Source organism: Saccharomonospora sp. CUA-673 (assembly GCF_001942305.1).
Taxonomy (GTDB): domain Bacteria; phylum Actinomycetota; class Actinomycetes; order Mycobacteriales; family Pseudonocardiaceae; genus Prauserella.
This window is the reverse complement of sequence record NZ_MKKE01000012.1, coordinates 1-56330: the sequence shown is the minus strand read 5'-3', so window position 1 is coordinate 56330 and position 56330 is coordinate 1. Positions and strand designations below refer to the sequence as shown.

Genomic DNA, 56330 nt, shown 5'->3' with positions numbered 1-56330 from the left:
TGGCCGCGATGTAGGCCTGCAGCTTGCCGCGCGCGGTCGACTCGGCGTCGATGGCGCGTTCGACCTCGGCCGAACCGGTGCCGAACACCGTGGTGGCGACCTCCTCGAGCACCGTGCGGTGCAGGTCGTCGCGGCCGGCGAAGTGGTAGGAGATCAGGCTCCTGCTGATGCCCGCCTCCCGCGCGATCGCGCCGAGGGTCGTGCCGTGCCAGCCGTCGCGCGCCAGGCAGTCGATCGCCGCCTCGATGATCCGGCTCCGGCGGACCTCCTGCGTCACCGTCGCTGCTCGTTCCCGGGGCACCGAACCTCCCTCATGTGCGGCTGCGGCCGGGGTTCCCGTCCTGTTCGACACCGATGCCGAAAGTTTGACACCCGTGTCAAAGTCCCCGGAACCGGGAGTACATGGCTGGTCAAACATATCGACGGGCGTTAGATTGTTGCCATGGACGAGACGCGTGCGCGCTGCTGTGTATCGACTTCGACCACGCCGAAGCCCTCCGGGCGCGGTTGCCGGAGGCCGGCGCGCTCGCCGGCGACGCGGAACGGTTGCGGGCGCTCGGCGACCCGACCCGCCTGCGCGTGGCGCACGCGTTGCGGGCGGGCGAGGAGCTGTGCGTGTGCGACGTCGCGTGGATCGTCGGCTCCTCCCAGGGACTCGTGTCGCACCACCTGCGCCACCTGCGCTCCGCCGGGCTGGTGACCTCGCGCAGGGACGGCAAACTCGTCATGTACCGGCTGTCCGAGTCCGGCCTGGCCACGATGGACCTGCTCGCCGCCGTACCGGATCGGCCATGAGCGACGCCTGCTGCGGCCCGGGAGACGACCGCGAGGACGGCGACGACCCGGTAGCCGGGCCGCAGGCCCCGCCGACGCCGCTGTGGCGGGTCCGGGAGTTCCAGGTCGCCGCGACCTCGGGGCTGCTGGTGGTCGCGGGGTTCGTCCTCGGCGCGTTCGGCCTGGACACGGCCGCCGTCGGGCTGCACGTGCTCGCCGCGGCGGTGGGTGGCAGCGCGTTCGTGCCCGCCGCGCTGCGCGGGGTGTGGCGGCGCCGCATCGGCGTGGGGACGTTGATGACCATCGCGCTCGTCGGCGCGCTGGGGCTCGGCCAGTTCGCGGAAGCCGCGATGCTGGCGTTCCTGTTCTCCATCAGCGAGGCGCTCGAGGACTACGCGTTCAGCCGGACGCGGCGAGGTCTGCGTGCGTTGCTCTCGCTCGTGCCCGACGAGGTCACGGTGGTGCGCGACGGGCGGGAGAGCGCGATCGCGCCGGGCGAGCTGCGGGTCGGCGACACGATGCTGGTGCGGGCCGGGCAGCGGATCCCCAGCGACGGGACGGTGCGTGACGGCCGGTCGGCGGTGGACATGTCCGCGATCACCGGCGAGTCGATCCCCGTCGAGGTCGCACCGGACGGCGAGGTGTACGCCGGGTCGATCAACGGCAACGGCGTGCTCGTCGTCGAGGCCACGGCGACGGTGGCCGACAACTCCCTGGCGCGGGTCGTGCGCATCGTCGAGGACGCGAGCAGGCGGAAGGGCCGGCGTCAGCGCATCGCGGACCGGATCTCCCGTCCGTTGGTGCCGGGTGTGATGGCATTGGCCCTGCTCGTGGGCGGGATCGGTGCACTGCTGGGCGATCCGGCGACGTGGGTCGAACGCGCGCTCGTGGTGCTGGTCGCGGCGGCGCCGTGTGCGTTGGCGATCTCCGTGCCGGTCACCGTGATCGCCGCGGTCGGCGCGTCGAGCCGCATGGGCGTGCTGATCAAGGGCGGCGCGGCGCTGGAGACCCTCGGCGCCGTGACCACCGTCGCGGTGGACAAGACGGGAACGCTGACCCGCAACGCGCCCGAGGTCACCGACGTGGTGCCGGAGTCCGGCGCCGATGAACGACGGGTGCTGGCCGTGGCGGCAGCGCTCGAGGCCCGCAGCGAGCACCCGCTCGCGGCCGCGGTCCTGGCTGCCGCACCCGACCCCGAACCGGCCCGCGACGTCGTCGGCGTTCCGGGAGCCGGGCTGGAGGGGCGCGTCGACGGGCGTCCGGCGCGGCTCGGTCATCCCGGGTGGATCGGCCCCGGACCCTGTCGGCCGAGGTCGCGCGCTGCAGGAGAGCGGGGCGACCGTGGCGGTCGTCGAGTACGCCGGCGAGGTGTTGGGGGTGCTCGCGATCCGCGACGAACTGCGTCCGGAGGCGGGCGAGACCGTCGCCGCCCTCCGGCGGAGCGGCCGCCGCGTCGCGATGCTGACCGGCGACAACGCCCGGACCGCGGCCGCGCTCGCCGCGGAGGCGGGCATCGACCCGGGCGAGGTGCACGCGCAGTCGAGACCCGAGGACAAGGCCCGCCGGGTCGCCGCCCTGGGCGCGGGCAGCCGGGGCCGCGTCGCGATGGTCGGCGACGGGGTCAACGACGCGCCGGCGCTCGCGACCGCCGACGTCGGCATCGCGATGGGCGCCGTGGGAACCGACGTCGCGCTCGATACCGCCGACGTCGCCTGATGGGCACCGACCTGCGGCAACTCCCACGCGCCATGGCCCACGCGCGCCGCGCCCGGCGGATCATGCTGCAGAACATCGCGTTGTCCGGGCTGATCATCGTCGTCCTGGTGCCGCTGGCCGCCGTCGGCGCCCTCGGACTCGCCGCCGTCGTGTTCATCCACGAGCTCGCCGAGGTGCTGGTCATCGCCAACGGCATCCGCGCCGGCCGCATCAGCACACCCCCACCCGCCAATGCACCCAACGGCCCCGTGGCCGCGTTGAACGCGACCATGGGCCTCGGGACTCCACTGGACGAGGGTTGCCGTGGATGACCTGCGTGAACGAACCTGAACTGCGGCTTTGTGGAATACTGGTGACGTGGTGATTCCGGAGGACGGCCGGCCACTGGCCGAGGTTGTGGCACAGGCCGAACACGAGGAGGGACGCGTCGACGTCGAACGGGACGGGCGGACCGTCGCTGCTGTCGTGTCCGCGTCCTACCTCGAATCGCTCGAGGAGACGGTCGCCGTCGCGTCGGACCCGCAGCTGGTCGCGGCGATCGACGAGGGTGACGCGGACCTGGCGGCTGGCCGCACCGTGTCCCTCGCGGAGGTCAGGCGCGAGTTCGGCGTTTGATGGCTCGTACGTACGAGGTGGTGTTCGCTACCGGCGCCCAGCGAGCGTTGCGGAAGGTCCCCGAGCGCGTCGCACATGCGTGCATCGCATTCATCATGGGGCCACTGGCCGAGAACCCGTACCGCGTCGGCAAACCGCTGATGTCCTCGTGGGAGGGCCACTACTCGGCCCGGCGTGGTGAGTGGCGCGTCATCTACGTGATCGACGACGACCGCATCGTCGTCGAAGTCGTGGCTATTGCTCACCGAGGTGCCGCCTACCGCCCCAGGTGACGTGAACAGCGTGAGCGCGGTTGAACGGGTGCCCGTGGATCAACACCACCGGAGTCGCCCCTCGCGGGCCGACATCCTCGAATGCGAGCGTCACGTCGCCGACCGCGAACCGGGTCACCCGGACCTCCCGTAGCTCGTCCGTCCCTGCCGCAGCCTACGCAGCCGGAGCACGGTGCACGAGCGCCGCGCGAAGGGAAGATTGGGTGCGTTGAACGCGACCATGGGGCCCTCGGGGGCTTCCACCGCCAGGGGGAGGCTTGCCGGTGGGATCTGCGGGAGTTCTCGGGGCGGGCGAGCTAGGGTTGGTGGGGTGTCCACCGCCCGCGCAGAACGCCTGGTCAACCTGGTGCTCGCCCTGCTGTCGACCCGGCAGTACCTGACGGCCGAGCGGATCCGCGGGATCGTGCCCGGCTACGCCGGTGCCTCGAGCAGCGAGGCGTTCTTCCGCATGTTCGAGCGCGACAAGGCCGAGCTGCGGGAACTGGGCATTCCCCTGGAGACGGGCAGCAACTCGGCGTTCGACGCCGAGGGGTACCGCATCGCGCGGCGCGACTACGAGCTCGGCGACATCGACCTGGCGCCCGACGAGGCGACGGCCGTCGCGCTGGCTGCACGCCTGTGGGACTCGCCCGACCTGACCGGCCAGGCGCACGGCGCGCTGGTCAAACTCCGCGCAGCCGGGGTGGAGGTCGACGACCAGACCCACGCCATGGTCGAACCGCGCGTGCACACCGAACCCGCGTTCGCCCCGCTGCTGGCCGCCGTCCAGCAGGGTCGGGCGGTGCGGTTCGCCTACCGCCGCTCGGACTCGCCGGAACGGCTCACCCGCACCCTCGAACCGTGGGGCGTGGTGTCGTGGCGCGGCCGCTGGTACGTCGTCGGCCACGACCGCGACCGCGGCGCACCCCGCTGCTTCCGCCTGTCGCGCATCACCGGCGACGTCGAACCGTTCGGCGACACCGGCGTGGTCCAGCGTCCCGAGGGGGTCGACCTGCTGACGTTCGTCGCCGGCGCGTCCGGGACCGACGACCGGTCGGCCACCACGACGGCGCAGCTGTGGCTGGCAGAGGGCCGGGCCGCCGGGATCCGCAGGCACGCCCGCGTCCTGGGCGCGCGCACCGTCGACGGCATCGACGGCGACGTCGTCGAGATCGACCTGTACCACCCCGAGGGCGCCGCCGACTGGATCGCCGGTCACGGACCCGACGCGGTCGTGCTCGAACCCGACGTGCTCGCCAAGGCCGTGCTCGACCGACTCGAACGCGTCGCCGCGGGCCCGGGAGGTGCGCGATGAGCGCCGCGACCGACCGGATGCCGCGGCTGCTGGCCCTCGTGCCGTACCTGCTGGCCCGGCCCGGCATCCGCATCGACCAGGCCGCGCAGGACTTCGACGTCACGCCGAAACAGCTGCGCCGCGACCTCGAACTGCTGTGGATGTGCGGACTGCCCGGCTACGGACCGGGCGACCTGATCGACCTGTCCTTCGACGGCGACACCGTGTCGGTCACCTTCGACGCCGGCATGCGCCGGCCGCTGCGGCTCACCGGCGCCGAGGCCAGCGCCCTGGTCATCGCCCTGCGCGCGCTGGGGGAGACGCCCGGCGTCGTGGACACCGATGCCGTCCGGCGCGCCATCGCGAAGATCGAGGCCGCGGCCGGGGAGGCCGAACCCGCGGGCGTCGTCGTCGGGCACGGGCTGCGCGAGGGCGAACGCACCGCGCGGACCCGCGAACTCGTCCGCCGGGCTCTCGACGAGGGCAAAGCGGTGCAGATGCGCTACTACACCGCTTCCAAGGACGAGATCACCGACCGCACCGTCGACCCCATGCGGCTGCTCATCGTGCAGGCCGTCGGCTATCTCGAAGGCTGGTGCCGGCGCGCCGAGGCGGTACGACTGTTCCGCCTCGACCGCATCGACCACCTCGAGGTCACCGACGAACCCGCCGCACCGCCGCCGCACGCCCGGCACACCGACCTGTCCGACGGCGTGTTCTCCCCGCGCGACGGGTACCCGGAGGCCGAACTGGTCCTCGAACCGGACGCGCGCTGGGTCGCCGAGTACTACCCGTGCGACGAACTCGCCGAGCTCGAGGGCGGACGGCTACGGGTGCGGATGCGCTACGGCGACCAGTCGTGGATGGTGCGCCTCGTCCTGGGACTCGGAGGTCGGGCAATCGTGGACAAACCGGATGAACTGGCGGTAGCGGTTCGAGAACGGGCCGCCGCCGGATTGGCACGAGCACGTCACCTGGCGCTCACCCGGGACCAGTAGGGTGATCGCGTGTTGTACGTGCTGAGTGCCGCCGGCGTCGGCGTGGGACTGGTCGTTCTCGGCCTGGTCCTGTTCCGCCTCGGCGGTGCGGTGAAAGGCTTCCGGAGTGCCGCCGACACGATGCGCGCCGACGTGGAGTCCCGGACGGGGATGATCCGCGCCCGCGCCGCCGCGGTCGGCGTGGCCGTTCGCGATCTGTGTTCCCGAAACCGCCCTCAGCCGGTCCCCGAACCAGTACGATCGGGCCTGAACGAACAGGGAGGCCACCTACCATGAACGCCTTTCAGCCGTGGCATTTGCTCATCCTTTTGCTGGTCGTCATCGTGTTGTTCGGCGCCAAGCGCCTGCCGGACACCGCCCGCTCGATCGGCAAGTCCATGAAGATCTTCAAGGCGGAGACGAAGGACATGCGGGGCGAGCAGGCCGACGACGACGGCGACACCGCCACGTCCGCCGACTCCAAGCAGATCTCCGGCACCTCGGCCAAGGCTGCTGACGACTCCGGCGCGAGCGCCGCGACCTCCGCGACCTCTGGGTCCGCTGCGTCGTCGACGGACGACCAGGTGGAGCAGCTGCAGCGCCAGCTCGACGAGTTGAAGAAGCAGCAGGGCGCGGAGCAGGCTCAGAAGAACGGCTGACACCGCTCCGGCGGATCGAGAACGGAACGCTTTCGTGGGAGAAGACACCTCCGACAAGCGCGAAGGCCGAAGCAGCAAGCGGAAGATGCGGAGCCGTCGGCACAACCCCGACGGCACCATGTCGCTCATCGAGCACATCTACGAATTCCGTCGTCGGCTCGGCTACGCGCTGATCGCCCTGGTCGCGGGCGGCATCCTCGGTTTCATCTGGTTCAGCAACGAGATCCCGGGCGTGCTGCCCTCCCTCGGCAACCTCGTCACGGGGCCCTACTGCCAGATCCCCGCCGAGATGCGGTATCCGCAGGGCGAGCGGTGTCAGCTCCTGCAGACCGTCCCGTTCGAGGCCTTCATGATCCAGATGAAGGTCGGTCTCACGGCCGGTGCGGTGCTGTTCTCGCCGCTGTGGCTGTATCAGTTCTGGGCGTTCATCTCGCCCGGACTGCACCCCAAGGAACGCAAGTACGCGATGATCTTCGTCGGTCTCGCGTCGTTCCTGTTCGTCACCGGTGCGCTGCTGGCCTACTTCATGGCCCCGTACGCACTCGAGATCCTGACGACGTTCGGCGGCGGCGAGTTCGCGACGTGGTTCACCGGTGCCGAGTACATCTCGTTCGTCCTGACGCTGCTGCTGATCTTCGGCGTGAGCTTCGAACTGCCGCTCGTGATCATCATGCTCAACCGCGTGGGCGCCGTGCGCTACGAGACGCTCAAGAAGTGGCGCCGCGGCATCATCATGATCATGTTCGTGTTCGCGGCGTTCGTGACGCCCGCGGACCCGTTCTCCATGATCGCCCTCGCCGGTGCGCTGTGCCTGCTGTTCGAGATCTCCCTGCAGGTCACCCGCTTCCACGACCGCAAGCTCGACAAGGAACGCGGTACCGACGGCTGGGCCGAGCTCGACGACAACGAGGCCGCACCGTTCGAGTACACCCCGAGTTCGGCCGACGGTGACGACGAGCCTCGGGAGCGCGGTCGCGGCGGCACCCGCACCGACGACGTCACGTAACGCATGGGGGTTCGTGCCGCCCTCGCGTTCCACCCCGGCTCCGGCAAGGGCGCGGCCGCGCAGCTCGCAGGCGCGGTCGCGTCCCGCCTCCGGCCCCACGTCGACGCGCTGGACGTGATAGAGGCCGACAGCGTCGAGACGTTCCGCACCCGCCTCGACACGGCGCGGGCCGCCGGTCTCGACGCCGTGCTCATGCTCGGCGGGGACGGGGCCGCCCACCAGGGCGTGCAGTACTGCGCCGGCACCGACCTGGCACTCGGTCTGATCCCGTCGGGCACCGGCAACGACCTCGCCCGCGCCCTCGGCGTGCCGACCGACCCGGCCGCCGCCGTCGACGCCGCCACCACCGCGTTGAACGCCCACCGCACCCGGCGCATAGACCTGGGCCACATCGAACGCCCACACATCGAACGCCCACACGACGACCGGCCGGGCGCCGACCCGGCCGGCACCTGGTTCGGCACGGTGTTGTGCACCGGCTTCGACGCGTCGGTCAACGCCCGCGCCAACAGCCTGGCCTGGCCACCCGGCCCGCGCCGGTACGACCTGGCGATCCTCGCGGAACTGGCCTCGTTCCGGGCCCGCACGGTGCGCGTCGCGACCGAGCGCGGCGAGTGGGAGCAGCCCGCGATGCTCGTCGCCGTGGGCAACACCGCCTGGTACGGCGCCGGCATCCCGATCTGCCCCGCCGCCGATCCCGAGGACGGCCTGTTCGACGTCACCGTCGTCGGTGCCGTCGGCTACCGGGAACTGCTGCGCGTGCTGCCGCGCCTGCGCACGGGCCGCCACGTCGAGCACTCGGAGGTCACCACCGTCCGGGTCCGTCGCGTGCGGATCGAGCCGGCCGGACCCGAGCGGGATGCGGCCGGCGGCTGGCCGGTCTTCGCCGACGGCGAGCCGCTCGACGGGTTGCCGGTGTCGCTCACGTGTGTGCCGCGGGCCCTGCCGGTCCTCGGTTGACGTTCTCCTCGGCCAGGGCCTTCCACCCGAGACGCTCCCTGATCGCCTTCGGCAGCTTGGCCACGACCAGGTCGTAGGAGTCCTCGATCATGTCCACGACCAGCCGTTCGGGCAGCGAACCGTCGTCGAGGACGACCGTGTTCCAGTGCCGCTTGTTCATGTGCCAGCCCGGCCGCACGGCGGGGTAGGACGCGCGCAGCTGTGTCGCCAGCTCCGGATCGCACTTGAGGTTCACGCTCAGTGGCCGATGCCCGAGCGAGGAGAGCGCGAAGATCTTCCCGGCGACCTTGAACACGCTGATGTGCTCGTCGAACGGGAACTCCTCGCCCGCGCCGGTGAACTCCAGGCACACCGCGCGCAATCGATCCGGGGTCATAACCCGGCACGGTAGCCGCCACCACCGACACCGCCGGCCGGAACACGGCAACATCGGCAACCACGGCAACAACGGGGGCCCGTGCGCAACACGTGCCGAACCACACCCGAACCTCATGCGCGCGGGACCGCCGATGTGAAACCCTGACGACGTGGATCCTTCCGCCTCTCCCAGCCCGGCCGAGGCGTACGCCGCGGCCCGGCGGCGCAGCGACTACCCGCAGCTCGCCCGGTTCGCCGCCGACCTCGCGTTCGAGTTCGACGATTTCCAGGTGCGCGGCTGTGAGGCGCTCGAGGACGGGCACGGCGTGCTCGTGTGCGCCCCGACCGGGGCGGGCAAGACCGTCGTCGGCGAGTTCGCCGTGCACCTGGCCCTGGCCGAGGGCCGCAAGTGCTTCTACACGACGCCCATCAAGGCGCTGTCGAACCAGAAGTACACCGACCTGGTGGAGCGGCACGGCTCCGACGTCGTGGGCCTGCTGACGGGCGACACCGCGATCAACGGCAACGCCCCGATCGTCGTGATGACCACCGAGGTCCTGCGCAACATGCTGTACGCGGGTTCGGACACGATCGACGAGCTCGGTTACGTCGTGATGGACGAGATCCACTACCTCGCCGACCGGTTCCGCGGCGCGGTGTGGGAGGAGGTCATCCTCCACCTGCCCGAGTACGTGCGGGTCGCCGGTCTGTCGGCCACGGTCAGCAACGCCGAGGAGTTCGGCGAATGGCTGGTCACGGTGCGCGGCGACACCACCGTCGTCGTCGACGAGCACCGTCCGGTGCCGCTGTGGCAGCACATGATGGTCGGCAACCGGCTGATGGACCTGTTCGTCGGGGACGGGCACGGCGACGAACCCAAGATCAACCGGCAGCTGCTGCGCCGTGTCGAGGAGGTCGCGCGGATGCACGCGCCGCCCGCGTTCGGCAACAACCGGGGCCAGCGCGGACGTCGGGACCGGGGCAAACCGCGGCTGCCGAAGTTCCGGCCGCCCTCGCGCGTGGACGTCGTCGACCGGCTCGACCGTGCGGGCCTGCTGCCGGCCATCACGTTCATCTTCTCCCGCGCCGGCTGCGACGCCGCCGTCGGTCAGTGCCTGCACGCCGGGGTGCGGCTGAACAATCCCGACGAGATCGCCGAGGTCCGGCAGATCGTCGACGAACGCACCGCCGACCTGCCCGAATCCGATCTCGGCGTGCTCGGCTACTGGGAGTGGCGCGAGGGCCTCGAACACGGCGTCGCCGCGCACCACGCGGGCCTGCTGCCGGCGTTCAAGGAGACCGTCGAGGAGCTGTTCGTCCGCGGCCTGGTCAAGGTCGTGTTCGCGACCGAGACGCTTGCGCTCGGCATCAACATGCCCGCGCGCACCGTCGTGCTGGAACGGCTCGTCAAGTACAACGGCGAGGCGCACGTCGACCTCACGCCGGGGGAGTACACGCAGCTGACCGGCCGGGCCGGGCGGCGCGGCATCGACGTCGAGGGGCACGCCGTCGTGCTCTGGCAGCCGGGCGTCGACCCGCGGCACGTGGGCGGCCTGGCCTCGACCCGCACGTATCCGCTGAAGTCCTCGTTCCGGCCCGGCTACAACATGGCCATCAACCTTGTCGGCCAGTTCGGCGCCGCGCAGGCACGCGAGCTGTTGGAGCAGTCGTTCGCCCAGTTCCAGGCCGACCGCGCGGTCGTGGGCACGGCCAAGAAGATCGAACGCAACAAGGAGGCCCTCGCCGCTACGCCGATGCCGCATCCGGCGACTTCGAGGAGCTGTCCTCGTACGTCGAGCTGCGCAAGAAGATCTCCGACCGCGAGAAGTACCTCGCCAAGCAGAACAGCCAGCACCGCAAGGCCGAGGCGGCCCGGTCGTTGGAGAAGTTGCGCAAGGGCGACGTCATCCTCGTGCCCTCGGGGCGCCGCTCCGGGCTGGCGGTCGTGGTCGACCCGGGTCTGGACCCGTTGCGGGAGCCGCGGCCGGTCGTGGTCACCGAGGACCGGTGGTCCGGTCCGCTGTCGGCGGCCGACTTCACCTCGCCCGTCGAGGCGCTCGGCCGCGTCAAACTGCCCAAGCACGTCGAGCTGCGCTCGCCGAAGGTGCGGCGCGACATCGCCTCGTCGCTGCGCAACGCGGGTATCGCGAAGCCCTCCGGGCAGCGCCGGCGGGCCGACTCCAACGACGATCCGGACCTGCTCGAGCTGCGCCAGGAGCTGCGCCGCCACCCGGTGCACGGCCTTGCCGACCGCGAGGCCAGCCTGCGCTGGGTGGAACGACACCAACGGTTGGCTGCCGAGACCAGCCAGCTCGAACGCAGGGTCGCCGCGACCACCCATTCGCTGGCCCGCTCGTTCGACCGCATCTGCGGCTTGCTGGCCGAACGCGGCTACCTCGAGGAGGCCGGCAGCGGTGACGGCGCCGACGAGGTCCGGGTGACCGAGGACGGGATGCTGCTGGCCCGGCTCTACAGCGAATCGGACCTGCTCGCCGCCGAATGCGTGCGCAGGAACGTCTGGCACGGCCTGTCCGCACCCGAACTGGCCGCCGTCGTGTCCACGCTGGTGTACGAGGCGCGCCGGGACGCCATGGCCGAGCCGAAACTGCCGCAGGGCGCCGTGCCCAAGGCCTGGCAGGACACGGTGACGATCTGGAGCGAGCTCACCGAGGACGAGCGCAGGCACCGGCTCGACCGGACCCGCGAACCGGACGCCGGTTTCGCCTGGCCGGTGTACCGGTGGGCCCGCGGGGAGTCGCTGGAGAAGGTGCTCACCACGTCCGAGGCGAACGGGCAGGAGCTCACGGCGGGCGACTTCGTGCGCTGGGCACGCCAGGTGATCGACCTGCTCGACCAGCTCAAGGACGTACTCGGTAAGGAACACTCCGTCGGCGGCGTGGCCGCGAAGGCGGCACGTTCCCTGCGCCGCGGCGTGGTCGCGGCCGGCGAGATCTGACTCCCGGCTGTGACCCCGGCGAATCGGACGGTAAACAAGGACCCGTGACGATCGGTCACAGTGTTGTGGTTGGATCGCGCACAACGCGAACGACGAGTCGAGACACGACAGTGGCGGAGGCACCGACCATGAGCACGCCGTACGGGGGCAATGACCCGCAGCAATGGGGGCAACAACCTCCTCAGGGCACGCCTTCCGGCAGCTTCCCGCGCCAGCCGGGCTACGGCCCGCCACCCCAGCAGCCGGGACAACCGCCCCAGCAGCAGCCTCCGCAGCAACCGGGTGGGCAGCCCGGCTACCCGCAGCCGGGCTACGGTCCGTCGCCCGGGTATCCGCAGCAGCCCCCGCCGGGACAGCCTCAGCCCGGGCAACCGGGCCAGCAGCAGCCTCCGCAGCAGCCGGGGCAGCCGGGGTACACGCAGCCCGGCATGCCTCCGCAGGGCACCTACCCGGGCACGGGCACCTACACCCAGCCCGGGACGCCGCCCGGCGGTTACCCGCCCGGGCAGGGGCAGTTCGGCCCGCCCCCGGGCATGGGCGCGGCGCCCCCGCAGCCGCCGAAGAAGAAGTCCGGCAAGGGCCTGTGGTTCGGCCTCGGTGGCGCGGCGATCGTCATCGCCGTGCTCGCGGTGGTGCTGTTCTGGGTTCCCGGTCTGCTCGTGCAGAAGGTGTTCGACGCCGAGGCGATGAACCGCGACGTCGAGCGGGTACTGACCGAGAACTACGGCGTCGAGGGCATCGAGAGCGTGTCCTGCCCCGAGGACCAGCCGGTGACCGTCGACGAGACGTTCACCTGCACCGTGGCGGTCGGCGGCGAGGAACAGCAGGTCACGATCACGGTCCAGAGTGAGGACGCGCGCTACCAGGTCGGCCGCCTCGAGTGATCGGCTCCGCCCGCCCTACCCGTGCGGCGTAATCCGGTGGCGGGCCCGCGCCCGCGTCCGAAAGGATCGGTGACATGACCGATCACGACGTGGGCCTCGTGGCCGAGCCGGATATCCGCGGCGCGGTGGACCTGTTCCGCTCGGCGCTACACGTCCCGCCCCTGGCCGACGAGGAATGGCAGGGCTCGAGCGAGGTCAACCGAACCGGGCGCCGGCACGGCGTGTGGGACGGCGACTCCGGCGCCTGATCGGGACCGCGTGGGCGTGGGACTCGGCCCTGACGGTGCCCGGCGGCGCCGACGTGTCGTTGGGCGCGGTCACGCATGTCGGTGTGCGCGCCGACCGCACCCGCCGCGGCGTGCTGAGCACGTTGATGCGGGCCCAGCTGACCGACCTGGCCGAACGCGGGGCCGTGGCCGCCGGACTGCACGCCACGGAGGCGGCGATCTACGGCCGGTTCGGCTACGGCGCCGCCACCCTCGGCCGCGACCTGAGGATCCAGCGCGCCCGTGCCCGCGTGCGCGACGACGCCCCCGCCGGGGGACGCGTCGAACTCCACGACCTGGACGGCCTGATCGGCCGCGTCCCCGAGGTGTATCCGCGGGCGGCCACCCGGCCGGGGATGCTGGCCCGGCCGGACGCGTGGTGGGGCATGATGCGCTCGCATCTGACCAGACCGTCGGCGACGCGGCCGCAGGGCGTGACCCACGAGGGGCCCGACGGGATCGACGGATTCGCCGTCTACACGGTCGAGCGCACCAAGGGCGACCAGGCGAAGCTGACCGTCGTCGACCTCCACACCGCGAACACCGCCGCGGCCGCGGGACTCTGGCGGTACCTGCTGTCGGTCGATCTGGTCGACACGATCGAGGCGGCGCTGCGACCCGTCGACGAACCGCTCGACCTGCTGCTCACCGATCCGCGGGCGGTGTCGACCACCGACCTGGGCGACGACCTGTGGCTGCGCCTGATCGACGTGCCCGCGGCGCTGGCCGCACGCACCTACGGCGACGAGCAGCTCGTGGCGAGGTGACCGACCCGTTCCTGCCCGCCAACACCGGCACCTACTCGGTCGGCCCCGACGGCGTGACGCGCACCGACCGGGCGCCGGACCTGCGGCTGGACGTCGACGCGCTCGCGACGGTGTACCTCGGTGCGCGGACGCGTCGCAGCTGGTCGCCACGGGTCGTGCCCAGGCGCTCACCGACCGTTCGGCCGAGCGATCCGACCGGCTCTTCGCGACCGCGGAGGCCCCATGGTGCGGTACGTTCTTCTAGCTCGCGGAAGATCAACGCCGAGGTGAGGGGCCGTGGGGAGACGTCTGGTGGCGGCGATCGTGGGAATCGCCGGTTCGATCCTGGTCGCCGGGTGCGGCCCGGACGGTGAGCACACGCAGGAGCCGGGTTCGTCGGACCCGGCAACCCCGACGACGTCCGACACGCCGACCATGGCGTCGGCGCCCTCGCCGGTGACGACACCGACCGAGACGGTGCGCATGTTCGACGTCGACCGGATGAACGACGACGTGCACAACGTCCTCGTCGAGCACTACCGCCTGGACGATGTGGGCGCCGTGTCATGTCCGGGGAACCGGCCGGTCGAGGTGGAGAGCACGTTCGCCTGCTACGTCGAGGTCGCCGGGGAGCAGCGCAAGGTCACGATCACGGTCACCGGCGAGGACGGCAGCTACGAGGTCGGCGCCCTCCAGTGACCCCGGCGAGCCGGCGTGTCTCGGTGGCTCAGCCGTGCGCGGCGAGCGCGTCGAGCAGCCGGCCGGCCGAACCGCCCAGGTTCCATCGTTCGGCCAGCTCCCGCACACGGTTCTCGTCCACCGCACCGGCGGGTACGGCGTCGCCGCCGGACATCTCGACGGGCGCGTCGGCCGCCACCCGCACGACGGTCGGCGCCGCGGCCAGGTACTCGGCTGCCTCGTTGAGCCGCGCGCGGGTCTTGACCGGCAGGTCGGGGCTCTCCTTCCGGGACGCCTCGAGGAGGGCCTCGAACGAGCCGAACTGGGTGATCAGCTTCGCGGCGGTCTTCTCGCCGATACCGGCGACGCCGGGCAGTCCGTCGGACGGGTCGCCGCGCAACATGGACATGTCCGCGTAGGCCGCGCCCGCCCGTTCGGCCGGCACGCCGTACTTCGCCGCGACCTCGTCGGGGCCCAGGACCTCGGCCTTGGCCCAGCCCTTGCCGACGTAGATGACGGACGTGGGCGTCGGTTCGCGGCGCACGAGCTGGAACAGGTCGCGGTCGCCGGTGATCACCTCGACCGGGGCGGCGGCCTCCCGCGCGGCTAGCGTGCCGATGACGTCGTCGGCCTCGAACCCGGCGGCCTCGGCCGTCGCCAGGCCCGCGGCCTCCAGCAGCTCGAGGATGATCGGCACCTGCGGGGTGAGCGTGTCGGGCACCTCCTCGACGTCGGCGCCCTGCTCGACCTCGGCCGCGACGCGGTGCGCCTTGTAGCTCGGCAGCGCGTCGACGCGGAACTGCGGCCGCCAGTCGGCGTCGAGGCAGGCCACGAGCCGGGCGGGCCTGCGGTCGGTGAGGATGCGCGCCACCGTGTCGGCGAACCCGCGCACCGCGTTGACGGGCGTGCCGTCGGGGGCTTTCATCGACTCGGGCAGGGCGAAGTACGACCGGAAATACAGACTCGCCGCGTCCAGCAGCGCGACGGGACCCTCGGTAGCTCGACTCACGGGCACCAGCCTCGCACGGTCGGCTCCCGGTAGGTTGCGCCACACGCCGACGCGAAGTTTGTCCAAATGGCTGCCCCGTCCGGGACCTCCGGATAGTCTGCGGACGCACGTCGAGATCAAAGGGGAGGAAACACCGTCATGAGTACCGGACTGATCGTGGCGATCGTGATCGCGGTCGTCATCGTGGCCGTGCTGGTCATCTGGCTGATCACGGGCTACAACGCGCTGGTCAAGCGGCGCAACCACTACCGCAACATGTTCGCCCAGATCGACGTGCAGCTCACCCGCCGGCACGACCTGATCCCGAACCTGGTCGAGACGGCGAAGGGCTACATGCAGCACGAGCGGGAGGCCCTCGAGTCCGTGGTGGCCGCGCGCGGCGGTGCGGTGCAGGCCCAGCAGGCCGCGCGGCAGAACCCGGGCGACCCGGGCGCGATGCAGCAGCTGGGTGGGGCCGAGACGGCGCTGACGCAGAGCCTGGGCCGGCTGTTCGCCCTGTCCGAGGCCTACCCGGACCTGAAGGCCAACCAGAACATGATGCAGCTGTCCGAGGAGCTGACCTCCACGGAGAACCGGGTCGCGTTCGCGCGCCAGGGCTACAACGACAGCGTCATGGCCTACAACAACAAGCGCGAGACGTTCCCGACCAACATCCTCGCCGGGATGTTCGGCTTCCAGGGCGCCGCGCTGCTGGAGATCGACTCGCCCGAGGCCCGACAGGCGCCGCAGATCAACTTCTGATCCAGGGGAGCGAGACGCACACCGTGACGCGGGGGACGTGAACGACGAGCATGAACTTCTTCGAACGACAGGACGACGTCCGCAAGGCCTCGGCCCGCCTGATCGTGTTGTTCATCGTGGCCGTGATCGCCGTGATCGCCGTCGTCAACGTCGCGGTGGTCTTCTTCACCGGCCTGCACCAGCAGCCGGCCGAGACGCTCATCGGGGCGCTGCTGATGTCGAGCACCGTGATGCTGCTGATCATCGGCGGCACGTCGATCGTGCGGACGTTGATGCTGCGGCGGCACGGCGGCGGGAAGGTCGCCCGCAGCATGGGCGCGGTCCCGGTGCCGCAGGACACCGGCGATCCGGACCTGCGGCGGCTGCGCAACGTCGTCGAGGAGATCGCCATCAGCTCCGGCACGCCGGTTCCGGAGCTGTACGTCATGCCGCACGAACAGGGCATCAACGCGTTCGCCGCGGGCTGGTCCCCGGCCAACGCCGCGGTCGCCGTGACGAAGGGCGCGCTCGACCGGCTCAACCGCGACGAGCTGCAGGGCGTCATCGCCCACGAGTTCAGCCACGTCGTCAACGGCGACATGCGCCTGAACATGAAGCTGATCGGCGTGCTGGCCGGCCTCGTCGGCCTGGCGGTCGTGGGCCGGGTGATGCTCGGTTCGGGCGGCAGGAGCGGGGGCAGCTCCAACCGCGGTGGCGGCGGTGGCGCCGCGCCGCTGGTGATGATCGGTCTCGTGGCGATGGTCGTCGGCTTCATCGGCGTGTTCGCCGGCCGGGTCATCAAGGCGGCGGTGTCGCGGCAGCGCGAGTATCTCGCCGACGCCTCCGCCGTGCAGTTCACCCGGCAGACCGAGGGGCTTGCGGGTGCGCTGAAGAAGATCGGCGGCCTGCCCACCGGTTCGCAGCTGCGGGCCGGCAAGACCGACGACGTCAGCCACATGCTCTTCGGCGAGGGCGGCAAGCGCCGGTCGATGCTGGCCACCCATCCGCCGCTGCCCGAGCGCATCCGCGCGCTCGACCCCTCGTTCGACCCGAACGAACTCCGCGCGTTGAGCCAGAAGTGGTCGCAGCAGCCGCCGTCGGGTCTGCACGAGGACGCCGCGCTCGGACTGGCGCCGGCGGGCAGCCCGCCCCCTCCGCCGCAGGAACAGCCAGGGGCGGCCGGGAACGTGGCCGCGGCGCACGTGTCGGCCGTCGCGGGCACCGTCGGCATGATCGGCGGTTCCGACGGACAGGGTGGTCAGCGCTCCGCGCAGGACCAGGGCGCGTCCGTACTGGCCCGCATTCCCCAGGCGTTCCTCGACCGCGCGCACAGCCCCGAGGCGGCCGTGCCCCTCATGTTCGGCCTGTTGCTGTCGAACCACCCCGAGGTTCGGGGCAACCAGTACCAGCTGATCGCCTCCCGCTGGGGTGCGCCGCTCGCCGGCGCGGCCTGGACCGACGCGGGAGCGCTGAGCCAGCTCGATCCGTCGCTGCGCCTGCCGCTGGCCGAGGTGGCCTTCCCCGCGTTGCGGCAGCGTCCGCCGCAGGCCATCGACGCGCTCCGGGACACCGTCGGCGCCCTCGCCGCCGCGGACGGGCGCACCAGCGTGTTCGAGTACTGCTTCGCCGCACTGCTCGGCCGCGAACTGCACGAGGCGGTGCACCAGCAGCCGCCGTGGAAACGCCGCCGGAGCACGCTGTCGTCGGCGCAGCAGTCGGTCGCGACCGTGTTGGCCGTGCTCGCCGCCGCCGGCGGCTCCGGCCCGGCCGCGAGCGAACGCGCCTTCCAGGCCGGCCTGCAGCGGGTGCTGCCCGGCGTGTCGTTGCCGTTCGCGCCGCCGCCGCAGGGACCGCAGGTGCTCGACCAGGCGTGGCCCGTGCTCGACGGCTTGTCCGGCCGGGACACGCAGACGTTGGTCGAAGCGCTCGTCACCGTGGTCGCCGACGACGGCGCCCTCACGGTCGCCGAATCGGAACTGCTGCGCACGGTCTGCGCCATGCTGCACTGCCCGATGCCGCCGCTGCCGGCGAACCTGTCGGTCGGCCAGGGCAACTGAGCGAGCCGGTCCCCGGAGAAAGGCGCGTGGCCCAGTAGGGTTGGGCGCATGGCCCGTCGATCGCTGCACAGTCCCGCGCCCGAACCCGCCACGCTGCGGTCCCGTCTCGAGCGGGCCGGCAAGGCCGCCGCCGACGCCGGCACCGACGCGCTGCTCATCGCGCCCGGTTCGGACCTGCGTTATCTGGTGGGGCAGGCCGGCGGCTCGTTCGAACGGTTGACGACGCTCGTCGTGCCCGCCGGTGACGCGCCGCCCGCGCTGGTGGTGCCGAAGCTGGAGCTGCCGGGCTATGCGGACGTGCCGACCGACGAGCTCGGCATCGACGTGATCACCTGGGTGGACGGCGACGACCCGTACCGGCTGGTCGCCGACCGTGTCGGCGCGGCCGGCCGGGTGGCGGTGAGCGACATGATGGCCGCGCTGCACGTCCTGGGCGTTCGTGGCGCTGTGCCGGGGGCCGAGCAGGTCCTGGCCGGGCCGGTGCTGCGCGAGCTGCGGATGCGCAAGGACGCCGCCGAGATCGACGCGCTACGCAAGGCGGGTGCCGCGATCGACCGCGTGCACGCGCGCATGGGCGAGTGGCTGCGGCCGGGCCGCACGGAGGCCGAGGTGGGCGCCGACATCACGGCGGCCATCGTCGAGGAGGGCCACGTGTCGGCCGAGTTCGTCATCGTCGGTTCGGGGCCCAACGGTGCGAGTCCGCACCACGACGTGTCCGACCGAGTGATCGAGGCGGGCGACGTGGTGGTCGTCGACATCGGCGGTCCGATCCCGGACGGCTACAACTCGGACTGCACGCGCACCTACGCCGTCGGCGAGCCTGCCGGCGCGGACGTGGCCGAGACGTACGCGGTGTTGCAGCGCGCCCAGCAGGCGGCGGTGGACGCGGTGCGGCCCGGCGCGAGCGCCGAGTCGGTCGACGCGGCTGCCCGCGACATCATCGCCGACGCCGGTTTCGGGGACCGGTTCATCCACCGCACGGGCCACGGCATCGGGCTGGACGTGCACGAGGAGCCGTACATCGTGGCGGGCAACGATCTGCGCCTCGACGAGGGCATGGCGTTCAGCGTCGAGCCGGGCATCTACACCGCCGGCCGGTGGGGTGCGCGGATCGAGGACATCGTCGTGGTGACGGCCGAAGGTGCGGAGCCGGTCAACGCGCGCCCGCACGAGCTCGTCGTGCTCGACGCATGACGCGTCGGGTGGTGGCACACCGCCGCCTGCGAGCTTGGAGCCGCTCGACAAGGCGATCGTGGAGGAGCTGTCCGCGGACGGCAGGCGCAGTTTCACGGATCTGGCCGAACGGGTCGGGTTGTCGGTGTCGGCGGTGCATCAGCGGGTGCGGCGGCTCGAGCAGCGCGGTGTGATCCGCGGGTACACGGCCAAACTGGACGGTGAGCAGATCGGGTTGCCGCTGACGGCGCTGATCTCGCTGACGCCGAACGATCCGGCCGCTCCGGACGACTATCCGCAGCGGTTGGAGCACATCCCGGAGATCGAGTCGTGCTATTCGGTGGCCGGCGACGAGTCCTACATCCTGTTGGTGCGGGTGCCGTCTCCGTTGGGCCTGGAGGATCTGTTGCGGCGGATCCGAGAGGTGGCGAAGGTGTCGACGCGCACGACCGTGGTGCTGTCGACGCCGTTCGAGGGCCGGTCCCCGACGTTGTGACCCCTGCCGGCTGAGCCCACCGGCCGGTGGGCTCAGCGTTCGCCTTGTGCGACGACGGCCGGGGCGGCGTGGAGGTTGTCGTCGTCGCCCTTGAGGCAGGCGGCCGAATCGGCGTCGGAGGCGAGGAACTCGCTCATGCAGCGGGCGAACTGCGCGTGGCCGTTGGCGTTGGGGTGGAACGACTCCTGGATGGCGTGGCTGGCGCGGTCGGCGTCCTCGAGGTCGTCCCAGCGGACGGTGAAGCGCGTGAACCACTCGTGGTCGTGGTCGTCGCCGCCGGTGCAGGCTTCGTGGCCGATGGCGGCGCGGGACAGGTCGAGGAACCGAGCGTCCACTTCGGACGCTGCGCGGTGGAGTCCTTCGGACAGGTCGGGGGCTCCGGTGTCGCGGACCCATTCGAGGTCGGCCTTGCGGAACGGGCATCCGTCCAAATTGCGCAGTGACTCGGGAATATCCGGGCCGATGGGCGAGGCGTACGACTGGAGGACGAGGTCGTAGTCGTCCCCGTCGTAGCCGGCGCGTTCGAGGACGGTGCGGATGTCGGTGAGCACCTGCGTCACCTTGGGTACGACGGCCTCGACGCGTTCGGCCCAGTCGGTTTGGATGTCTTCGTTGCATGGGGCGGCTTCGTCGGAGAACCATGCGGTGAAGCACTGGGAGATGAGCCGGGAGAACTGGGGGTCGTCGTTGGCGCCGATGCCGACGACGATCGCGCTGACGCGGTGGTCCTCGACGAGTTCGGCCAGTTGCTGGGCCTGGGAGGGCTCGGTCCATTGTTTCTCGTCGCCGAGCATGACGTGTTTGGTGGCGGCGCCGGAGCAGGCCAGGTTGACATGTTCGGTGGCGCCGCGCAGTTCGATGTGGTTGACCATCGCGTTGGGGGAGCGGTGGCACCAGTTGCCGTCCTGGCCGTCGGTGTCGGGGCTGTAGTCGCCTGCCCCTTCGCCGGAGATGGTGCTGTCGCCCATGGACACGACGGTGAGCGGACCGTCGCCGGGCGGGCCCGGTCGTTCGGGGGTGGTCGGGTCGGAGGAGATCAGGACGAACACCGCGACGAGCAGGGCAACCCCGACCAACGCGAACGCACCGAGCAACCAGCGGGATGTGGCCATCACGGGTGATTCTACTGGATTCGGACGTTCTGGATCTTGGGGCTGTGGCGGGGATCCCGGTTTCGGGTCAGGCCCGGCTCGGTCGGGGCGTCACCGCTTTCCGAGGCCGTCGAGATCGGCGCGGGTGTCGGCGTCGAGGCGCACGTGGGTGGCCCGCAGGTTCTGTTCGAGGTGGGCCACGTTCGTCGTGCCGGGGATCAACAACGTCTGCCGCGCGTGACCGAGCAGCCAGGCGAGGCCCACCTGTGCCGGGCTCGCACCGGTGCGCTCGGCGGCGGCGCGGACGACCGGGTGGGTGGTGACGCCGGAGCCGAGTGGGAAGAACGGCACCCATGCGATGTCGTGGGCCCGGCATTCATCGAGGACGGACTCGGCGGCGCGATCGAGAAGGTTGTAGTGGTTCTGGACGCAGGCGATGCCGACCGGCAGTGCCCGGCGGAGTTGCTCGCGGGTCACGTTGCTCAGTCCGATGTGGCCGATCGTGCCGGCACGACGCAGGTCCGCGAGGGCGGCGAGTTGGTCGTCCAGGTCGACCACCTGCTCGCCGCTCGCCCGGATGCCGGGTCCGCTGCCGTCGAGTCGGCGCAGGTTGACCAGGTCGATCCGGTCCACGCCCAGGCTGCGGAGATTCGCCTCGACCTCGGCGCGCAGTTGCTCCGGCCGTTGGGCGGGGCTCAATCCGTACTCGCCGGCGGGGTCGTTCGTGGCGCCGACCTTGGTCGCGATCAGCACGTCGTCGCGGCAATGCGCGAGCGCCGCACCGATCACCTCGTTGACGTGGCCGGCCTTGTAGAAGTGTGCGGTGTCGACGTGGTCGACGCCGAGCTCGAGGGCGCGGCGGAGCAGATCGATCGCCTCGTGGCGTGCAGCGCGCTCCAGTTGCATCGCGCCGTAGCCGACGCGCTGGACCCGGCGGTCACCGAGTGGTCCTCGTGCGTCGACGTCGGTGCGGGGCGGAGTGTCGGCGGACATCGTGGTTGCCTCCCTGTACCGTTGCACAAAGGCGGAGGGTCCTCCGTCTACGGGTCACGGTCCACCGAAAGCGGAGGGTCCTCCACCTATGTCGGACGGCGTTCAGGGATGCGAGCGGGCGGACGCGCGCCGGAACCGCAGGCGGATCATCGACGCGGCGCTCGCCGCGTTCGGCGATTCGAACGGCACGGCGTCGCTGGAGTCGATCGCACGCCGCGCAGGGGTGGGCATCGGGACCCTGTATCGGCACTTCCCGTCGCGGGAGGCGTTGATCGAGGCGGTGTACCGCGACGAACTGGGACAGCTGTGCGACGCCGCGGACGAGCTGCGCGCGACGCTGCCTCCGGAGAAGGCTCTGCGCACGTGGATGGGGCGCTACGCCGATTTCGTCGCCACCAAGCACGGTATGGCCGAGGCGCTACGGGACGTGATCGCCTCCGGGGCCATCACGTCGGACGAGACGCGCACGCGTCTGAGCGAGGCGGTCCGGGGGATGCTCGCCGCCGGAGCCGACAGCGGCGGCCTGCGCGACGACGTACCCGCCGAGGACGTGGTCGCGCAGATGGCCGGGGTGCTGCTCGCGTGCCAGCGACCCGATCAACGTCCGCAGATCGACCGGCTGCTGGACCTGCTGATGGACGGCCTCTCCGCCGGCCCCGGGTAGCAGCTGACGCGGATTGCCAACACGGCGTCGCAGAATGCTGACACGACGACGCAGATTGCTGACACGGCGACGTGGCGTGCTGACACGGCGACGTGGCGTGCTGACACGGCGACGTGGCGTGCCAACACGGCGACGTGGGGTGCTGACACGGCGACGGTCGGGTCACGTGCCGGCGAGGGTCCCGTCGGCGAGGTCGAGGCGGCGGTTGGCGACGTCGTGTACGGCCTCGTCGTGACTGGCGACCAGTACGGCGGCACCGGAATCGGCATGCCGGCGCAGCGTCTCCAGCACGACGGGTGTCGTCCCGGCGTCGAGGTGGGCGGTGGGCTCGTCGGCGATCAACACGGCCGGGCGGGGTGCGAGCGCCCTGGCCAGTGCGACCCGCTGTTGCTGGCCCGACGACAGTTCCCCGGGGTATCGGTCGGTCAGGGACGCAAGACGGAGCCGGTCGAGCAGCGCCCCTGCCGCGTCCATCGCCGCTCCGACGGTGGCCCCGGTCAACAGCAGCGGCAGCGCCACGTTCTCCGCTGCGGTGAGTTCGTGCGCCAGGCCGAACGCCTGGGGCAACAACGCACAGGTGTGCCACGGCAGTTCGGCGGTGACTCTCACGTCGCCGACGTGGACGGCCCCGGCGTCGGGTGTGTCGAAGCCGCACAGCAGTGCCAGCAACGCACTCTTACCGGCCCCGGAGCGGCCGGCGACGGTGACGAGTTCCCCGGGTTCGACCGTGAGCTCGAGCCCACGCAGCACTTCGACGTCGCCGCCGGGATGGGGAAACGTCCTGCGCAGACCGCTCGCGCGCAACGCCACCGGCGGCGCGGCCACGACGTCGACGTCAGGCATCGGGCCCACCTCCATCCACCGGCCCGTCGTCCACCGCGCCGTCGCGCAGCCGCACCACGTGCGTGCCGAGGGCGATCAGCTCCGGGTCGTGCGACGTCACGACCACCGTCAACCCGCGGCCCGCGAGCCGCCGCAGGGTGTCCAGCACCAGATCGGCCGAGGCGGAGTCGAGCTGGGACGTCGGTTCGTCCGACAGCACGACGTCCGTGCCCCGGGCCAGCACACAGCCGAACGCGAGCCGCTGCTGTTGCCCGCCGGACAGTGCCCCGATCCGCCACGCGGCCGTTCCGTCGAGACCGAGGTCGGCCAGGATCTCCTCCGGCACGCAGTCCCGGTCCGACGACTCGGCTGCCGCGTGCAGGTTCTCGCCCACCGAGAGCGCGGGAAGCAGGTTGTCGAGCGGATTCTGGAAGACCAGGCTGAGGCGCCGGCGACGGAGTTCGCGGCGCCGCTGGTGACTCAACGACGCGACGTCCGTGCCGTCGAAGGCCACGGTGCCCGTCGTGGGCCGTTCGACCAGGCCGAGCAGCCGCAACAACGTGGACTTGCCGGACCCGGACGGACCGGCCAGCACGGTCACGCCGGTGCGGGCGACGTCCAGGGCGACGTCGCGGAGCCCGGACACCGGGCCCGCCGGCGTGACGTACTCGACGCCCACCGAACGCAGCCGGAACACGGGACCGCCGACAGTGGAGTCGGACCCGGCCGATGCAGACACGGTGGTTCCGAACACCGGGGCTTCCGAGGCGTTGGCTTCAGACACGGAGCAGCTCCGCAGGGACGGCGGTACGCGTCGCGCGCACCGCGAACCACGCCGTGGCCGCCACGACGAATGCGCACGCACCCACGACGGCGACGACGAAGGGGGCCGGGTTCGGCAGATCCGCCACGGGCGCGAGCCAGCGCACGGGGTCGAACCGGGCCACCGCGATCGCGGCGACGATCACCCCGCACACGGTGCCCACGATCGATGCGATGCCGCCGACGGCGCCGAGCTCGGCGAGGTAGCTCCCCAACAGCTGTCGGCGCCGCATCCCCATCCGCGTCGACAGGGTCGCCGCGAGGGCGTTCTGCCGCCGGCGGGTTTCGACGGCGACGACCAACGCCAGGACTGTGACGGCCGCCAGCACGAGCCCGAGCAGTGTGATGAAGGAGAACGTCCACTCGACGACGTGGAACGGCAATGCGTCGAGAACCTCACTTCGGGTCTCGGCGTTGGGATGGGCCAGCCCGGCCTCCCGGAACGGTGCGGTGAGCGCCTCGAGCGATCCGGTCGACAGCAGGGTCCACCGCGTCATGGCGCCGAGTTGTTCGTCGGTCAGGGCATCCCGCGACACGACGTAGCCGGCATCGTCGGCGAGCAGCGGGAACGCGTCGAGGTGGGCGATCGGGGTCAACGGGGGTGCGTCGGAGATCTCCGGAACCGGTCCCGGGGCACCGACCCTGATCGCGGGCAGCGTGCCGCCGGCGGGCGCGGCCATCCGGTCGAGGAGGGCGCGGAGTTCGTCCTCCTCGAGCCTGCTGGTCCAGGCGACGTCGACGAACGTGTCGGGATCGACGACGGCGACCTTCGGATCGGTGCCCGTGGAGTTCATCCGCCCGACCAGGGACGTGCCGTCCCGGGCACCTTCCGGGACCGGCTCGTCGCCGAGGCCGATCGCCTGCTCGACGTCCACGGCGGATTCGGCGCCCACGTACATGCCGGTCTTGTCCACGAGCGCCGCCCGCTGGCTCGACGACACCTGGCTGCCCACGGCCAGGGTTCCGACGGCGAGCACGGTCACGACGAGCACGCCGACCACGGGGCCGCGGGAGGCCGCGAGCCGCCGGATCGCCAGCTGCAGCGACGGCCGGGTCCAGAACCGTGCCCGGTGCGACCACCGGAGCGCCAGGAACGCGAGCCGCGCCGTGACGATCCCGACGGTCAGCACGACGGCGACCGGGTACGTCAACGCCAGTGGGTCGACCTGGGGCAGTGGATCTCCCGACCGGGAGGCGCCGCCGTACTCGGCCAGGCGGAGCCAGCCCGCGAACGCGAACGCGGCGGTGCCGAGCTCCCACGGCACGTACGCGAGAAACCGCCGCCTGTCCGCGCGCCCGGGTAGGCGGCGGAGCTGGAACTCACGATGGGTTCGGATGGTGACGACGGCGAACACCAACGCCGCGGACGTCACCAGTGCGCCCGCGCCTGCGGCTGTCGCGGTGCCGAGTTCACCGCTGTCGACGGTCCCCGGCGGTCCGTACACGGGCAGGAGGATCCGGGCGGCGACGATGCCCAGCAATCCTCCCAGGACGATCGGCAAGCCCAGCTCGGCCAGTGCCAGACCGCCCAGTGCCGACGGCCGGTAGCCGCGCGAGAAGTGCAACCGCACCTGCGCGTAGCGCCGCTGATACCACTGCACGCCGAGCACGCCCAGCCCGGCGCAGCCGATCGCGACGGCCAGCGCGGCCAGCGGGAGGATCGACAGGCCGACGTTGCCTTGCGCCTGGTCGGCGAGATCGGCCGACCGCGCGAAGGGCGTCGAGCCGTGGGTGATCTCGCCGCCCCCGCCGCGGCGGAGCGTGTCGTCGACGGCGGCGATGAGCGCGTCGGCCCGGTCGAGCCGGTCCTCCGCCTCGGGGAGGGTCTCCGGTGGGTCCTCGCGGAACGTGATGGTGAGCCGTTCGAGCTCGTCGACGTCGTGCGCGGCGTCGAACGAGGCGCGGTCGGTCGCGAACAGGACCGGTCCGGTGGGGATGTTGATGAGCCGGTTGGGCATCGACAGGTCCTGCACCGAGCACCACGGATCCGGTGCCGGCAGGTACAGATCGCGGTAGATGCCCGTGGTGGCCGGAAGCTCGCCGCCCCCGCCGCGGGTCCCCAGCGGGATGTTCCGGTCATCGGCGAGTTCGGTGCCCATCCACAGTCCCGGTGAGGCGTCGCCGCGGAGCAGCTCGAGGTTCTCGATGCCGTCGGTGCGGTAGCCGATGCGGTAGCTGTACTCCCCGCCCGCGAACTCCGCCTGGCCCTCCGGTGTGAACATGCTGACGATCGGCGCATCGAACCCGTGCCGGGGCGCGTGCTCGCGCACCGTGTCGATCACCGTCTGCGCGTGGTCGGGTTCGATCCACGGCGAGGTGAACACCGGGCCGTACTGGTCCTGGCAGACACTGTCGAGACGGTCCTCGATCGCGGCGCCCGCCGCTGCGGACGAGTGCAGCGACGTGGCCGCTGCCAGGAAGCACGTCAACAGTGCCGTGACGCCGGCGACGATCGCCACGAGCGGATGCGACAACGCGGCGCGCGGGGCCGACCGCCACGCTGCGGGGATGCGCAGCCGACGCCGCCGCGGTCCGTCGTCCATGCACCGGAACCCTACGTCTCGGCCCTCGGGAACCGGGCGAACTCGACGAAATCGGCGCTGGTCCGTTCGGTCGAGCTTCCGTGCGTGCCGAGGCCGCTACGCCCCGTGGGTGCGGTCGTCTACCCGTCCTCGCGCCACCAGGCCTTGCCGGTCTCGGGCAGCGTCGAGATGGGGTCGTAGTACGGGTAGCGGCGTTCCAACGCCTCGGGGTCGTCGTGTTCGATCCCGGTGCGGTAGTTCTTCGTCCAGTAGGAGATGCCGCGTTCCCGGTCGTACTCGGCGAGCTGGTGGACCCAGCGTTTGCCGACGTACGGCACGTCGCAGACGATCCGCGGGGTGGCGTAGCCGGGCAGGTAGCCCATGATCGCGTGCTGCAGTTCCTGGGCCTCGTGCACCGACAGTCGCCAGTGTTCGGCGTTGGGGATCATGTCGCACATGTAGAAGTAGTACGGCAGGATGTTCGCCTCGCCCTGCAGCGCGAAGCACAGGTCGAGCAGGTCGGCCGGGGTGCTGTTGACGCCGCGCATGAGCACGCCCTGGTTGCGCACGTCGCGCACGCCGACCTCGAAGGCCGTCCGCGCGGCCTCGGCGACCAGCGGGGTCACCGACTGCACGTGGTTGACGTGCGTGTGGATGGCCAGGTTCACGCCGCGCCTGCGGGCGGTGCCGGCGACGCGCTCGAGACCCTCGACGACCTGGGGCTGCAGCCAGTGTTGCGGCAGCCCGGCCAGTGCCTTGGTGGCGAGCCGGATGTCGCGGACGGTCTCGATGTCCAGCAGACGCATCAGGAATGCCTCGAGCTGGTGCCACGGGACGTTGGCGACGTCGCCGCCGGAGACGACCACGTCCCGCACCCCGGGCGTGCGCTTGAGGTAGTCGATCATCGCGTCCTGCCGGTCGACCGGCTTGAGCTCGAGCTTGTGCTTGGCGATCTGCTCGGTCGAGTTGCCGACGAGGTCCATCCGCGTGCAGTGCCCGCAGTACTGGGGACACGTGGAGAGCAGTTCGGCCAGCACCTTGGTGGGGTAGCGGTGGGTCAGCCCCTCGACGACCCACATCTCCGCCTCGTGCAGGGAATCGCGCTCGGAATGCGGATGGCTCGGCCACTCGGTGTCGCGGTCGCTGCGCGCCGGAAGCATGTACCGGCGGATCGGGTCGGCGTAGAACTGCTCGGTGACCTTGTGCGGATCGGTGCCGGCGTGCGGGGCGATCGTGTTGAGCATCTGCGGCGGCAGGAGCATCGACATCGTGGCCATGTCGTGCTGATCGGCGGCCAAGTCGTCGAAGAAGCGCTCGTGCACGAGGTCGCCCACGACGGCGCGCAGCTGCTTGAGGTTGCGGACGCAGTGCACGCGCTGCCACTGGGCGTCGCGCCATTCGGCCTCGGTGACGTCGCGCCATCCGGGGAACCGGCGCCAGTCCGGTTCGACCAGTTCGGCCCGTCGGTACTCGTACGGCTGCTCCCCGCCCAGCCCGGTCGCCGTGCCGGCGGTCGGCGCGGTGTGCAGCGCAGATCCTGGATCGCAGTCACTTCTGCTCCTCATGTCGCGGTCTTGTGCAAATAATCCTGCCATAACGACGGATCGACGCAAAGATTCTTGTCGAGGTCGGCGTGGCAGACTTCGCGGCGTGACGCGTTCCCCCGCCAGTTCCACCAGCACGCCCGCGCGCCCGCACACGACGCTGCTCGTCGGCGGCCGCATCCACACCCCGGCCTCGAGCGACGCCACCGCGATGGCCGTGACCGACGGCGTCGTGGTGTGGGTGGGCCAGGACCGGCCGGGCCGCGCACTGCACCCGGACGCCGAGGTCGTCGACCTCGACGGCGCGTTCGTCACGCCCGGTTTCGTCGACGCCCACGTGCACGCGACCAACGCCGGCCTGCACCTGGACGGCGTCGACCTCGCCGCGGTGCGCAGCGCCGACGACCTGCTGACGGCCGTGCGGGAGGCCGCCCGGCCCGGCCAGGTGCTGATCGCCCACGGCTGGGACGAGACGACATGGGCCAGTCCGCGCCTGCCGAGCCGGGCGGAGCTCGACGCCGCGGCAGGCGGCGCCCCCGTCTACCTCAGCCGCGTCGACGTGCACTCCGCGCTGGTGTCCACCGCCCTGGTCGAGCTCGCGCCGGGCGTGCGCGAGCTGCCCGGCTGGTCGGACGAGGGCCCGGTGACCCGCGAGGCGCACACCGCGCTGGTGACGGCGTCGCGCACCGCCGTGACCCCCGAACACCGCAGGCGCGTGCAGGAGACCTTCCTGCGCACCGCGGCGTCCCTCGGGATCGTGTCGGTGCACGAGAACGCCGCCCCCGGCATCTCCAGCGAGGACGACCTGGCCGGTCTGCTCGAGCTGGCCGCCGAACCGGGACTGCCCGAGGTCGTGGGCTACTGGGGCGCCACCGGCGCGGACGCCTGGCCACGGCACGCCGCGTGGGCGCGCGGGGGCTCGCGGGCGACCTGCTCGTCGACGGCGCGCTCGGCTCCCGGACCGCCGCCCTGCACCAGCCCTACGCCGACGCCCCCGACAGCACCGGCAACCGCTACCTCGATGCCGCGCAGATCGCCGAGCATCTCGCGCTGTGCACGGAGGCGGGTCTGCAGGCCGGCTTCCACGTCATCGGCGAGGCCGGTGTCGCCGAGGTGGTCGAGGGCTTCCGCCTGGCCGAGAAGGAACTCGGCCGCCGCGCCCTCGTCGGCGCCAAGCACCGCCTCGAGCACGTCGAGATGATCGACGTCGAGCAGGCCGAACTGCTGGCCGGGTTCAACGTCTCCGCCTCGATGCAGCCGCTGTTCGACGGCCTGTGGGGCGGCACCGACGGGATGTACGCCGCCCGCCTCGGCGCAGAGCGTGCCGCCGGGCTCAACCCGTTCGCCGCGCTGGCCGCCGCCGGCGTGCCGCTGGCGTTCGGGTCGGACGCGCCCGTGACCCCGCTCGCCCCGTGGGAGAGCGTGCGCGCCGCGGTGCACCACCGCACCCCGGGATCGGGCATCTCGCCGCGGGCCGCGTTCAACGCCCACACCCGGGGAGGGCACCGCGCCGCGGGTGTGGCCGACGGCGTCACCGGCACGCTCGTGCCCGGCGCGCCCGCGCACTACGCCGTGTGGGAACCGGTGGAGGTCGTCGTGGCCGTCCCCGACGACCGCGTGCAGCGGTGGTCGACCGACCCGCGCGCGGGCATTCCCGGGCTGCCGTCCCTCGAACCCGACGGACCACTGCCGACGTGCCTGCGGACCGTCCGCGCCGGTGAGGTCATCCACTCCCGTGACTGAGACCGAGCCCGTGTCGTCGCCGCCCGTCCGCACCGCGGACCGCTCCGCAGCATCCCGCTCCCGACTGGTGCCGATCGCGCTGCGCCTGGCCGGCGCGGCGGCCTCCGGAGTGCTGCTGTTCCTGGCGTTCGCGCCGCGCCCGCTGTGGTGGTTGGCGCCGGTGGCGTTCGCCGGTCTCGGACTCGTCCTGTGGGGCCGGCGCACGTGGGGCAGCGCCGGCTACGGCCTCGTGTTCGGGCTGGCGTTCAACCTGCTGCACCTGTTGTGGATCGAGGACTTCCTCGGTGTCGACTTCGGACCGTGGCCGTGGCTCGCGCTGTCCGGCGTCCTCGCGGTCTACGTCGCCCTGGCGTGCGCGCTCATGCCGTGGGTGGCGCGCCTGCCCGGCGCCCCGGTGTGGATGGCGCTGGTGTTCCTGCTGCAGGAGTTCGCCCGGTCCCGCTGGCCCGCCAACGGATTTCCCTGGGGGCGTGTCGGTTTCAGCCAGCCCGAGGGCGCCTACACGGCCCTCGCCTCGGTCGGCGGCGCGACGCTCGTCGGCTTCGCCGTCGTGCTCTCGGGCTTCGCGGCGGCGCGGCTGATCCTCCTGCTCATGCGGCGCGAGTTCGCCGCGCCCGGCCTCGTCCGCGTCGCCGCCTACGCCCTCGTGCCGGTCCTTGCGGGCCTGGCCGTGTGGCCGACGGTCGGCGCCGGGGCCGAGAACGGCACCCGCTCGGTGGCGATCGTGCAGGGCAACGCACCGAACGTCGGCATCGGACTGCTCGGCGAACGGGAGGTCCTGCGCGAGAACACCCTCGCCGAGAGCGGCCGGCTCGCCCAGCGCATCGACGACGGCGACGTGCCGCGCCCGGACCTGGTCGTGTGGCCCGAGACCGCGGTCGACATCGCAGGCGGCCACGACACAGACGTCGACCGGGCCGTGGCCGACCTCGGCGTGCCCACGCTGGTGGGGTCGCTGTACCGCGACGTCGACGGACTGACCGACAACGCGGTCGTCACCTGGCGCCCCCCGGGCGATCCCGACGCGGGGCCCGGCGAACGCTACGCCAAGCAGGAGCTCGTGCCGTTCGCCGAGTACGTGCCGATGCGCCCGATCGCCAGCTGGTTCAGTCCTTTCGTCGGCAACACCCGCGACATGCGGTGGGGCACCGGGGCGGGCGTGACCGATGTCGCCGACACCCGTGTGGGCCTGTCGATCTGCTACGAGGCGGCCTACGACTACCCGTCCCGCGACGCCGTCAACGCCGGGGCGCAGTTGTTGGTGTTGCCGACCAACAACGCGTGGTTCGGCGACGGCGAGATGACCTACCAACAGCTGGCCATGGCGCGGCTGCGGGCCGTCGAGCACGGCCGGGCCGTCGTGGTCGCGGCGACCAGTGGGGTCAGTGCCGTCGTGCAGCCGGACGGTACGGTCACCCGCCAGACGGACATGTACACGGCGACGTCGCTGGTGGCCGACGTGCCGCTGCGGCAGACCACTACGCTGGCGGACCGGCTCGGCGCGGGAACCGAGTACGTTCTGTTGGGGGCCGGACTGGCTGCGGCGATCACCGGGATCGTGCTCGGCCGCCGCCGGTCGACGTGACCGGGCACGCAGCACGGGACGCGCAGGCACAGGACTCGTAGGCGAAGGACGCAGGGGAGCAGCATGGCCGAGGACACGCACAGGGGCACGACCGAACCTGTGCTGGTGATCATCCCGACGTACAACGAGCGGGACAACCTCGCGCCCCTCCTGCAGCGACTGCACGTGCACCTGCCCGAGGCGCACGTGCTCGTCGTCGACGACGGCAGCCCCGACGGCACCGGCGAGCTGGCCGACGAGATCGCTGCCGGCGACGAGCGGGTGCACGTGCTGCACCGCACGGAGAAGGCCGGCCTCGGAGCCGCCTACATCGCGGGCTTCCGCTGGGGTCTCGAGCGCGACTACGCCACGCTCGTGGAGATGGACGCCGACGGTTCGCACGCCCCGGAGGACCTGCCGCGGCTGATCGAGGCCCTCGGCGACGCGGACCTGGTGATCGGCTCGCGCTACGTGCCCGGCGGCGCGCTGGTCAACTGGCCCAAGCACCGCGAGGTCCTCTCGCGCGGTGCGAACGTGTACTCGCGGGTCGCGCTCGGCGTTCCGGTCAACGACATGACCGCCGGTTTCCGCGCCTACCGCGCGCACGTCCTGGCGACGCTGCGGCTGTCCGATGTGGTCTCCGCCGGGTACTGCTTCCAGATCGACCTGACCCTGCGCACCGCGCAGGAGGGCTTCGACATCGTCGAGGTTCCGATCACCTTCACCGAACGCGAGGTCGGCACGTCCAAGATGGACGGTTCGATCATCGGCGAGGCCGTCGTGCGCGTGGCGCAGTGGGGAGTGCAGCGCCGATTCGGCCAACTGCGCCGGCTCCTGCAACGGCGATGACCCGACCCCGGTCCGATCGGGACCCGGCCGGCGCCGTGCACGCAGCGGGCACGGTGGACTCTGCGGGCGCTGTGGAGCCTGTCGACGGTGCCGTGCCGATGGACACCGACGAGGTGTGGCCGGGGGTGGCCGATCCGGCCGCGTTGCTGGTTGCCGTGGCGGACTGGTTGAGCGGCTACGGCAACGTCCGCACCCGCCGCACCTACGCCGAGGGCCTGGGGCTGCCCGTGTCGGCGGCCGACCTCGAGCACTGGACGACCGGCGTCGAACGCAGCTGGGTCGAGGCGGTCGCGTCCTATGTGGCCGCGGTGCAGCTCCGGCCACCCGAACCCGGAGCCGAACGGTCGGGGCCACCGCCCGCACCGCGCGGTCGACTGCGCAGCCTGCACTGGTTCCGGTGGTGCGCCGCCCGCCGGCTCGACCCCGTCCGCGCCACGACCCGCGACGTGCAGGCGTGGCTCGACGCGGTGACCGCGGCCGGCGCCGCACCCGCGACCCGGGACCGCCTGCTCGCGACCGTGAAGACCCTGTACGCCCACGTCGCCGACACCGGCCTGGCCGACGGCAACCCGGCCGCGCTGAGCCGGCGACGCCTGGGCCTGTCGGCCGCGTCGACGAGCGCGACCAGCACGGTCACGCTCACCGCCTCCCAGGTGCGGGCGTTGCACGCCGCGGCCGCCGCGCCGCGCAGGGGAGCGAGCGCACTCGACGTGGCCCGGTCCGGTGCCGTGGTCGCGTTGTTCACGCTCGGCCTGCGGGTCAGCGAGCTGTGCGAGTTGGACGAGTCCGACCTGCACGTCACCAGGGGCCGCCGCGCACTGCGGGTCACGGGCAAGGGCGGCAAGACACGGATCGTGTACCTGAGCGCCCCGGCCGACGCCGCGATCACCGCCTACCGAGCACAGGTCCGCGAGACCCAACGCTCCACCACGACCCGCGCGGAACCCGTCCCGGCCGATGCCGCGAACAGGACGGCAGCGGCACCGGAACGCCCGCTGCTGCGCACACGGACGGGACGGCGCTTCCAACGCCAGGCGATCTGGCAGCTGCTGCGCCGCGTGGCCGCCTCGGCCGGACCGGAACTCGCGGACGTCGCCGACGCGCTGCATCCGCACGCGCTGCGCCACTTCTACGTCACCACCGCCGTCGAGGCCGGCGCCGACCTCGCCCACGTGCAGGGCGACGTCGGGCACAGCAGCATCGACACGACCCGCAAGGTCTACGACCACGCCGCCCCCGACCCGGAGCGCAGCGCCGTCGACCTCGTCGCCGACGCCTGGTACGAGGACTGACCCCTACGCAATCCGCGGGCGCTAGAGTGACTCACGTCACGTCGGCGGGTGTCGAGAACGCGGGTTCGGCTCCGTCCCCGGGGTGCACAACGGACCGAGCTGAGGAGAACCCCATGAAGTACCTGCTGCTCAAGCACTACCGCGGAGCCCCGGCGGCGGTGAACAACGTCCCGATGGACCGCTGGACCCCCGACGAGGTCGACGCGCACATGCAGTACATGAACGACTTCGCGGCACGCCTGGAGGGGACGGGCGAGTTCGTCGACGGACAGGCCCTCGCACCCGACGGCGCCTGGGTGCGCCACGACGGCGAGGGCGAACCGCCCGTCACCGACGGGCCGTTCGCCGAGACCAAGGACCTCATCGCGGGCTGGATGATCATCGACGTCGACTCGTGGGACCGTGCCGTCGAACTGGCCGGTGAGCTGTCGGCCGCACCCGGTGCCGGCGGCAAGCCGATCCACGAGTGGCTGGAGGTGCGGCCCTTCCTGACCGCCCCGCCGGTGGCCGAATGAATGATGCCCACACGACCGGCATCCCGGTGGACGGGCCACAGCTGCGGGGGCTCGTCCCCGCGGTGATCGGCGTCCTCTGCCGGCGCGGAGCGGACTTCGCGTCGGCAGAGGACGCCGTGCAGGAGGCGCTGATCCGCGCCTGGGAGACCTGGCCCGGCGCCCCGCCGCGCGACCCGAAGGGCTGGCTGATCGCCGCCGCGTGGCGCCGATACCTCGACACCGTCCGCTCCGACGCCGCGCGCCGGGAACGGGAGCGGGCCGTCGAGAGCGAGCCCCCGCACGGCAGCGCTCCCGACACCGACGCTCCCGACACCGACGACACGTTGCGGTTGTTCTTCCTGTGCGCGCATCCGACGTTGCCGCCTGCCTCGGCGGTCGCGTTGACGTTGCGCGCGGTCGGCGGCCTCACGACGCGGCAGATCGCCGAGGCGTATCTGATTCCCGAGGCGACCATGGCGCAGCGCATCAGCCGCGCCAAACGGCGGCTCGCGGGCCGCACACTCGACGAACCCGGCGACCTGGCAACGATCCTGCGCGTGCTGTACCTGGTGTTCAACGAGGGCCACGGCGGCGACCTCGACCTCGCCGCCGAGGCCATCCGGCTCACCCGCCAGCTCGCCGCATCGACCGACGACCCCGAGGTCCATGGGCTGTTGGCGTTGATGCTGTTGCACCACGCCCGCCGCGCGTCCCGCACCACCGCGGGCGGCCGGCGCATCCTGCTCGCCGAGCAGGACCGCGGCCTGTGGGACACCCGGCTGATCGCCGAGGGCGTCGACATCCTCCAGGCGGCCCTGGCCCGCGACCGGCTCGGCGAGTACCAGGCACAGGCCGCGATCGCCGCGCTGCACGCCGACGCCCCGACCCCCGCCGAGACCGACTGGCCGCAGATCGTCGAGTGGTACGACGAACTCCTGCGCCTCACCGGCAGCCCGGTGGTACGCCTCAACCGGGCGGTGGCCGTGGGGGAGGCGGACGGACCGCATGCCGGGCTGGCCGCGTTGGCCGACGTCAGCCCGGACCTGCCCCGCTACGTCGCCGTGACGGCCCACCTGCGCGAACGCCTCGGGGAGCTCGACCACGCCGCCGACCTGTACGTCGAGGCGGCCCGCGCCGCGACCAGCGTCGCCGAACGCGACGCCCTCACCCGCGAAGCCGCCCGCATCCGGCAACAGCTGGCCGGGGACGACTGACCAGGGTCAGGGGCGGCCGGGGTCCGCGTCGTCGGGTGGGTTCGTCCTGGTCAGGAGTTCGCGGAGGACGAGTTCGCGGAGCGCGCCCGGGTCCTCGCGTGTGGCGTCGGAGTCGGCGGCCAGTACCGCGTCGTTGATGCGGTGCAGGACGCGGTCGACGGTGTCGCGCTCGCGTTCGGCCGTGCCGATCCGGTCGCGGAGCCGCTCGGCCTCGGCCCGGTGCGCGGCGACGTCGGCCTGAGCGTCGGCCAGTGCCCGTTCGGTGACGCGGTGCTCTTCGGCCTGGTCGTCGAGCCTGCCGCGGAGTTCCCGTTCGCGTTCGGCCGCGGACGCCAGGTCAGCGCGGGCCTGTTCGAGGTGCGATCCGGTCGTGTCGAGGCGTTCGGTGAGGCTGCGTTCCAGGTCGCGACTGCGCTCGCGGTGCTGTTCAAGGGCCGCGTGGGCGGTGTCGCGCTCGCCGGTGCGTTCGGCCAGTTGCGCACGCAGCTCGTCGAGGCGCTGGACGAGTTCGTCGGCGTGGGCGCGGACGACCTTGTTCTCGTCCTCGGCGCGGCGTGCACGGTCGATGGCCGCTTCCGCGGTCGCCTCGGCCCGGGCCCTGGCGAGTCCGGCCGCATCGGCCTCGGCGACGGCCCGCTCGGCGGTCGCGGTCGCGTCGGCGGCCTCGGTGCGGGCCTGCTGCGCCTCGGCAACCGCGGCGTCGCGTTCCCGCTCGGCTTCCTGGGCGCGTTCCTCGGCGTCGTGTTGTGCCTGCGCGGCGTCGGAGGCCGCACGATCCGCCTGATCGGCGCGGGCCGCGGCGGCGGTGAGCTCGTCCTCCATCCGCGCGGAGACCGTCTCGAGCACGCCGCTGAGCGCCTGCAGCGGCTCCCGCACCTGCCGTGCGGCGTCGGCGAACGTGTCGGTCGCGTCGCGCAGGGCGGTCGGGGGATCGGTTTCGCCGAGCGCGTCGCGTAGTGCCTGTTCCGCGGCGGCGAGCTGCTTGCACGACTTGCCGCCCGGCCACACGCGGTCGGGGCAGAACTCGTACGGCCGTCCGCCGCGCGGTCCGGGCGGCGGCAACGGGTGCCGGCAATGGCGGAATCCGCACAGCGCCGTCTGGGCCTCCGGCAACGTCACGGTCACAGCGTCCGAGCTCATGCCGCAAGCCTAGGTCATGAGTTTGATAACTTATAACTCTGGTTAGAAGTTATGGAACTAGAACACTGCACAGCTACAGAACATACATTTTGTAGCCGAGTTTGCGGACGGCGTGATCCGGCGGTCTCAGGACCCGTCAGAGGCCGTCGAGCAGGGGAGTTCGGCCGGGGGAGAGGGCCGGAGGGAGTGGGAGGACGGTGAGTCAGCGCCGGGGACGGGACACGCGCGCGGAGACGACCTCACCCGGGCGGTCGCCGGCGCGGGCCAACACGGTGCCGTCGGCGGACCAGACTGTGGAGGTGCCGGCGGTCTCGGAGAACACGTCGCCGGTGCGGCCGGAGAAGCTCGCGAACGCGACGGGGGAGCCGCACGCCCGGGCCAGCACGAACCCGCGGGCATCCTGTTCGGCGAGTTCCTCCGGCCGGTGGACCAGGCCCGCCACGTACAGGTCGAGGTCGAGCCGCACCATGGCGGCGATGTGCCGGGGCTGCCCGGTGTCCTTGCAGATGCCGAGGCCGACGCGCCATCCGTCGACGTCGACGAGTGCGGGTCCGGGCCCGGGGATGCAGTGCCGCGGTTCGTTGCCGCCCAGGAACTGCTTGCGGTACACGACCTCGCGAATGCCGTCCTCGATGCGGAGTATCGCGATGTGCACACCCGCGGCGCCGCGTGGGGCACTGCGCACCGGGGCACCCACCAGGGCGACCGTTCCCGTGCGCGCGCACGCCTCGGCGAGCACGTCGAGCCGCGGATCGTCCGGATCGACCGGCGGCGCACCGAGCTCGTAGCCCGTCACCGACAGCTCGGGGAACACGACCACCCGGGCGCCGGCCGCCCCGGCAGCCTCGACCGCCTCGGCATGCCGCACGGCGTTGCCGGCAACATCCCGCGCCGACGTCGCAGGCTGAGCCACCGCCACGGCAAGCAGGTCGTCGTTCACGCCCACCAGCCAAGCACACGCTCGTCCCGGCCGAGCACACACGACAGCGCCCGCACCTGGGAGTCAGGTGCGGGCGCCGTCCTCAGTGGTGGGAGCGAAGCCTCACTCGGGCTCAGGAGCGACCGCGGCGGGCCTTGAGCTCCTCGAGCCTCTCGTTGAGCAGTTCCTCGAGTTCGGGTACCGACCGGCGCTCCAGGAGCATGTCCCAGTGCGTACGCGGAGGCTTGGCCTCCTTCTGCTCCGTCTGGCCGCCCTCGATGATGTCCGACTCACTGCCGTGCAGTCGGCACTCCCAGGTCGCGGGGACCTCGGCGTCGTCGGAGAACGGAACCTCGAACTCGTGGCCCTTCGGACAGGCGTAGCGCACGCTACGCCGCGGAGCGAGGTCGTGATTGCGGTCGGTCTCGTAGCTAACCGCTCCCAACCTGCTTCCACGGAGAACACGGTCGGCCATGATGAGTCCTTTCAGTCGGCTCCCGGTCTGGAGCCAGGGTCACGCTCACCGAGTGCAACGAGCACGGGTGCCAGGTTCATTCCCCGTTCACCCGAATCGTTACCCACGGCTCGCACATGTCCCCGGGTAAACAGCTTCTCCTGGAAGGGAGACGGCCACTGCCTCCACATGACGCGTCGATGCGGTCCTTTCTCACCGAGCATCCCCCATGCGGGTGACCTGGCGTTCTGTCGGGCCGGTGAACGGTTCAGGTCAACCGGAGCTGACCGTGACCCGAACCCGCGGGTCCGAGATCGCCGAGGCGGTAGTGCCGCCGACACAGTACTTGGTAACGCACGGTAGCCGGTTCTCTCTGCGTCCGTGGTGTCGCATGATTCACCTCCGCGGAGGACCCCGCCCCGTCCTCACCGGAGGTGCAGGATGGGTCGCCGGGCACGGTCGGGGGAACCGGCGGCGTGTCCGTGGCGTCCGGATCACCGGGCGCGTCGACGGTGTCGGCGGTGTCCGCCACGACCACGGTGTCGCCGGTGCGCAGCACCCGGTCGCCGCTGACGCGCGCGTTGAACCGTCCGGGCAGCCCGCACCAGCACAACACCTCCACCTGTACCGGCTGCAACTCGTCGGCCAACTCGAACAGCCGCTGCGCCCCGGGGAAGAGGCGACTGCGGAAGTCGGTCGCGATGCCGAAGCAGTACACGTCGATCGTGGCCTCGTCGGCCAGTTCGCCCAGCTGCTCGACCTGCCCGGGGGACAGGAACTGCGCCTCGTCGACGATCAGGTAGTCGACGTGCGTGCCCTGTTCCCACGCCTGCCGCACCACGGTCCGCAGATCGGTGTCGACGTCGAGTTCCAACGCCTCCCGCGTGATCCCGATCCGGCTCGTGATCTGCCCGGGCCCGGAACGGTCGTTGCTCACGAGCAGCAACCCCTGCCGACCCTGCCGCGCCAGGTTGTGGTCGATCTGCAGCGCGAGCGTCGACTTCCCGCAGTCCATCGGGCCGTACGAGAACTTGATCCGCCCCACGTTCGGCAGCTCCCGACGGGACCCCCACGCGGGGACCGCCGAGAGCGCGTCGGTCGGGTCTGCTCCGGGGCTTTCCAGCGCTGTCACGGCGGGTCACCCTAGCCGTTTCCCGGCCTACAGGACCGCAGGCTCTCGGTTGCCGGCCGCCGCGATGGCCCTTCTCACAGGGATCAACAGCACCAGCACGAACCCGATCGCGAAGAAGATGATCAGCGCCAGGATCGCGTACCGGAACGTGCCCGTGGCCTGGCCGACCGCCGCGAACAGCAACGGCCCGAGCCACGACGTGCCGCGCTCGCCGACCTCGTAGAGCGAGTAGTACTGGGCCTCCTTGCCGGGCGGGATCATCTGACTGAACAGCGACCGCGACAGCGCGTTCGTCCCGCCCATCACCAGGCCGATGCCGACCGCGAGCGTGTAGAACTGCAGTTCCTGGCCTGCCTCCACGAAGTAGGCGTAGATCAGCACGCCCACCCACACCAGCAGGCTGACCAGGATCACCTTCTTCGCCCCGAAATACCGGGCCGCGTACCCGTGCAGCAACGCCCCGAAGTAGGCGACGAACTGGATGACCAGCACCGTCACGATCATGACTTCCTCGGGGAAGCGCAACTCCTCGGTGCCGTACTGCGCCGAGACGTTCACGACCGTGCTGATGCCGTCGGTGTAGACCAGATACGCACCGAGGAACGCCAGCGTCAACGGCAGCGCCATCGCGGCCTTCGCCGTTTGCTTCAGCTCCACGAAGCCGGCCGTGAACACGCTCAGGCCCTTCTCCCGGCCGTGCGGCGCCTGGTGCTCACGCAGTCGCAGCAGCGGGATGATCGTGAAGCCGGCCCACCACAACGCGGACAGCACGTAGCAGATCCGCACGGCCATCGAATCGCCGATGCCGAAGAAGTCCCGGTTCAGGTAGAACGCGAGCTGCAGCGCCAGTGCGGTGCCGCCGCCGAGGTATCCCCACGCCCAGCCGTGCGAGGACACCTTGTCCCGCTCGTCGGGTGTGGCGATGTCGGGCAGGAAGGCGTAGTAGGTGACGATCGAGGCGCCGTAGCCGATGTTGGCGATGATGTAGAGCAGCGCGCCGAGTTCCCAGCGGCCGTCGTCGACGAAGAACAACAGCGCCGTGGCGCCCGCGCCGATGAGAGCGAACAGGCCGAGCATGAACTTCTTGCGCTGGCTGCGGTCGGCGATCGCCCCCGCGATCGGCAGCACGAGCACCTGCACGACCGTGGCCACGGCCAGCAGGTAGCCCCACAGGGATCCGGCCGGGAACGTCAGGCCGAGCACGGAGATGTCGCAGTCCACGAGGCGGTTCTCGTGGCCGTCGGGACCGGTGCACGCGCCGGGCCCGTTCCTCTCGATGTCACTGCGCGCCGCGTCCGCGGCGACCGAACTCATGTAGAGCTCACCGAACACGGTGATGACCGACGTGTTGAACGCCTGGTTGGCCCAGTCGTAGATGTACCAGCCGCGCTGCTCCCGTTTCCGCTGCTTCACGTCCGCGGGCGGCGTCGGCCCCGTCGGCGTTTCCGTCATGTGTGTCCCCGTGTTCCCTGTGGTCGTTCATCCCGTGCCGCCGACTCGTCGCAGCGCACGGGTTCGTGCGTGTCCGCGCCCGCCGGTGGGCGAGCCGCGTGTCGCTGAAACATCCCCCGCATGTGGTATGTGATACTGCCGTTTCCAGTGTGCCTGTTGTGACTCCTGTCCGGTTTACTTACCGTGCTGTTATGGACAGACGCCGATTCCGCGGTCTGACGCGGGGTTTTGCCAAGCTTCTCCTCATCGCCATGGCCGCACTCGGCGCCCAACTCGCGCTCGCCGTGCCGACATCCGCCGACCCGAGCCACGCGGACTGGGCCAAGCTCCGCATGTGCGAATCGACCGAGCGGTACCACGTGAACACCGGAACCGGTTACTACGGTGCTTACCAGTTCGACCTGCCGACCTGGCAGAGCGTCGGCGGTACGGGTCGTCCCGATCAGGCGAGCCCGGCCGAACAGGACTATCGCGCCCTGTATCTCTACCGCATGCGCGGCTGGCAGCCGTGGGAATGCGCCAATATGGTCGGCCTGGTCGACGACGAGGACGCGCGCAGCAAGGTCGTGCCGTCCCGCGCCGAGGCCGCCTACATCGGCGGCGGGGGCACCCCGGCGCCCACGCCCGCACCGGCGCCGGAGACCGGGGCGATGCCCGAGTGGTCCGGTCTGGTCTACGCCTACGGCGACTGCGCGCCCGCCCTGCGCACGTTCCAGCTGCGCATGAACGACTTCGGCTACGACTTCCAGGGCACGGGCTGCTACTACGACAAGACGAAGGAAGCCGTGCTGGACCTGCAGCGCGCCAACGACATCCGTGATTCGGGCAGGCTCGGACCGAAGACGTGGAAGGCCGCCTGGGAGGGCACGGCACCGCGGTAGTTCGGCCGGATGTGCGATGACGCAGGCGTGACGGGTTCGGCTCAGTGCGGCGCCGACTCGTCCGCGGGCGTGGGTGTCGGCGCGGGTGTCTGCTCCGAGGCGCCCGCCCACTCGCCGCGGGCGCGCAGCAGCGCGCGCAGCACGTCGGGACGGTCGGTGACGATGCCGTCGACGCCGAGGTCGAGCAGGTCACGCATCTCGTCGCGGTCGTCGATGGTCCACACGTGCACCTCGACGCCGGCGTTGCGGGCCGAGCGCACGAACGCCTTGTCCACGACGGTCATCGGGCCGCGCCGGCGCGGCACCTGCGCCATGGCGCCCTGGTTGAGGAATCCGAGGCGCAGGAACGGCACCCAGCCGTTGGCCCACAGCACCGCGGCCGAACGCGGCCCGCACGCGGTGATGAGCTGTTCGCCGGCCAGCGTGCGCAGACGCGACAGGCGCGCGTCGGAGAAGGCGGCAGCTGCGACGCGGTCGAACGCGCCGACCCTGGTGACAGCGTCCACGAATGGTTCGACCGCGCTGTCGGCCTTGACGTCGACGTTGAACCGCGTGTCCGGCAGTTCCTCGAGGACGTCCTCGAGGCGGGACACGGCGGCGCGTCCGCCGACCTTCGCGCGGCGCACGGCGCTCCACGGCTGCTCGGCGATCGGCCCGACGCCGTCGGTGGTGCGGTCCAGGTGTGCGTCGTGGTGGACGACGACCACGCCGTCGGAGGTCGCGTGCACATCGGTCTCGATGTAGCGGTAGCCCTCGTCGGCGGCGCGCCGAAACGCGGGCAGCGAGTTCTCCATGCCGTCCAGGTCGCCGAGGTGCCACCCGCGGTGAGCGAGGGCACGGGGGAGCGGGGCCTCGAGGTACGGATGCTTCCGAGGTGTCTGCGCCACGCCCCCAGTGTGCCGGACCGGCGTGGCCGCGGCATGGACGAGGCGTTGCCGACTAGGGTCTGCGTGGTGAGTAGTTCGCCGACCCGTGAGGAGCTCCGGGCACTCCGGACGCCGGTGCCGCAACACTGCGGTTGGTGCGGCCGTTCCCTGGAACAGAGCCCGCCCGCGACGCCGGCCGGCCAGCAGGCCGCGCCCGAACGCGGTGCCAAGCCGGGCCGCCGGCGCCGGTACTGCGGTCAATCGTGCCGTCAGCGCGCCTACGAGCGGCGCACGGCCGTGCAGCGGACGGGACTTCCGGAGGACGCGGTCGTGCTGTCCGGCGAGGAGATCGCCGCGCTGCAGGATCGGCTGTTCCAACTGCGCTGCGCCGCCGAGGACGTCGCCACCGCGGCCAGCGACGGCGCAGGCAGCGAGGAGTTGCAGAAGCTCGCCGGCGAGGTCGGCCGGATCGCCGGCGACATCGAAGCCCTCCGCTGACCGACCGGTCCCGCGCTCGACTGCGTGCGTTTACTCCCAGTCGTGCAGGACGATCTTGCCGACCGTGCGGTTGTGCTCGATGCGTTCGTGCGCCTGACGCAGGTTCTCCGCAGTGATCGGCGTGAGCGTCTCGGTGGTCGTCGGGCGCACCGAGCCCGCGTCGGTGAGCCTGCTGACCTCGGTGAGCAGGCGGTGCTGCTCGGCCATGTCGGCCGTCTGGTGCAGCGGCCGGGTGAACATCAGCTCCCAGTGCCACGTGATGCTCTTCGGCTTCAGCGGCTCGACGTCCCGCGGGCCGTCGTCGATGGCGACGATCTGGCCGAAGGGCCGCACGATGGTCGCGTACGTCTCGATCTGCCCCTCGGAATGGGCGGTGAAGAGCCAGTCCACGCCGCCGGGGGCCAGGTCGAGCACCTCGGCCGACAGGTCTCCGTGGTGGTTGACGGTGTCCTCGCGCCCAGGTCACGGACCCAGGCCTGCCGTTCGGCGTCGGACGCGGTGGCGATCACGCGGACGCCGGGCAGGAGCGCCTCGGCGAGTTGGAGCAGGATCGACCCGACGCCGCCCGTCGCGCCGACGACCAGCAGCGTCCCCGTGCTGTCCTCGGTGAGGCGGAACCGATCGAACAGGGTTTCCCATGCGGTGATCGCCGTCAGCGGCAGCGACGCGGCGTCGGCGAACGAGATGGACGCGGGCTTGGGGCCCACGATCCGTTCGTCCACGAGGTGGAAGCGCTGGTTCGTCCCCGGACGGTCGATGGTTCCGGCGTAGAACACCTCGTCGCCGGGTGCGAACAGGCTGACCTCGGCACCGACGGCGCGCACGACGCCGGCGGCGTCGAACCCCAGTACGCGGAACCCGTCGGCGGGAGCGCCCGTACGGAGCTTCCGATCGACCGGGTTGACCGACACGGCCCGGACGTCCACCAGCAGATCACGCGGACCGGGCTGTGCGGTGTCGACGTCCCGGACGACGAGGGACTCCGGGTCGGTGGCGGGCAGGTTGGCGGTGTATCCGATGGCGGTGTGCGTGGTGCTCATGCCTCCCACGATTCCGCACTGCGCGTCGGGATGCCGCACGTGGGTCACGCCCGTCGTCACCGTGACGTAATTGCGGTGCGTGGCTGGATGTTGTTCTCGAAGGGGAGAGGCGGGTCTCAGCCGCCGTACAGCTTCTTCCGGTACGCCTCGCCGTAGTAGGTGTCGAGTTCGTCGAGGCTCATGCCGGTGCCCTCGAGGCGGTCGGCGATGACGGCCCGGCGGGCGACGCGGCTCTCGGGGTTCCACGTTTCGGGTTCCCACAGCTCGGAACGCAGGAATGCCTTCGAGCAATGGAAGAAGATCTGGTCGATCTCGACGAGCACCACGAGGATCGGCCGGTGACCCTTGACGATCATCTCGTCGAAGAACGGTGCGTCCCGCAGTAGTCGCGCGCGTCCGTTGATGCGCAGGGTGTCGCCGCGGCCCGGGATGAGGAAGTTCAGGCCGACGTGCGGGTTGGCGATGATGTTGCGGTAGCCGTCGGCGCGGCGGTTGCCGGGACGTTCGGCGATGGCGATGGTGCGATCGTCGACGACGTGCACGAGTTGTCCGGCCGGATCGCCCTTCGGTGAGGCGTCACAGCGTCCGTCGGCGTCGGCGGTGGCCATGAAGCAGAACGGGGACGCGGCGAGCCAGTCGCGGTCGATGGCGTCGAGCGCCTGACGTTCCTTGGTCCACACGCGCGCGATGGGCTCGCCGAGCAACTCGGTGAGCGTCGCGACGTCGGTGATCTCGGCGTACCCGTCAGCGGTGGTGCGATCGTCGATGGTCACGACACCGACGGTACGCGAGCCCGCGATCACGGCGGTCCGGACGAAGGGGACATCACTCGGCCTGCGCAGCGCCCTCCGTCGGTACAGGTTCAGTGCCGATAATGGACATTATGTTAAGTAGTGTTCTGAGGGTCCGGTGGAACCGGTTCTCGAACACCCTCTCCCGGCATACGTCCCAACCGGCGACACTCACGCCAACATCGAGCGCTCGTGGCACAGTTTCCTCTGTGTCGCCGGACGCGCTGCCGAGCTGGCTGCCGACGTGGTGTCTCGACCACCTCGGCAGCCGACCCGACACCATCCTGTTCCGACACCGATCGATCTCGGACGTCGTCGGTCTCCGTCTGGTCGACGGCACGGAACTCGTCGTCAAAGCCCGCCCCGAGGACGGCCGCGCCGCGTCGTGTGTGGCCGCACAGAGCCGGCTGGCCGAGATGGCTCTCCCCTGTCCGCGCCCGCTGACCCACGTTGACACTGTCGGCGCACTGGCCGTGCATGCCGAGGAATTCCGGCCTGGCGGCGACGTTCTGCACGGCGCTTGGGCGGACGTCGCCGTCCGGTGTGCCCATGTGTTCGCGGACCTGATGGCCGGGTTGGCGTCGGTCCGGGTCACACCGCCGCTGCCGAATCCGCGCTGGGTGCGCTGGGATCACGCGGGCACACAGTTGTGGCCCCCGATCGACGCTCTCGACGAGAAGGATCAGAACCTCGTCCCTTCCCGGGTGACCACTGTCGCCGCCAGGGCTCGGCGACGACTGCTGGCCGCCGACCTCCCCTGCGTTCTGGGACATGCGGACTTCGAGGCGCAGAACCTCCGATGGCGCGGTCGTCGCGTGTGGATGGTGCACGACTGGGACAGTCTGGCGTGGCAACCGGAAGCGGCGCTGGTCGGCGCCGCGAGTGTCGCCTTCCCGAAGACGGGAGCGGCCACGCTTCCTCCGCTCGACAGCACCGAAGCGTTCCTGAACGCCTACCAGGCTGCGCGCGGCCGCGCGTTCACCGCCGAGGAGGAACAGCTCGTGTGGGCCGCCGGCCTCTGGGTCGTGACGCACGACCTCCGCTGGGAAGCGCTGCACGACCGTCTCACCACTGGGGCTCCATCGGCGTTGCAGGAGCAGGCACCCGAACGTCTCCGCCGTGCGGACGCCTGAGCCGGCGGGATCAGCGGCTCTGCAGTGCGAGTCGCCCGGCGAGAGCCACGAAGGTCGCGGCGAAGAGCTTGCGCATGGCCGCAACGACGCGGGGCCGCGTCAGCACGTGGTCGCGCATCGCCGCCGCGAACATGCCGTAGGCCGCGAAGACCACGAACGTCATGAGCATGAAGACCGCACTCAGGCCCAACATGGTTGCCGTCGCCCCGTTGCCGTCGGGCACGAACTGCGGAAGGAAGGCGAAGAAGAAGATCGTCAGCTTCGGATTGAGCAAGTTGAGCGTGATGCCCGAATAGATCACCGTCCGCGCCGAGGCCTTGGAGTCGCCGGAGTCAACCGACAGCGCTCCCCTGTCCCGCCAGGTCGCCCAGGCCATGTAGAGCAGGTAGACGACGCCCGCGTACTTGATGACCGCGAACGCGACGCCACTCGCCTGCAGCACGGCTGCCAGCCCGGTGATCGCCGCAACCAGATGGGGCACCGTCCCAAGGGTGCACGCGAAGGCAGCGAGGATGCCGGCCTTGGTGCCGCGCGCGAGACCGGTCCCGATCGTGTACAGAGCACCGGTTCCGGGAGTGGCGACGATGACGAGCGCGGTCACGAGGAACGCCGTGGACATGCCGCGCAGCATAGGGATGCCACGCGGACTTGGGAATGCCGCGTGTCAGCTGATTGTCGCAGTCGGATTATTGCTGCGGTGGGCTCCCTGGATCACGGGTGGAGCCAGCGGTCGAACCATTCGCGTGTCCTGAACAGCACGTCGAGCTGATGATTCCGTTCGCGGATAGCGTGTCCTTCTCGCGGATAGATGACGAATTCGTGCTCAACGCCGAAATGGCGCAGTGCCCGGTGGAAGTACACCGACTGTCCGAGGGGAACATTGGGGTCGTCGGCACCGTGAAGAAGGAGCACCGGAGTGCGGACCCGACTGGCGAAGGAGGCCGGACTGACGGCGTCGTGCGGGTGCGGACCAATGCCGGACAAGCCGGTGCTGCCGCCGAGGGCCGCTTCGAATTGCCCGTTCTCCCCGGTCGCGGCCAGCATGCCCCAGTCGATGACGCCGGCAAGGACGACTGCCGCACGGAACCGATCGGTCTGTCCGACGGCCCACGCGGACAAGAACCCGCCGTGACTTCCGCCGGCGATCCCCAACCGGTCCCGATCAGCGATGCCCTTGGTAATAAGCAGCTCGATGCCGGTCAGGATGTCGGTCCATTCTTCCTGTCCCACACGGCCTGCGACGCTGTGAGCGAACTTATGACCGTGGCCCTGACCTCCTCGCGGGTTTGGCAGGAATACCGCGTAGCCGGCGGTGGCCAGCCACTGCGCGCTGGGCACCCAGGGCAGCTGCAAGTCGTCGGCGTATCGGTCGTAGGGACCCCCGTGCACGACGGTGACAAGCGGGAACGGCCCGTCCGTCGCGGCTCTCCCCTTCGGCAGCACGAGCAGCCCGTCCAGGTCGAGACCGTCAGCGGCACGGTAGGACAGTGGTTGCTGCGACCCGAATGCAATGTCGTTCAGTTCCGGCCGGGTGTTGGTGATGCGTTGCAACGGACCGTGCGCCGGCCCCACGTGGACGTTCGCAGGCCGGTAGCGGGTACCGGCCAGTGCCGCGACCATCTCCCCTGCGGGAGTCGCGGTGAGCTCGTCGAGACCTCCGGAGTGCTGTGACAAGGTCGTGGGAGCGGAGTCGTCGAGCCGCGCCAGGGTCGTGTTCAGACCGTCGGCGAGCACAACTAGTGGGTTGGCCTCGGTCTGGTGCAGTTCGATCGGGCACATCGACAGGCCGGTGGTGCGGTTGCGTTGGACGCGGCTGTGCACGGCCAGATCGAACACGGCGTTTCCGGCGTGGAGAGTCGGTGGCGTCAGCGCGATGTAGCCGAGATGCCAACCGTCGTCGTCCGGCCACCATGCCAAGGAGCGTGCCTCCACCCCGACCGTGCCGAGGTCTACGGTGGCGCCCGTCGCGGGGTCGAACAGGTGCAGTTCGCCGGTGCGGGGGCCGTAGTCCTTGTCAGTACACGACCTGCTCAACACGGCCAGCGGGCCACCGTCGGGACGTTGCTGCAGTTCCACGACGTGCCGGTCGCCGAACGCATCCGGGGTGGTGATCTGTCCCGTGCGTAGGTCGAGCAGGCGTAACCGGCAGGGCCGTTCGCCCTCGCCGACGACAACGGCGTCATCCCGGTCCCGGGCGCGCTGTTCGTCCTGCGCGGTGGGTTCGTCCTCGGCCAGTAGCGCGACCATGTCGGGATCGGCGAGCGGCAGGTGGTCGACGATCCCGGCGCGCCAGTTCGTCACCGCCGTTGCCACGCCGTCCGCGAGGGCCAGCCGATGCACCTGGGCGGTGCCGCGTTGTCCGCGGTCGGACAGGAAGAACACCGTGTTCGAATCCGCGGACCAACGTGGCCGTGATTCGGTGGCGATGTCGGTGGTCGCCCGCCATGTCGTGCCCTCGTCGGTGTCGACGATCCAGAGTTCGGTGTCGAAGTGGTCCCCTGGGCGGCTGAGGGGCACGAGGGCATAACAGAGCCGTCTACCGTTCGGAGCGAGCACCGGGGTCCGCGGCGCGCGGCCGTCCACCACGAGTTCCGCGGTCAGCGCTGTCACGAGATCAGTCTGCCAACAGCGGCGGGTCAGTGGCGCTTTGAGATCGATACCGCGCCCGCGAGTAGGAGATGGGCGAGCTTGCGTGCGTCGTACCGGGTCTCGTCGCCGCCGAACAGGCAGAGGTTGCCGATGCCGCGCATGAGTTCGTAGGCGCCGATGCCGGCGGAGATGTCGCCGGCATCACGTGCCGCTGCGAGGAGTCGTTCACACACGGGCAGGAGCTGGTCGAGGAAGTACGCGTGAAGCCCTCCCTCATCGCTCTCCGTTCCGCTCACAGCGGCGAGGCCGTGCTTGGTGACCAGGAAGTCGACGAACGCGTCGACCCACTCCTCCAGCGCGGCCAAGGGTGCGGAGTCGCCGTCCAGGAGCCGTTCGCCGAGTTCGACGCAGGCGTCGACCTGGTGCCGGTAGACGGCGATGACGAGATCGGACCGCTGCGGGAAGTGGCGATACACCGTTCCCACGCCTACCCCGGCCTCGGTGGCAATCTGACGCACCGGCGCGTCGACCCCCTGGTCCGCGAACACGCGTGCGGCCGCGTCGAGAAGAGTCCTCTCGTTGCGGCGCGCGTCGACGCGGCGGCCGCGCGCCTGCGTCTCCTGCGACGAAATGTCGCCTGCGGGCATGGACGTCCTCCTTGTGAAGCGGAACCGTGTTCCGTATTGTCGTTCCGGAACAGTGTTCCGGATTCATGGTGGCATACCGATCACCGCAGAGCACACAGACACACGCCGCACCGGCAACGACGGGGAGAACGCTCATGCAGTACCGCACGCTCGGAACCACAGGCATCCAGGTCAGCTCGTTGGCACTGGGCACGATGAACTTCGGCAAGATCGGCGACACGGGCCAGGCCGACGCCGACGCCCTGGTCGGCACGGCGCTCGAGGCCGGAATCAACCTGGTCGACACCGCTGACGCGTACAGCGCGGGCCAGTCCGAGGAGCTACTCGGCAAAGCCCTGGCCGGACGCCGGGACGAGGTCGTGTTGGCCACCAAGGCCGGCCTGCCGATGGGCGACGGCATCGGCAGGAGGGGCGCGTCGCGACGCTGGCTGGCCATCGCCCTGCACGACAGCCTGCGCCGCCTCGGGGTCGACCATGTGGACCTCTTCCAGATCCACCGGTGGGACCCGGCGACCAGCGACGAGGAAACCCTCGCCGCGCTCACCGACCTGCAGCGGGAGGGGAAGATTCGACACTTCGGCACGTCGACCTACCCCGCCTACCGGATCGTGCAGGCACAGTGGGCCGCGGCGCGCACCGGCGCCCGCCGGTTCGTGACCGAGCAGCCCAGCTACTCGATGCTGCAGCGCGGCATCGAGCGCGACGTGCTGCCGGTCGCGCAGGAGTACGACCTCGGGCTGCTGGTGTGGAGCCCGCTCGCCTCGGGGTGGCTCTCCGGAGCGGTCCGGCGTGACCACGAGGTCTCGACCCACCGCTCGGGCTTCATGCCGCAACGCTTCGACCTGTCGGACCCGGCGAACCAGGTGAGGATGGAGGCCGTCGAGAAACTCGCGGCCCTCGCCGACGAGTCGGGACTGACCCTGATCCAGCTCGCACTGGGGTTCGTCACCGCACACCCCGGCGTGACAAGTGCCCTGATCGGACCGCGAACGCCGGATCACCTCGCCTCGCAGTTGGCCGCCTCCGACACCGCGCTGCCGGCCGATGTGCTGGACGCGATCGACGAGATCGTCCCACCGGGCGTGGACCTGGCAGCACACGAGAAGAACGACACACCACCCGCCCTGCTCGACGCGTCCCTGCGCCGCCGCTGACCTCCCGGCGGGGCAAGCGCCGGGCATGCGACCACTCTCCTACTCGCGTGCCCGGCCGAACCGGGCCAGGCAGTGCCACACCTGTTTGATCCACTGCCGCGGATGTTCCCCGCGACGGGCGGCGTCACCGACGACGTCGGGGGTGAGCACGTGTCCCAGTTCCCGGGCTAGCTCGACGATGTGCGCACCGCGATACGTCTCGTCGAAGTCGTCGGGCGTCGCGACGAAACCCGCATGGAACTCGACACGGCAGCCGGTTCGTGTGGCCGCATCCTCGACGTCCGTGTGGGCGAAGCACGGGTCGAGGACAATCGCGTCGACGTCACGGTCGAGGGTCACGGCGCCGTGCACATGGGCTTCGACGCCGTTGTCGAGGTCGTCCAGCTCCGCTTCGTCGGCCATGCTGCACAGCGCCGGCAGCAGCGTGACGTCACCGATGGCGGTCGGCTCCCATGCCGAGTCCGGAAAACAGAACGTCGCGCGGCCCACCACGGAGGGGTCGAGTCGCAGGTACGACGAACCGAACCGGATCGCGCCACCGTACGGATCAGCGCCGCGGTTCCAGGCTCCGTACACGGGGCGCTCCTCCGCGGGCCGGTGGTCGTAGCGGCCCTCGAACAGCCTGCTCTCCCACCGCCACCGGTCCCCGCCCGGGAACGCGGTGAGTCCACCGTTGGAGACACCGGTCGTGAACTGCGACCGGTACACCCCGTCCGCGGCGAGCGACTGGATGACCTTCCGCTCGCCGTGCGGCCAATCGGGGTGGAACTGCAGCGTCACCGCCTCGACCCGAGACGCGGGCCGAGGGCGATCGCCACGATGCGCGCCCATGATCGGATCGTAGGCATCGCTCCCCCTGCGCACGACCGGATGGGCGACATCGACGACGAGCCCGTGCTTCCCGCTCCCGGCGGGGCGGCGTCAGTCCTTCTTGCTGCGGGCGTCGAGGGCGGCGGCTTCCTCGGGGGTCGGCGCGGTGCCGCCGAGGTGTGCCGGCAGCCACCAGCGTTCGTCCTCGTTGGCGGGCTGCTCCGGGTAGTTGGCCTGCAGGCCGTCGAGGATCTCCTGCATCCGGGTGCGCAGCTTGCCGCTCAGGGCCTCGGGGTCGTCGTCCGGGCTCGGGTGGAACGGCTCGCCCGCGTGGATGTCGACGGGCACGTGCCGCTTGGTCAGCGTGCGCGGGCGGCCCTTCGTCCAGAGCCGGTGCGTGCCCCACAGCGCCATCGGCACGACCGGGACGCCGGCCTCGGCGGCCATGCGCACGGCGCCCGACTTGATGGGCTTGACCGTGAACGACCGGCTGATCGTCGCCTCCGGGAACACGCCCACGACCTGGCCGGCGCGCAGCCGCTCGACCGCCTCGTCGTAGGCGCCTTGCCCGCGGCGCGGTCGACGGAGATGTGGTGCATGCCCCGCATCAACGGGCCGGCGATCCGGTTGTCGAAGATCTCCTTCTTGGCCATGAACCGCACCAGCCGCTTCGCCGGCTGCGCCCCAAGACCGCAGAAGATGAAGTCCAGGTAGCTCACGTGATTGCACGCGATCACGGCGCCGCCCGTCTGCGGGACATGTTCGGTGCCCGTCACCCGCAGTCGGTTGTCCAGCACCCGGAACATGGTCTTGGCCGCCAGCACAACGGGCGGGTACACGATCTCTGCCACTCCGCCAGGCTACGCAACCGTAGGTTTACCCGCTCGCACGTGGGTCACCAGTCACAGTTGGAGCGGCGTCGACGCAGGTCGCGAAGGGCGTCAACGGGCCGGTGCAGCGTCCGGCTGCGGTGGTTGAACGTCGCTCGCCCGTCGTTCTACGATCCGGCGCATGCGTGCTGCTCGGGTCGCCTCCGCCGATCGCGTGTTCGCGGTCTTCGGCGACCACAGCTACCGCATGGACCTTCGCGGCTGACCCACGTCCCCGGGCCCCGGGCCCGACGTGTGTCCACTTCCCGCCTCTCTCCAACGAAGGTCCTGCCATGTCCGACACCGCTACCGCTCCCCTGGCCGATCTGCACCGCCACCTCGAAGGCTCGATCCGCCCGTCCACCGCCCACGAACTGGCCCTGCGCACGGGCGCACAGCCCCGGCGCACCGATTTCGTCGCCGGCCTCGAGGGCGACCTGCTCCCCTATCTCGCCAAGATCGAGAACGCCGCCCGGCACGCGACGCGCGCCGCCGACTGGGCACGAATCACCCGCGAGGCGATCGCCGACGCCTGCGACGACGGACTCGGCGCGCTCGAACTCCGCTTCAGCCCGCGGTTCGTCGCCGGCATGACCGGCCTCGACGCCGATGCCGTCGTCGACGTCGTCGCCGACGCGGCCACCAGCCACGGGCTGCCCATCGACGTGGGACTGATCGGCATCGTCGTGCGTGACGAGGGGCCCGACGCGGCCGACCACCAGATGGCGGCCCTGCTCCGGCACACCGACCGGCTCGTCGGCGTCGACCTCGCCGGGGACGAGGCGGGCTTCCCGGTCGCCCGGTTCGCCGCCGCGTTCGACCGCGCGCACCACGCGGGCGTGCCCGTGACCATCCACGCCGGCGAGGCGGCCGGCCCCGAGAGCGTGTGGGACGCCGTGCGCCACCTGCGTCCCCGGCGCATCGGGCACGGCGTGCGTTCGGCCGAGGACCCCCGGCTGCTCGACCGGCTCGCCGCCGACGGCATCACCCTCGAGGTCGCGATCACCAGCAACGTCCAGACCGGGGCGGCCACCGACCGGGCGCACCACCAGCTGAGCGCACTCGTCGCCGCGGGTGTGCCGGTCGCGCTGTGCACCGACAACCCGTCGGTCAGCAACACCCGGCTCAGCCGGGAGTACGACCTGGCGCGCGACCTCGTCGGTGACGACGCCGCCGAGCGCATCCGTCGCCATGCCTTCACCGCGAGGTTCGGCGCCGCGCACTAGCCTGGCGCGGTGGCGGAGTCGTGGGTCGTGAGCGGGTTGCGTGCCGGCGGGTGCGTGTTCGCCGAGCAGGAAGCGGCCCTGCTCGACGACGCGACCGGCGGCGCGACCGCCGAGCTGGAGCGCCTGATCGCCCGGCGCGTCGCCGGTGAACCCCTCGAGTACCTGCTCGGGTGGGCCGAGTTCCGGGGTCTGCGGATCGGCGTCGAACCGGGCGTGTTCGTGCCGCGCCGGCGGACCGAGTTCCTCGCCGAACGGGCCCGTGCGCTGCTGCCGCCCGGCGGAGTCGCGGTCGACCTGTGCTGCGGTTCCGGGGCGGTGGCCGCCGCGCTCGTCCACGAACGGCCGGACGCGCTGGTGCACGCTGCCGACCTCGACCCCGCCGCCGTGCGGTGCGCCCGCCGGAACCTGCCCGGCCGCGTCCACGAGGGAGACCTGTTCGCCGCGTTGCCGCCCGAGCTCCGCGGCAGGGTCCACGTCGTGGTCGCGAACGTGCCGTACGTGCCGACGGCGGCCATCGCGGCGATGCCCCCGGAGGCGCGGGACCACGAACCGTCGCTGTCGCTCGACGGCGGCGGTGACGGCCTCGAGGTGCTCCGCCGGGTCACCCGCGCGCGCCCGACTGGCTGTCCCCCGGCGGCCACCTGCTCAGCGAGACCGGCGAGGCCCAGGCCGACGCCGCCGTCGCGGCGTTCGCCGAAGCAGGGCTCGATGCCCGCGTCGACACGTGCGACGAGCTCGGCGCGACTGCGGTCATCGGCGCCGCTCCCCTTCCTCCGGCACCGTGACCGTGCCTCCGGCGGGATGAATTCTCTCACTCGGCAGCGACTGAGCGCCCGCTTAGGAGACAATGCCCCCATGAGTGATGCGGTGTTCGAGTCGGTGGACGACGTGGTCGAGCGGCTCGCCGGGGCCGGCTACCTGGCCTCCACGGCCGTCGCGACGACAGTGTTCCTGGCCGACCGGCTCGGCAAGCCGCTGCTCGTCGAAGGGCCCGCGGGCGTGGGCAAGACCGAACTGGCGCGCGCCATGGCCGCGGCGACGGGCAGCGAACTGATCCGCCTGCAGTGCTACGAGGGCATCGACGAGTCGCGCGCGCTGTACGAGTGGAACCACGCCAGCCAGCTGCTGCGCATCACCGCGGCCAAGGACGAGAACTGGGACGCCACCCGCGACCACGTGTTCAGCGAGGAATTCCTGCTCTCGCGCCCACTGCTGACGGCGATCCGCAACCCCGACCCGACGGTGCTGCTCATCGACGAGATCGACAAGGCCGACGTCGAGGTCGAAGGGCTGCTGCTGGAGGTGTTGGGCGACTTCCAGGTGACCGTGCCCGAGCTCGGCACGATCACCGCCACGCGCACTCCCCTCGTGGTGCTGACCTCGAACGCGACGCGCGAGCTCTCCGAGGCGCTGAAACGGCGCTGCCTGTTCCTGCACCTGGACTTCCCCTCGGCCGACCTCGAACGCGACATCGTCACGCTGCGCGTGCCCGAGCTCGACGGCGAACTCGCGGCCTCGCTGGTGCGGGTCATCGCCGCGCTGCGGGAACTGGAACTGCGCAAGGCGCCGTCCATCGCCGAATCGGTCGACTGGGCCCGCACACTGCTGGCGCTCGGTGCGGACAGCCTCGACGAGGACGTCGTGCGCGCCACGCTCGGCGTGATCCTCAAGTACGAGTCCGACCAGCAGAAGGCGCTCAGCGAACTGCGCCTCGAACGGGTGCTCTCCCCCGCGGGCGAATCGGCGGGTGCGGTGTCGTGACCGCCCGCGCGGCCGCCGACCGGCTCGTCGAGTTCGTGCGCTCGCTGCGCGAACACGGCATCGCCGTCGGGACCGGGGAGACCGTCGACGCGGCCGCGGCCGCCGAACTCATCGGCTTCGACGACCGGGAACAGCTGAGGGAGGCGCTCGCGGCCAGCGTGCTGCGCGGCGCGGCGCAACGCCCGGTGTTCGACGGCGTCTTCGACGTCTACTTCCCCGCCGCCCACGGCGCCACGGCCGGAACCGACCAACAGCGGCCCGAGACGCCGCGGCAGCTACGGGACGCGCTGCTCGACGCCCTCGTCTCCGGCGACGACGCGCAGGTGCGCGCGCTGGCGGCGGCGGGCGTCGACATGTTCGGCGGGTACGGCGCGGCGCGCACCGGAGACTCCGGGTCGGGAGCCGGGTCCGGCACGGGCTCGGCGCAGTTGAGCGGCTGGTCGGCACATCAGACCCTCAGCGAGGTGCGGCCGCAGGCGCTGCGCGCGCGGCTGCGAGAGGCCATCCGCGCTACCCGCGAGCAGGGTGACGGTGCCGGGTTCCGCGATGATGCGTCCGCGGCGTTGGCCGAACGCGAGGCCGAGGCCGGGATCGCCGCGTTCACCGACCAGGTCCGCAACGAGGCCCGCCGGCGCACCGCCGAACTGCGCGGTCGCGACCGCATCGCCCGCCACGCCGTCGCCCCGCAGACCGAACTCGTCACCTTCACCAGCGCCACCGCCGACCAGTTCGCCGACCTCCGCCGCGCCGTGTGGCCCCTCTCCCGCAAACTCGCCAGCCGACTCGCGACCCGGCGGCGCCGCGCCGCCCGCGGGCAGATCGACCTACGCCGCACCGTCCGCCGATCCCTCGCCACCGGCGGCGTGCCCATGCGGCCCGTCATGCGCAAGCGGCGCCCGGGCCGCCCCGAACTCGTGCTCCTGTGCGACATGTCCGGCTCCGTTGCCGGCTTCGCCCAATTCACCCTCCTCCTGACCCAGGCCCTCAGCGACCAGTTCTCCAAGGTACGCAGCTTCGCCTTCGTCGGCCGCACCGACGAGATCACCCACCTCGTCCGCGCCGGCCGCGACGAACCCGAGAACCTCGCCGCCCGCATCCACGCCGAAGCCGACCTCACCCGCATGGGCATGAGCAGCGACTACGACGGCGCACTCCAGACCTTCGTCGACGGCTCGTCCGATGCTCTCGGGTCGCGGACGAGCGTGTTGATTCTCGGTGACGGGCGGACCAACGGGGCTCCTCCCAATTTGCCCGCCCTGCGGGAAATTGCTGATCGGGCACGGCATGTTTACTGGTTGAATCCCGAAGGGGCCGGGGCTTGGGGTAGTGGGGATTCCGAGGCTCATCGGTATGCGCGGGTTGTGCCGATGTTCGAGTGTCGGAATGTTCGCCAGTTGACCCGGGTTGTTGGGCGGCTGCTGCCGGAATAGGGGTTGTGCGGGGCCGTTTTGTGTTTCCCGCCGTGTCAGCAGTTCGCGTCGCCGTGTTGGCAACTCGCGTCGCCGTGTTAGCGTTCTGCGTCGCTGTGTTGGCGATTCACGTTGCTGTGTCGGCGTTTCGTGACGTGGGGGTGACGATGCCTCGCCGGCGGGCAGGCCTCCGGGATGTTGGGCGGCGTTGCCGCCTGGGAAGTGTCATCCCTCGACCTCGGCTTTTGGGTATCACACTGCAGTCAGGCGCAAGGGTTTCGGGGGTTGGCTTGGCGGGTTTGGTTTTTGGTTGCGCCTGACTTGCGAGTGTGATGGTTCGGTTTTAGGTCG

The 56330-nt window shown here is 71.3% G+C and carries 53 protein-coding genes and 5 pseudogenes (1 of these 58 running past the window's edge); 35 read left to right on the top strand and 23 right to left on the bottom strand.

Going from position 1 to position 56330, the window contains the following annotated elements:
* On the bottom strand, positions 1-301 hold the 5' portion of the coding sequence (locus BJF85_RS07745) for a TetR/AcrR family transcriptional regulator (RefSeq protein ID WP_158056820.1). It extends 314 nt beyond the left edge of the window; the window shows 301 of its 615 coding nt (coding positions 1-301); its start codon is at positions 299-301; its stop codon lies off the left edge, out of view.
* A 101-nt stretch (positions 302-402) separates the two neighbouring features.
* Here BJF85_RS07745 and BJF85_RS07740 point away from each other — a divergent pair, with 101 nt between their 5' ends.
* The 10 genes and pseudogenes from BJF85_RS07740 (at position 403) to BJF85_RS07695 (ending at position 8252) form a co-directional block, all read left to right on the top strand.
* Positions 403-795: a metalloregulator ArsR/SmtB family transcription factor gene (locus BJF85_RS07740; protein ID WP_075846371.1), complete on the top strand. Its 393-nt coding sequence runs from the start codon at positions 403-405 to the stop codon at positions 793-795.
* A pseudogene (locus tag BJF85_RS07735) lies at positions 792-2801 on the top strand (heavy metal translocating P-type ATPase). The gene BJF85_RS07740 and the pseudogene BJF85_RS07735 overlap by 4 nt, the downstream one beginning before the upstream one ends.
* Positions 2802-2847: 46 nt before the next feature.
* The gene (locus BJF85_RS07730) at positions 2848-3105 is read left to right on the top strand and encodes a type II toxin-antitoxin system Phd/YefM family antitoxin (protein WP_075846369.1); all 258 of its coding nucleotides are present in this window, start codon (positions 2848-2850) and stop codon (positions 3103-3105) included.
* Positions 3105-3377, top strand: coding sequence for a type II toxin-antitoxin system RelE/ParE family toxin (locus tag BJF85_RS07725; protein ID WP_075846368.1), 273 nt, complete (start codon positions 3105-3107; stop codon positions 3375-3377). The genes BJF85_RS07730 and BJF85_RS07725 overlap by 1 nt, the downstream gene beginning before the upstream one ends.
* A 310-nt stretch (positions 3378-3687) precedes the next feature.
* On the top strand, positions 3688-4671 hold the full coding sequence (locus BJF85_RS07720; protein WP_075846367.1) for a YafY family protein: 984 nt from the start codon (positions 3688-3690) through the stop codon (positions 4669-4671).
* Positions 4668-5648 carry a YafY family protein gene (locus BJF85_RS07715; RefSeq protein WP_075846366.1) on the top strand — a complete coding sequence of 327 codons (981 nt, stop codon included), beginning with the start codon at positions 4668-4670 and terminating at the stop codon, positions 5646-5648. Before BJF85_RS07720 ends, BJF85_RS07715 begins: the two co-directional genes overlap by 4 nt.
* A 9-nt stretch (positions 5649-5657) precedes the next feature.
* Positions 5658-5924, top strand: a complete 267-nt coding sequence (locus tag BJF85_RS07710; RefSeq protein ID WP_075846365.1) for a bacteriophage holin — start codon at positions 5658-5660, stop codon at positions 5922-5924.
* Positions 5921-6286 carry a Sec-independent protein translocase subunit TatA gene (gene tatA / locus BJF85_RS07705; protein WP_075846364.1) on the top strand — a complete coding sequence of 122 codons (366 nt, stop codon included), beginning with the start codon at positions 5921-5923 and terminating at the stop codon, positions 6284-6286. The genes BJF85_RS07710 and tatA overlap by 4 nt, the downstream gene beginning before the upstream one ends.
* An 85-nt stretch (positions 6287-6371) precedes the next feature.
* Entirely contained in the window at positions 6372-7292 is a 921-nt protein-coding gene (tatC, locus tag BJF85_RS07700) for a twin-arginine translocase subunit TatC (protein WP_075846414.1), read from the top strand.
* 3 nt (positions 7293-7295) lie between these two features.
* Positions 7296-8252, top strand: a complete 957-nt coding sequence (locus tag BJF85_RS07695) for a diacylglycerol kinase family protein (protein WP_075846363.1) — start codon at positions 7296-7298, stop codon at positions 8250-8252.
* On the opposite strand, the gene BJF85_RS07690 is transcribed toward BJF85_RS07695, so the two are convergent.
* Positions 8215-8628, bottom strand: coding sequence for an MmcQ/YjbR family DNA-binding protein (locus BJF85_RS07690; protein ID WP_075846362.1), 414 nt, complete (start codon positions 8626-8628; stop codon positions 8215-8217). The genes BJF85_RS07695 and BJF85_RS07690 overlap by 38 nt on opposite strands.
* A gap of 151 nt (positions 8629-8779) precedes the next feature.
* On the opposite strand from BJF85_RS07690, the pseudogene BJF85_RS07685 reads away from it, so the two are divergent.
* From BJF85_RS07685 to BJF85_RS27180, 6 genes and pseudogenes are all read left to right on the top strand, one after another.
* Positions 8780-11565 (top strand): annotated as a pseudogene (locus tag BJF85_RS07685) (DEAD/DEAH box helicase).
* A 128-nt stretch (positions 11566-11693) separates the two neighbouring features.
* Positions 11694-12449 (top strand): DUF4333 domain-containing protein, encoded by a 756-nt coding sequence (locus BJF85_RS07680; RefSeq protein WP_075846413.1) that lies wholly within the window; start codon positions 11694-11696, stop codon positions 12447-12449.
* A 74-nt stretch (positions 12450-12523) separates the two neighbouring features.
* Complete coding sequence (locus BJF85_RS31250) at positions 12524-12697, top strand: hypothetical protein (protein ID WP_369822119.1); 174 nt, start codon at positions 12524-12526, stop codon at positions 12695-12697.
* Positions 12673-13482: a GNAT family N-acetyltransferase gene (locus BJF85_RS07675; RefSeq protein WP_369822118.1), complete on the top strand. Its 810-nt coding sequence runs from the start codon at positions 12673-12675 to the stop codon at positions 13480-13482. Before BJF85_RS31250 ends, BJF85_RS07675 begins: the two co-directional genes overlap by 25 nt.
* Complete coding sequence (locus tag BJF85_RS31245) at positions 13407-13835, top strand: sterol carrier protein domain-containing protein (protein ID WP_369822117.1); 429 nt, start codon at positions 13407-13409, stop codon at positions 13833-13835. The genes BJF85_RS07675 and BJF85_RS31245 overlap by 76 nt, the downstream gene beginning before the upstream one ends.
* The gene (locus BJF85_RS27180; RefSeq protein WP_139320519.1) at positions 13759-14160 is read left to right on the top strand and encodes a DUF4333 domain-containing protein; all 402 of its coding nucleotides are present in this window, start codon (positions 13759-13761) and stop codon (positions 14158-14160) included. The genes BJF85_RS31245 and BJF85_RS27180 overlap by 77 nt, the downstream gene beginning before the upstream one ends.
* Before the next feature lie 28 nt (positions 14161-14188).
* Here the strand turns inward: BJF85_RS27180 and BJF85_RS07665 are convergent, their stop codons facing one another.
* Entirely contained in the window at positions 14189-15148 is a 960-nt protein-coding gene (locus BJF85_RS07665) for a 5'-3' exonuclease (protein WP_075846411.1), read from the bottom strand.
* 138 nt (positions 15149-15286) lie between these two features.
* On the opposite strand from BJF85_RS07665, the gene BJF85_RS07660 reads away from it, so the two are divergent.
* The 4 genes from BJF85_RS07660 to BJF85_RS07645 are packed head-to-tail and all read left to right on the top strand — an operon-like array spanning position 15287 to position 19594.
* Positions 15287-15889 (top strand): LemA family protein, encoded by a 603-nt coding sequence (locus BJF85_RS07660; protein ID WP_187346880.1) that lies wholly within the window; start codon positions 15287-15289, stop codon positions 15887-15889.
* A gap of 50 nt (positions 15890-15939) precedes the next feature.
* Positions 15940-17925, top strand: a complete 1986-nt coding sequence (locus tag BJF85_RS07655) for a M48 family metallopeptidase (protein ID WP_075846361.1) — start codon at positions 15940-15942, stop codon at positions 17923-17925.
* Between the two features lie 48 nt (positions 17926-17973).
* A complete protein-coding gene (locus tag BJF85_RS07650; protein ID WP_075846360.1) occupies positions 17974-19119 on the top strand; it encodes a Xaa-Pro peptidase family protein in 1146 nt (381 codons plus the stop codon).
* A 34-nt stretch (positions 19120-19153) separates the two neighbouring features.
* Positions 19154-19594 carry an Lrp/AsnC family transcriptional regulator gene (locus BJF85_RS07645; protein ID WP_075846359.1) on the top strand — a complete coding sequence of 147 codons (441 nt, stop codon included), beginning with the start codon at positions 19154-19156 and terminating at the stop codon, positions 19592-19594.
* A gap of 32 nt (positions 19595-19626) precedes the next feature.
* On the opposite strand, the gene BJF85_RS07640 is transcribed toward BJF85_RS07645, so the two are convergent.
* Together BJF85_RS07640 and BJF85_RS07635 are read right to left on the bottom strand one after the other, a co-directional pair.
* Positions 19627-20706, bottom strand: coding sequence for a GDSL-type esterase/lipase family protein (locus tag BJF85_RS07640; RefSeq protein ID WP_187346879.1), 1080 nt, complete (start codon positions 20704-20706; stop codon positions 19627-19629).
* A 90-nt stretch (positions 20707-20796) separates the two neighbouring features.
* The gene (locus BJF85_RS07635) at positions 20797-21678 is read right to left on the bottom strand and encodes an aldo/keto reductase (protein WP_075846408.1); all 882 of its coding nucleotides are present in this window, start codon (positions 21676-21678) and stop codon (positions 20797-20799) included.
* Positions 21679-21766: 88 nt separating this feature from the next.
* Here BJF85_RS07635 and BJF85_RS07630 point away from each other — a divergent pair, with 88 nt between their 5' ends.
* The gene (locus BJF85_RS07630; protein ID WP_075846358.1) at positions 21767-22342 is read left to right on the top strand and encodes a TetR/AcrR family transcriptional regulator; all 576 of its coding nucleotides are present in this window, start codon (positions 21767-21769) and stop codon (positions 22340-22342) included.
* 162 nt (positions 22343-22504) lie between these two features.
* Here the strand turns inward: BJF85_RS07630 and BJF85_RS07625 are convergent, their stop codons facing one another.
* The 4 genes from BJF85_RS07625 to BJF85_RS07610 all read right to left on the bottom strand — a co-directional run bounded on the left by BJF85_RS07625 (position 22505) and on the right by BJF85_RS07610 (position 28073).
* Complete coding sequence (locus BJF85_RS07625) at positions 22505-23185, bottom strand: ABC transporter ATP-binding protein (protein ID WP_075846407.1); 681 nt, start codon at positions 23183-23185, stop codon at positions 22505-22507.
* The gene (locus BJF85_RS07620; protein WP_083666072.1) at positions 23178-23861 is read right to left on the bottom strand and encodes an ABC transporter ATP-binding protein; all 684 of its coding nucleotides are present in this window, start codon (positions 23859-23861) and stop codon (positions 23178-23180) included. Before BJF85_RS07620 ends, BJF85_RS07625 begins: the two co-directional genes overlap by 8 nt.
* 79 nt (positions 23862-23940) lie before the next feature.
* Positions 23941-26529, bottom strand: a complete 2589-nt coding sequence (locus tag BJF85_RS07615; protein WP_075846357.1) for an ABC transporter permease — start codon at positions 26527-26529, stop codon at positions 23941-23943.
* Between the two features lie 119 nt (positions 26530-26648).
* Positions 26649-28073 carry a KamA family radical SAM protein gene (locus BJF85_RS07610; protein ID WP_075846356.1) on the bottom strand — a complete coding sequence of 475 codons (1425 nt, stop codon included), beginning with the start codon at positions 28071-28073 and terminating at the stop codon, positions 26649-26651.
* A gap of 190 nt (positions 28074-28263) precedes the next feature.
* Between BJF85_RS07610 and BJF85_RS07605 the strand changes: the two are divergent.
* From BJF85_RS07605 to BJF85_RS07580, 6 genes and pseudogenes are all read left to right on the top strand, one after another.
* A pseudogene (locus BJF85_RS07605) lies at positions 28264-29795 on the top strand (amidohydrolase).
* Positions 29788-31380 carry an apolipoprotein N-acyltransferase gene (gene lnt, locus BJF85_RS07600; RefSeq protein ID WP_369822116.1) on the top strand — a complete coding sequence of 531 codons (1593 nt, stop codon included), beginning with the start codon at positions 29788-29790 and terminating at the stop codon, positions 31378-31380. The pseudogene BJF85_RS07605 and the gene lnt overlap by 8 nt, the downstream one beginning before the upstream one ends.
* Positions 31381-31443: 63 nt before the next feature.
* The gene (locus BJF85_RS07595; RefSeq protein ID WP_075846355.1) at positions 31444-32208 is read left to right on the top strand and encodes a polyprenol monophosphomannose synthase; all 765 of its coding nucleotides are present in this window, start codon (positions 31444-31446) and stop codon (positions 32206-32208) included.
* Positions 32205-33500 carry a tyrosine-type recombinase/integrase gene (locus BJF85_RS07590; RefSeq protein WP_075846354.1) on the top strand — a complete coding sequence of 432 codons (1296 nt, stop codon included), beginning with the start codon at positions 32205-32207 and terminating at the stop codon, positions 33498-33500. The genes BJF85_RS07595 and BJF85_RS07590 overlap by 4 nt, the downstream gene beginning before the upstream one ends.
* Positions 33501-33613: 113 nt before the next feature.
* Positions 33614-34015 carry a YciI family protein gene (locus BJF85_RS07585; RefSeq protein WP_075846353.1) on the top strand — a complete coding sequence of 134 codons (402 nt, stop codon included), beginning with the start codon at positions 33614-33616 and terminating at the stop codon, positions 34013-34015.
* A complete protein-coding gene (locus tag BJF85_RS07580) occupies positions 34012-35208 on the top strand; it encodes an RNA polymerase sigma factor (RefSeq protein ID WP_222844467.1) in 1197 nt (398 codons plus the stop codon). The genes BJF85_RS07585 and BJF85_RS07580 overlap by 4 nt, the downstream gene beginning before the upstream one ends.
* 6 nt (positions 35209-35214) lie before the next feature.
* Here BJF85_RS07580 and BJF85_RS07575 read toward each other — a convergent pair whose 3' ends face one another.
* The 5 genes from BJF85_RS07575 to BJF85_RS07555 form a co-directional block, all read right to left on the bottom strand.
* Positions 35215-36348 carry a hypothetical protein gene (locus tag BJF85_RS07575; RefSeq protein ID WP_075846352.1) on the bottom strand — a complete coding sequence of 378 codons (1134 nt, stop codon included), beginning with the start codon at positions 36346-36348 and terminating at the stop codon, positions 35215-35217.
* A gap of 202 nt (positions 36349-36550) precedes the next feature.
* Complete coding sequence (locus tag BJF85_RS07570; RefSeq protein WP_222844466.1) at positions 36551-37288, bottom strand: carbon-nitrogen hydrolase family protein; 738 nt, start codon at positions 37286-37288, stop codon at positions 36551-36553.
* A 112-nt stretch (positions 37289-37400) separates the two neighbouring features.
* A complete protein-coding gene (locus BJF85_RS07565) occupies positions 37401-37742 on the bottom strand; it encodes an RNA polymerase-binding protein RbpA (RefSeq protein ID WP_075846351.1) in 342 nt (113 codons plus the stop codon).
* Between the two features lie 247 nt (positions 37743-37989).
* On the bottom strand, positions 37990-38853 hold the full coding sequence (locus tag BJF85_RS07560) for a thymidine kinase (protein WP_075846350.1): 864 nt from the start codon (positions 38851-38853) through the stop codon (positions 37990-37992).
* A gap of 27 nt (positions 38854-38880) precedes the next feature.
* Positions 38881-40305 carry an MFS transporter gene (locus BJF85_RS07555; protein ID WP_075846349.1) on the bottom strand — a complete coding sequence of 475 codons (1425 nt, stop codon included), beginning with the start codon at positions 40303-40305 and terminating at the stop codon, positions 38881-38883.
* Between the two features lie 191 nt (positions 40306-40496).
* Between BJF85_RS07555 and BJF85_RS07550 the strand changes: the two genes are divergently transcribed.
* Entirely contained in the window at positions 40497-41186 is a 690-nt protein-coding gene (locus BJF85_RS07550; RefSeq protein ID WP_075846348.1) for a transglycosylase family protein, read from the top strand.
* A 41-nt stretch (positions 41187-41227) separates the two neighbouring features.
* Here the strand turns inward: BJF85_RS07550 and BJF85_RS07545 are convergent, their stop codons facing one another.
* Positions 41228-42073, bottom strand: coding sequence for a glycerophosphodiester phosphodiesterase (locus BJF85_RS07545; protein WP_255375474.1), 846 nt, complete (start codon positions 42071-42073; stop codon positions 41228-41230).
* Positions 42074-42139: 66 nt separating this feature from the next.
* Between BJF85_RS07545 and BJF85_RS07540 the strand changes: the two genes are divergently transcribed.
* Entirely contained in the window at positions 42140-42550 is a 411-nt protein-coding gene (locus BJF85_RS07540; protein WP_139320517.1) for a hypothetical protein, read from the top strand.
* 30 nt (positions 42551-42580) lie between these two features.
* Here BJF85_RS07540 and BJF85_RS29825 read toward each other — a convergent pair whose 3' ends face one another.
* The 3 genes from BJF85_RS29825 to BJF85_RS07530 all read right to left on the bottom strand — a co-directional run bounded on the left by BJF85_RS29825 (position 42581) and on the right by BJF85_RS07530 (position 44363).
* Complete coding sequence (locus BJF85_RS29825; protein ID WP_255375473.1) at positions 42581-42940, bottom strand: zinc-binding dehydrogenase; 360 nt, start codon at positions 42938-42940, stop codon at positions 42581-42583.
* Entirely contained in the window at positions 42823-43590 is a 768-nt protein-coding gene (locus BJF85_RS07535; RefSeq protein WP_255375472.1) for an alcohol dehydrogenase catalytic domain-containing protein, read from the bottom strand. The genes BJF85_RS29825 and BJF85_RS07535 overlap by 118 nt, the downstream gene beginning before the upstream one ends.
* Positions 43591-43706: 116 nt before the next feature.
* Positions 43707-44363: an MSMEG_1061 family FMN-dependent PPOX-type flavoprotein gene (locus BJF85_RS07530; RefSeq protein WP_255375471.1), complete on the bottom strand. Its 657-nt coding sequence runs from the start codon at positions 44361-44363 to the stop codon at positions 43707-43709.
* A gap of 227 nt (positions 44364-44590) precedes the next feature.
* Between BJF85_RS07530 and BJF85_RS07525 the strand changes: the two genes are divergently transcribed.
* On the top strand, positions 44591-45514 hold the full coding sequence (locus BJF85_RS07525; RefSeq protein WP_075846346.1) for a hypothetical protein: 924 nt from the start codon (positions 44591-44593) through the stop codon (positions 45512-45514).
* 10 nt (positions 45515-45524) lie between these two features.
* On the opposite strand, the gene BJF85_RS07520 is transcribed toward BJF85_RS07525, so the two are convergent.
* From BJF85_RS07520 to BJF85_RS07510, 3 genes are all read right to left on the bottom strand, one after another.
* Entirely contained in the window at positions 45525-46133 is a 609-nt protein-coding gene (locus tag BJF85_RS07520; RefSeq protein ID WP_075846401.1) for a LysE family translocator, read from the bottom strand.
* A gap of 92 nt (positions 46134-46225) precedes the next feature.
* A complete protein-coding gene (locus BJF85_RS07515) occupies positions 46226-48124 on the bottom strand; it encodes a prolyl oligopeptidase family serine peptidase (RefSeq protein ID WP_075846345.1) in 1899 nt (632 codons plus the stop codon).
* Between the two features lie 26 nt (positions 48125-48150).
* Positions 48151-48750, bottom strand: coding sequence for a TetR/AcrR family transcriptional regulator (locus BJF85_RS07510; RefSeq protein WP_075846344.1), 600 nt, complete (start codon positions 48748-48750; stop codon positions 48151-48153).
* A gap of 134 nt (positions 48751-48884) precedes the next feature.
* Here BJF85_RS07510 and BJF85_RS07505 point away from each other — a divergent pair, with 134 nt between their 5' ends.
* Positions 48885-49904, top strand: coding sequence for an aldo/keto reductase (locus BJF85_RS07505; protein WP_075846343.1), 1020 nt, complete (start codon positions 48885-48887; stop codon positions 49902-49904).
* 39 nt (positions 49905-49943) lie between these two features.
* On the opposite strand, the gene BJF85_RS07500 is transcribed toward BJF85_RS07505, so the two are convergent.
* Both BJF85_RS07500 and BJF85_RS07495 read right to left on the bottom strand, forming a co-directional pair.
* Entirely contained in the window at positions 49944-50684 is a 741-nt protein-coding gene (locus BJF85_RS07500; RefSeq protein ID WP_075846342.1) for a DUF3626 domain-containing protein, read from the bottom strand.
* 141 nt (positions 50685-50825) lie between these two features.
* A pseudogene (locus BJF85_RS07495) lies at positions 50826-51520 on the bottom strand (lysophospholipid acyltransferase family protein).
* Between the two features lie 356 nt (positions 51521-51876).
* On the opposite strand from BJF85_RS07495, the gene add reads away from it, so the two are divergent.
* The 4 genes and pseudogenes from add (at position 51877) to BJF85_RS07475 (ending at position 56000) form a co-directional block, all read left to right on the top strand.
* A complete protein-coding gene (gene add, locus BJF85_RS07490) occupies positions 51877-52809 on the top strand; it encodes an adenosine deaminase (protein ID WP_075846341.1) in 933 nt (310 codons plus the stop codon).
* A 9-nt stretch (positions 52810-52818) separates the two neighbouring features.
* Positions 52819-53594, top strand: a pseudogene (locus tag BJF85_RS07485) (putative protein N(5)-glutamine methyltransferase).
* 70 nt (positions 53595-53664) lie between these two features.
* Complete coding sequence (locus BJF85_RS07480) at positions 53665-54570, top strand: MoxR family ATPase (protein WP_075846340.1); 906 nt, start codon at positions 53665-53667, stop codon at positions 54568-54570.
* On the top strand, positions 54567-56000 hold the full coding sequence (locus BJF85_RS07475) for a VWA domain-containing protein (RefSeq protein WP_075846339.1): 1434 nt from the start codon (positions 54567-54569) through the stop codon (positions 55998-56000). The genes BJF85_RS07480 and BJF85_RS07475 overlap by 4 nt, the downstream gene beginning before the upstream one ends.
* Positions 56001-56330 lie beyond the last annotated feature (330 nt).

What these genes read in the sequence shown, in the direction of transcription:
- BJF85_RS07505 (WP_075846343.1), top strand. Translation starts at nt 48,885, where the DNA reads ATGCAGTACCGCACGCTCGGAACCACAGGCATCCAGGTCAGCTCGTTG.
- BJF85_RS07520 (WP_075846401.1), bottom strand. Translation starts at nt 46,133, where the DNA reads ATGTCCACGGCGTTCCTCGTGACCGCGCTCGTCATCGTCGCCACTCCC.
- BJF85_RS07565 (WP_075846351.1), bottom strand. Translation starts at nt 37,742, where the DNA reads ATGGCCGACCGTGTTCTCCGTGGAAGCAGGTTGGGAGCGGTTAGCTAC.
- BJF85_RS07590 (WP_075846354.1), top strand. Translation starts at nt 32,205, where the DNA reads ATGACCCGACCCCGGTCCGATCGGGACCCGGCCGGCGCCGTGCACGCA.
- BJF85_RS07680 (WP_075846413.1), top strand. Translation starts at nt 11,694, where the DNA reads ATGAGCACGCCGTACGGGGGCAATGACCCGCAGCAATGGGGGCAACAA.
- BJF85_RS07580 (WP_222844467.1), top strand. Translation starts at nt 34,012, where the DNA reads ATGAATGATGCCCACACGACCGGCATCCCGGTGGACGGGCCACAGCTG.
- BJF85_RS07655 (WP_075846361.1), top strand. Translation starts at nt 15,940, where the DNA reads ATGAACTTCTTCGAACGACAGGACGACGTCCGCAAGGCCTCGGCCCGC.
- BJF85_RS07575 (WP_075846352.1), bottom strand. Translation starts at nt 36,348, where the DNA reads ATGAGCTCGGACGCTGTGACCGTGACGTTGCCGGAGGCCCAGACGGCG.
- BJF85_RS07585 (WP_075846353.1), top strand. Translation starts at nt 33,614, where the DNA reads ATGAAGTACCTGCTGCTCAAGCACTACCGCGGAGCCCCGGCGGCGGTG.
- BJF85_RS07635 (WP_075846408.1), bottom strand. Translation starts at nt 21,678, where the DNA reads ATGTCCGCCGACACTCCGCCCCGCACCGACGTCGACGCACGAGGACCA.
- BJF85_RS07650 (WP_075846360.1), top strand. Translation starts at nt 17,974, where the DNA reads ATGGCCCGTCGATCGCTGCACAGTCCCGCGCCCGAACCCGCCACGCTG.
- BJF85_RS07725 (WP_075846368.1), top strand. Translation starts at nt 3,105, where the DNA reads ATGGCTCGTACGTACGAGGTGGTGTTCGCTACCGGCGCCCAGCGAGCG.
- add (WP_075846341.1), top strand. Translation starts at nt 51,877, where the DNA reads ATGTCCGACACCGCTACCGCTCCCCTGGCCGATCTGCACCGCCACCTC.
- BJF85_RS07595 (WP_075846355.1), top strand. Translation starts at nt 31,444, where the DNA reads ATGGCCGAGGACACGCACAGGGGCACGACCGAACCTGTGCTGGTGATC.
- BJF85_RS07690 (WP_075846362.1), bottom strand. Translation starts at nt 8,628, where the DNA reads ATGACCCCGGATCGATTGCGCGCGGTGTGCCTGGAGTTCACCGGCGCG.
- BJF85_RS07480 (WP_075846340.1), top strand. Translation starts at nt 53,665, where the DNA reads ATGAGTGATGCGGTGTTCGAGTCGGTGGACGACGTGGTCGAGCGGCTC.
- BJF85_RS07550 (WP_075846348.1), top strand. Translation starts at nt 40,497, where the DNA reads ATGGACAGACGCCGATTCCGCGGTCTGACGCGGGGTTTTGCCAAGCTT.
- tatA (WP_075846364.1), top strand. Translation starts at nt 5,921, where the DNA reads ATGAACGCCTTTCAGCCGTGGCATTTGCTCATCCTTTTGCTGGTCGTC.
- BJF85_RS07660 (WP_187346880.1), top strand. Translation starts at nt 15,287, where the DNA reads ATGAGTACCGGACTGATCGTGGCGATCGTGATCGCGGTCGTCATCGTG.
- BJF85_RS07715 (WP_075846366.1), top strand. Translation starts at nt 4,668, where the DNA reads ATGAGCGCCGCGACCGACCGGATGCCGCGGCTGCTGGCCCTCGTGCCG.
- BJF85_RS07640 (WP_187346879.1), bottom strand. Translation starts at nt 20,706, where the DNA reads ATGGCCACATCCCGCTGGTTGCTCGGTGCGTTCGCGTTGGTCGGGGTT.
- BJF85_RS07615 (WP_075846357.1), bottom strand. Translation starts at nt 26,529, where the DNA reads ATGGACGACGGACCGCGGCGGCGTCGGCTGCGCATCCCCGCAGCGTGG.
- tatC (WP_075846414.1), top strand. Translation starts at nt 6,372, where the DNA reads ATGCGGAGCCGTCGGCACAACCCCGACGGCACCATGTCGCTCATCGAG.
- BJF85_RS07695 (WP_075846363.1), top strand. Translation starts at nt 7,296, where the DNA reads ATGGGGGTTCGTGCCGCCCTCGCGTTCCACCCCGGCTCCGGCAAGGGC.
- BJF85_RS07610 (WP_075846356.1), bottom strand. Translation starts at nt 28,073, where the DNA reads ATGAGGAGCAGAAGTGACTGCGATCCAGGATCTGCGCTGCACACCGCG.
- BJF85_RS07625 (WP_075846407.1), bottom strand. Translation starts at nt 23,185, where the DNA reads ATGCCTGACGTCGACGTCGTGGCCGCGCCGCCGGTGGCGTTGCGCGCG.
- BJF85_RS07535 (WP_255375472.1), bottom strand. Translation starts at nt 43,590, where the DNA reads ATGAGCACCACGCACACCGCCATCGGATACACCGCCAACCTGCCCGCC.
- BJF85_RS07555 (WP_075846349.1), bottom strand. Translation starts at nt 40,305, where the DNA reads ATGACGGAAACGCCGACGGGGCCGACGCCGCCCGCGGACGTGAAGCAG.
- BJF85_RS31250 (WP_369822119.1), top strand. Translation starts at nt 12,524, where the DNA reads ATGACCGATCACGACGTGGGCCTCGTGGCCGAGCCGGATATCCGCGGC.
- BJF85_RS07740 (WP_075846371.1), top strand. Translation starts at nt 403, where the DNA reads ATGGCTGGTCAAACATATCGACGGGCGTTAGATTGTTGCCATGGACGA.
- BJF85_RS07510 (WP_075846344.1), bottom strand. Translation starts at nt 48,750, where the DNA reads ATGCCCGCAGGCGACATTTCGTCGCAGGAGACGCAGGCGCGCGGCCGC.
- BJF85_RS07630 (WP_075846358.1), top strand. Translation starts at nt 21,767, where the DNA reads ATGTCGGACGGCGTTCAGGGATGCGAGCGGGCGGACGCGCGCCGGAAC.